Below are 57,671 nucleotides of genomic sequence, written 5' to 3' on the forward strand. Positions count from 1 at the left end.
TGCTAGAATTTACTTGTAACGAAAAATTCAAAAAAATGGGGGTTAGACATGTTTAAGAAAGCGTCTTCATTAATGTTAGCAGTAGTTCTTATTCTAATGGTTGCTTTAACTGGCTGTGGTAAATCTAATAACGCGTCAACTGAAAGCGGTTCCAAAAAAGTGATCAAGTTTATGCACCTTTGGCCAGCTGGAAGTTCTAAGCAACAAAACTTAATTGTATCTGACATTATTAAACAATATGAGGCTGAACATAAGGATGTAAAAATTGAAGTAGAAGTTCTTGAAAATGAGCAATACAAGAATAAGATTAAAGTTCTTTCATCTTCTAATGAACTTCCAGATGTTGGGTTTACGTGGGCAGCAGGATATATGAAACCATTTGTGAAAGGTGGCCTTTTTGCTGATTTAGATGATGTGTTAAATAACGGATTAAAAGATTCTTTTGTAAGCGGAACAACAGAAGCATATGCAATCGATGGAAAAACATATGGTTTACCACTAGAACTAAACATCGCTCCAATTTATTACAATAAAGCAATCTTTGAAAAATATAACCTTCAAGTACCACAAACTTATAGCGAATTCCAAAACGTTGTTAAAACACTTGCTAAAAATGGAGTTGCTCCAATCGCTTTAGGAAATAAAGATCGTTGGACAGGTTCACTTTGGTATATGTATTTGGCAGACAGAATTGGTGGAGCTGATGTACTTAATAAAGCAATTAACCGTACAGGAACATTCGAAGATCCTGCACTTGTATCAGCGGCATCAGAGGTTCAAAACCTAGTTAAAGAAAATGCGTTTAATAAAGGATTTAATGGATTATCGAATGATGAGGGTAAATCTGAATTCTTAAATGGAAATGCAGCTATGTATTTAATGGGAACATGGGAGCTTCCAAACTTTACGACAAACGAAGAAATTCCAAAAGATTTCCGTGATAATGTAGGTTTCTTTAAATTCCCAACTTATGAAGGTGGAAAAGGAAATATTAACAGCTGGGTTGGTGGCCCAGGAGTAGGTTTATTCGTAGCAGAGCATTCAAAAGTGAAAGCTGAAGCTAAAGACTTTGTTAAATTCTTTGTAGAGAAGTGGGGAGAGCAATCTGTTGAAAAAGCGGGTGTAATTCCAGCGACTAAGGTTGATACTTCAAAAGTAAATTTACCACCATTATATATTGATGTGTTAAATGAATTAAATAAAGCTAGCAACTTAACATTATTTGCTGATGTTCAAATGAGTGCTTCTGTAGCAGAAACTCACTTAAACTTAATCCAATCTTTATTTGGAAATGAAGTAAAACCAAAAGACTTTGCTAAACAACATGAAGAGGCTTTAAAGGCAGAAGATAAATAAATTCTGATGTACAAAAGTAAAGGGCATATGGATTCATTATAATATGCCCTTGATTTTTAAACATAGGGGAAGGAGTTGAATCGAAGTGAATAAAGCTATGTCAAATAAAAAAATAATCGCCTTGTATATTACACCAGCTCTTTTTCTGATCCTTGCTTTGATTTACGTTCCAATCGTACAAACTGGATACTTTGGCTTAATGAAATGGAATGGAATTGGGGAAAAGGAGTTCATAGGTTTAAAGAATTACTCCCACTTATTACATGATCCTCTATTTTGGAAAAGTGCTTTCCACTCCTTTTTATTAGCAATATTTTCGGCAGTTAGTTTAATTGGTTACTTGTTCATCTCATTTATACTAGCAGGAAAAATTAAAGGTGCAGACCTTCTTAGAAAAATATATCTAATTCCAATGCTACTTGCTTCTGTTGCAATTGCTCAGCTTTGGCTTAAAATTTATCATCCTACTAACGGTATTCTAAATAGCTTACTTGTTTCTCTAGGAGTTCATAATCCACCAGCCTGGTTAGCCGAAACAAACTTAGCATTATATGCGATTATTATTCCAATTATTTGGCAGTACGCCGGTTTTTATATTTTGATTTACTATGCAGCTCTTAAAAATATACCAGACTCTCTAATCGAGGCTGCAAGAATCGATGGGGCAACACCAATTCAAATCGCATTAAAAATAAAATTACCATTAATCATGAATGTTGTGAAAGTAACGATTGTTCTTGCCGTCGTTGGGTCACTTAAATACTTTGATTTAATTTATGTTATGACAGGTGGGGGTCCTAATGGTTCAAGTGAAGTAATGGCTTCCTATATGTATCAAAAAGCATTCAAAGGTTTTGATTTTGGATATGCAAGTGCAATTGGATTTTTCTTATTAGTTATTTGTTTAGTAGTTACTTGGATTATTCGTAAGTTTACTGAAGCAAATAATGACATTTACTAAAAGAAAGGGGGATTTTAAGTGGATACGGTAAGAGCTACAGGACCCCAAGCCATTGTAACTGAAAAGAAAACTGACCGTAGCAAGAATAGTGTTTTTAGTAAAATTGCTTACGGATTTATGTATCTTTTCCTTATAATCGTAGCGATTTTTCAATTATTTCCGATCATATGGCTATTTCTTTTTTCATTAAAAAATAACCAAGAAGTTTTCAATATGTCACCTTTTTCTTTACCTGAAAGCCCAAAGTGGGGGAATTATACGAAAGTTTGGACTGAGGGAAACATTAGTCAATATTTCTTTAACAGTGTAACTTATACAATCGCTTCCGTTATTTTAACGGTTGTATTAGCAAGTATGGTAACCTTCGCAATTACGAGAATGAATTGGAAAGCAAGTAAATGGGTATTGGGATTATTTATGGTAGGTTTAATGATTCCTGTCCATTCTACATTGATTCCTTTATTTAATACTTTTACAAAAATAAATTTAATTGATAATCCACTCTCGGTAATCCTTACGTACACAGCTTTTAACTTGCCAATTACGATCATGATTTTAATTGGTTTTTATGAAGCTCTACCTAGAGAGGTAGAAGAAGCAGCGATTATGGACGGGGCATCAATTAACCATATCTTTTTTAAGATTACTTTACCAATGACATCACCAGTAATTGCTACAGCGGCAATTATTAATATGATTTACAACTGGAATGAGTTTGTCTTCGTTAATACATTTATTAGTTCAGATCAATTTAAAACACTCACGGTTGGTATTCAAAATTTTATTGGGCAGTATACGACTGATTGGGGAGCAATTGGAGCTACGTTAGTTATTAGTATTCTACCAATCCTAATTGCCTTCCTTATATTAAGTAATCGAATTGTAGAAGGAATTGCTTCTGGGTCAGTAAAAGGTTAAATACATTAGATAAGCTTTATATGAATTTGTAAAGGAGGGTGATTAAATGATATTCGGAAAAACAATGGGTAAATTGTTTACGCTATGTGAGTGGGTTATGAAATTAGCATATGTCAATCTACTATGGTTCCTCTTTACAATTGGAGGACTAGTCATATTTGGTTTTTTCCCTGCTACAGTAGCCCTTTTTACAATTGTTCGTAAATGGATCGTAAAAGAAACGGATCTCCCGATTTGGAGAACATTTCTAACTGTTTTCCTGAAGGAATTTAAACCTTCCAATAAACTTGGTTTTGTATTCATTTGTAGTGGCATCTTCCTAGCGTTTGATGCATTTTACATACGAACGATTGAAGGGATGCTCCAATTTATTTTAATCATTCCTTTATTAATCGTTGCAGTAGTTTATTTAATGGTTTTCCTTTATATTTTCCCACTATATGTAAATTACGAATTTAAACTAAAAGACTATTTTAAAAATGCATTCTTTTTAAGTGTTTTTCATTTTCACATTACTTTACTAATGCTAGTTAGTCTAATCGCTATACTATTTCTGTTGCTGTATCAGCCAGGGCTAATTCCATTCTTTAGTGTCGTGTCAATTGCTTGGATTTTCATGTTCTGTGGTATGTATAGCTTTAATCGAATAGACCAAAGACAAGGTAAGATTAGTAAAGTCTAAGTGTAGAAATTATGACAGAACGGGGAATCTAGATGAATACTTATGCTGAGGAAATCTCTTTTTTAAATGAACCAGCGATTAAAGCAGGTAATAGTGAATTGGAGATTATCATTATTCCCGGATGGGGGTCAAACTTGATTTCTTTGGTTCATAAAAAATCAAATACAGAGCTTTTAAGGGTGCCTAACTCAACCGAGGAGTATTTGAATAACCCAGTTCTTTACGGTACCCCAATCCTGTTCCCGCCAAATCGTATCGATCAAGGTAAGTTTCGATTTGGCAAAAGAACGTATCAATTTGAAATTAATGAAATGGACAAGCAGAACCACATTCATGGTTTTGTTCACACAAGGGAGTGGAATATCTCGAGTGTAGAAGTTAATGAGCAAACGGTGAAAATTATTACTGAGTTTGATTCAAGTAAGCACGAAGATGTAATGGCTCAATTCCCGCATCACTTTGTAATTAGGATGAGCTTTATTCTAAATGATAACTTATTCGCTAAAAGAGCAGAAATTATTAATAAAAGTAATGAAGTTTTACCGTTTGGCTTTGGATATCATACTAGTTTCGTATTCCCAGAAGAAACTTCAATCTTCAAGCTTCCAGTCGATAAACGTTGGAAACTAAATGATCGATTTTTACCAACGGGGGAATTAGAAAATATTGAGTACAAATATGAGTTGAGTGAAGGAATGAGCCTGTACGGGCTAGAGTTAGATGATGTTTTTCTATCTAACCCCAATAACAGTAGTCTACAGACGGCACAAATAACGAACAAATTAGCAGGAATTGAGATTAATTATACTGTTGACCAAAGTTTTAAGCATTGGGTTGTTTATAACAAAGATGGGAGAAGCGGCTTTTTATGCCCCGAGCCCTACACGTGGGTAACTAACGCTCCTAATCTTGAAGTAAGTGGAGAACTGACTGGCTTACAAGGAATTGAGCCAGATGATATGAAAGTATTGCGCACTTGGATTGTCATTTCACATAAGTCATAAAATACAAAACTACTATTTTAGGAGGAATTAAACATGAGTTACTTTACTAATATTAACAAAATTAAATTCGAAGGTCCTAAATCAAAAAATCCATTTTCATTTAAATATTATGATCCTCAAAGAATAATTAATGGTCAAAAAATGGAGGATTTACTTCGTTTTTCAGTTGCTTACTGGCATACATTTACTGCAGATGGTTCAGATCCATTTGGAGCAGGTACAATGCAACGTCCTTGGAACCACTTAACGGGAATGGATCTTGCAAAAGCACGTGTAGAAGCGTCATTTGAGTTCTATGAAAAGTTGGATGTTCCTTTCTTCTGCTTCCATGATTCAGATGTTGCCCCTGAAGGAAATACATTAGGCGAAACGTATAAAAACTTAGATGTCATTGTAGAAATGATAAAAGAATATATGAAAACAAGTAAAACAAAATTGCTTTGGAATACGGCGAATATGTTTACTCATCCTCGCTATGTAAATGGAGCTGCTACTTCTAATAACGCGGACGTATTTGCATATTCAGCTGCAAAAGTGAAAAAAGGATTAGAAATTGCAAAAGAGCTTGGTGCAATTAACTATGTATTCTGGGGTGGGCGTGAAGGTTATGACACGCTAATGAATACAGATATGAAGCTTGAACAAGACAATCTTGCGCGTTTCTTCCATATGGCTGTAGATTACGCAAAAGAAATCGGATTCGATGGTCAGTTCTTAATCGAACCAAAACCAAAAGAACCAACGAAGCATCAATATGACTTTGATGTGGCAACTGGACTAGCGTTCTTACAAGCAAATGGTTTAGAGAAACAGTTTAAATTCAACATAGAAGCGAATCATGCAACACTTGCTGGTCATACATTTGAGCATGAATTACGCGTTGCTCGAATTAATGGAATGCTTGGTTCAGTTGATGCAAACCAAGGTGATAAGTTAATTGGTTGGGATACAGATGAGTTCCCTACAGATCTTTACTCTACTACGTTAGCAATGTATGAAATCTTAAAAAATGGTGGCTTAGGAAAAGGCGGCCTGAACTTTGATGCAAAAGTAAGAAGGGGATCATTTGATGTAGAAGATTTATTCCATGCACATATAGCTGGAATGGATAGCTTTGCAATTGGCACATTAGTAGCTAATAAACTAATTGAAGATAAAGTATTTGAAAGCTTTATTGAAGATCGTTATAGCAGCTTCACTTATGGTATTGGTAAAGAAATCGTAGAGAATAAAGCAAGTTTCCATACACTTGAAGCATATGCATTAAATTTAGGTGATATCCAAAATAAATCAGGTCGTGAAGAACGTCTTAAATCAGTGCTAAACCAATATTTATTAGAAGCGATTGCTGAATTCGCAATAGTTTAAAAATCTTTTGACCATAAAATGTGCTGGAAAACTCATTATTTCCAGCACATTTTTCTCATACGATTCGCTCAAAAAAAAATAAAAGGATGATTGTTATGAAATATGTAGTAGGAATTGACCTTGGTACAAGTGCTGTAAAAATTTTGTTAGTTAATCAGTCCGGAGTAGTATGCCAAGAAGTATCTCGTGCCTATCCATTAATACAAGAGAAATCCGGATATAGTGAACAAAATCCAGAAGAATGGGTTGAAAAAACCATCGATGGACTTGCCGAACTAGTTAGAGAATTTGATGGTCATCCGAATGATATACAAGGGATTAGCTTCTCAGGTCAAATGCATGGTCTAGTGCTATTGAATAAAGAAAATGAAAACCTTCGTAATGCAATTTTATGGAATGACACAAGAACGACTAAGCAATGTGAAAAGATCAATGAAATAGTAGGCAAAGAACGTTTACTGGAAATAACGAAAAATCCAGCACTTGAAGGATTTACTCTACCGAAGCTTTTATGGGTAAAGGAATTTGAACCGGAGATTTATCATCAGGCAGCAGGGTTTTTATTACCTAAAGACTATCTTCGTTATCGTCTGACTGGAGAAATTCATACTGAATACTCGGATGCTGCTGGAACATTACTTTTAAACGTAAAAGATAAGCAGTGGAGTGAAGAATTATGTACAAAATTCGATATTCCTTTTGATCTTTGCCCACCAATTGTCGAGTCTCAGACTTGCGTTGGAACTATTACAAAAGAGGTTTCTAATTTGACAGGACTTAGTCGTGAAGTGAAAGTATTTGCAGGCGGAGCCGACAATGCATGTGGCGCAATCGGCTCAGGTATTTTAAAAGAAGGCAATACGCTATGTAGTATTGGTACTTCAGGAGTTGTTCTTTCTTATGAAGAGCATGGAGAACACGACTTCAAAGGTAAAGTTCATTATTTTAACCATAGTAAAGAAAATGCTTTCTATTCAATGGGTGTAACGCTAGCCGCAGGATTTTCATTAAACTGGTTTAAGGATACCTTTGCTGAGGGTGTGAATTTCGAACAACTATTAGATGATGTTGATACTGTTTCAATTGGATCAAATGGTTTAATGTTTACTCCGTATTTGGTTGGTGAAAGAACACCACATGCGGATTCAGTTATTAGAGGATGTTTTATCGGCATGGATGCAGCACATAAGAGAAGTGATTTTTCGAGGGCTGTCATGGAAGGTATTACTTTTTCATTGAATGAGTCAATTGAAATTTTCCGAAATAATGGTAAAAAGATTGATTCGATTATTTCAATTGGTGGCGGTGCTAAAAATCCTATTTGGCTTCAAATGCAAGCAGATATTTTTAATGCGACAATTATTAAGCTTTCAAGCGAGCAAGGTCCAGGGATGGGTGCGGCGATGATTGCTGCATATGGATGTAATTGGTTTGAATCATTAGAGGCTTGTGCCGAAGAGTTCATAAAGCCAATCACTTCATATAAACCAGTTAGTGAAAATGTTAAACAATATGAGAAGCTTTATTCAATTTATAAGCAAGTATATTCCAACACGAAGGGATTAAATAGAATGTTATCTGAATTTAGAAAGTAGTATAAGACGCTAAAAATAGCAATAGAGGGGGAGTTTTATTTGAATTATCGAGAACTTGGTAATACAGGTTTAATGATTAGTGAGGTAAGTTTTGGAACTTGGGCAATTGGTGGAGCATGGGGAAAAACAGATGATACGGAAGCTTTAAAATCATTACAACACGCAATCGACCAAGGTGTAAATTTTTTTGATACTGCAGATGTTTATGGTGATGGACATAGCGAAGAACTATTGGCTAAAGCCACAAAAGGACTTGAAGATAAAATTTATATAGGCACAAAATTTTGCCGAAAAGGTGATATCTTTTCACCGGAAAATTACTCATATGAAGTGGTTAAGTCATATTGCGAGGATAGTCTAAAACGCTTAAATCGAGATGTGATCGATTTATATCAAGTACATTGCCCAGCAACTGAAATTTTAAAGGATGGACAAGTATTTGATGTACTTGACCGTTTAAAAAATGAAGGGAAAATCCGCCAATACGGGGTTAGTGTTGAAACGGTTGAAGAAGGATTGATTTGTTTAGAAAACCCAAATGTGAAAAGCTTACAGGTTATCTTTAATATTTTTAGACAAAAGCCATTAGAAGAATTACTTCCCGAGGCTTATAAGCGTGGGGTTGGTGTTCTTGTAAGATTACCGCTAGCCAGTGGACTCTTATCTGGAAAGTATAAGGCTGATCATATTTTTGAGGAAGATGATCACCGAAACTTTAATGAAAATGGAGCGGCCTTTAATATCGGAGAAACATTTGCAGGTTTGGGCTTTAAAAAAGGAGTAGAATTGGCAAATCGAATTAACTGGATTGCTGAAGGAAGGTCATCGATGGCAAGTGCAGCACTTAGATGGATTTTAGATCAAAAAGAAATTACATGTGTAATACCTGGCTTTAGAAATCACAGCCAAGTGGATGGCAACTTAGAAGCAATGAATATACAATCTTTTTCGAAAGCAGAATTAGATCAATTAGAGCTTTTCTATCAAAAAAATGTTTCGGACTTTATCAAAGGTGCTTACTAAAAAAGTAATGTATTGAACTAGATAGATGCATATGGAGGAGTATAAAATGGCTAAAATCAGTAATCCAATTTTACCGGGATTTAATCCGGATCCGAGTATTTGCCGAGTTGGGGAAGATTATTACATTGCAGTTTCAACTTTTGAATGGTTTCCAGGAGTAGGAATCTATCATTCAAAGGATTTAAAGAACTGGCGCTTAGCATCAAGACCTTTGAACCGTTTAAGTCAATTAAACATGACAGGTAATCCAGATTCGGGTGGAATTTGGGCTCCCGCAATATCTTATCGTGACGGACAGTTTTGGTTAATTTACACGGATGTAAAGGTAGTTGAAGGTCAATGGAAAGATTGTCACAATTATCTCGCAACTTGTGAAACGATTGACGGAGAATGGTCAGATCCAATTTATTTAAATAGTACTGGATTTGATCCGTCTCTATTCCACGATGAGGATGGAAAAAAATATTTAGTGAATATGGTTTGGGATCATCGCGTAGGAAATCATCCTTTTTATGGCATTTCATTACAAGAATACAGTGTAGAAGAACAGAAACTGATCGGAAAAGCAGAGGTTATCTTTAAAGGAACTGATATTAAACTGACGGAAGCACCACATCTATATAAAATAAATGAATACTATTACTTATTAACGGCAGAAGGTGGTACGAAATATGATCACCAAGCTACTATTACAAGGTCAAAACAGTTAAAGGGTCCATATGAAGTACACCCAGAAAACCCGTTAATTTCGTCATTCCATGAACCAAGAATTCCCCTTCAAAAAGCAGGACATGCATCAATTGTTCAAACTCATACAGATGAATGGTTCCTTGTGCATTTAACAGGAAGACCATTACCAAGAGAAGGTCAACCGTTGTTAGACCCAAGAGGTTTCTGTCCATTAGGAAGAGAAACTGCTATTCAAAGGCTTGAGTGGAAAAATGATTGGCCGTATGTCGTAGGAGGGAATAGTCCATCACTTGAAATAGAGGGTCCAAAAATAGGTGAAGTAAAATGGGAAAGCGACTACCCAGAGATGGATGACTTTAACTCAGAAATCTTAAATCCTCACTTTCAAAACTTGAGAATTCCATTAGGAGAGAATATCGTATCATTAAAAGACAATCCAGGACATCTACGTCTTTACGGAAGAGAATCCCTAACATCTAAATTTACTCAGTCATTTATAGCAAGACGTTGGCAAGATTTCAACTTTACTGCAGAAACAAAAATAGCATTTAATCCAAAGACATTCCATCAATCAGCTGGTTTAGTAAATTACTACAACACTCAAAACTGGACTTCATGTCAAATCACTTGGAATGAAGAAAAGGGCAGAATTCTTGAGTTAGTAACATGTGATAATTTTAAGTTCGATCAACCCCTACAAGGTAACGAAATTATCATTCCAGAACATGTTGAATATGTGTATCTTCGAGTAGATGTGAAAACGAATGTTTACAAGTACTTTTACTCATTTGATGGAGAGGAATGGACAGAAATACCTGTAGCACTTTATTCATATAAACTGTCTGATGATTATATTCAAGGCGGGGGATTCTTTACAGGTGCATTCGTTGGAATGCAATGTCAGGATACGACTGGTCAAGGGCTCCATGCGGATTTTGACTATTTTATTTATAAGAGATGACAAAAAATGTCCCTGAAGGTTGTTTTAACTAATCTTAGGGACATTTTCTTTTCTTCATTATTTAAGATAATCTGCAGAGATGTCTTTTAATTATTGATACTAAATGGATAGTAAAGTTTTTATTAATAGTAAATTCTTACGGCTTCATCGTCTAAGTGCATTAAACGTAGTTGTTTTGAAAGATAATTTTTTACTTCTTCATCATCATAGAATAATGCCTTTGATTGTGCTTCGCGTAAAAATACTAATTTAGCCTCGAGTGATGAGGTCTCAAAAAAGTGTGCTACTTCATCAGTGTCTATAGTAAGAATATTTTCTTCAAACTTAAATAAGTTTTGATTTTTTGTTTCTTCCGTTTTTGTCACAAGCTTATTTAGTATTCCAAGGCTGTCCTCAGTCGGTAAGACGATTTGATTTTCTCGCTCATTTTTGACTCCGATTAAGTAATCTTCTAATGATTTAAACGGTTCAAGTGAAAATTTTTGCTGAAGCACCTTTCTTTCCGCAGCGTCATATCCTTCTATAGTTCGAGTCGCTTTAATTTCAGGGATCTTTTGAAAAGTATCCTTATTAGTAGTGACATCTACAACCTCCACAGCACCTGGTGCATAGCATATTAACCTTAGGAAATCATTTAAATTTTTAGCAACAATTTGTACCGGATCATCAGAGTCCATTGGTGAAACACGTACAATATAAGCATCTTCTAAATCACCAACTTGGCCAAAATCAGTTAAAAAACCAAAATGAACTCCATCTGAACCAGTTCTTGCAAATTGGATAACATCAAGGGGAGTGTTTAAATAACGAGTATCGATATTTTCATAAGAGAAATATAAACCACCAAAAGACCCAGACTCACGATCTAATTGATTTTGTAAGTTAATTACATTAACTAGTGTTTTAGGGATATCGTACTTTCCGTAATTCAACTTAACTTTATCCATTTCGAAATTCTCCTTTGTAGACTTACTCCCTGTGAAAAATAGTAGAAAAGCGATTAATAGACATATAATAATTTTTCTTAGCATTTTAAACCATCCGATAAGTATGTATTATGTAGTGGTGAGTTTTTTTAATGATTTGTTAATTAAATTATAACCTTTGAGAATCAGGGATTAAATAGAATGTTTTATAACAAAAAGGATGCTATACACTTTAATATCACGTTTTGTTTAACAGATAGTAACAAAAAAAGCTCAACCAATTTTGGTTGAACTTTTTTTAGTCTAAGGACTTACTTTATTAATTCTCTGCTAACTTTTTCTTAAAGTTAGTACTAGTATTAGTATTTTCTTTCACTACAGGTTCCTCTGCAGCTGTTGAACGTTTGATAAAGAATGCAAGAACTAGTGCAACTGCGGCAACGAATACCGTTACATAAAATGAGAAGTTAATTCCCTCTAACATTGCCTTCATTGTGATCTCTTGCTTAATTTGAGCAAGCATTTCAGGTGTAGGTTTACTAGTCACATGCTTCATTGCTTCAGCAGCAAGCTCTTTAGCTTTAGATTCTGTACGATTCGACATTACTGTTATGAGTAAAGCTGTACCAATCGCACCAGATACTTGTTGTAAAGTATTATTCATCGCAGTACCATGTGGATAGAATCGTTTTGGTAATTGATTTAACCCATTTGTCGATACTGGCATCATTACCATCGACATACCGAACATACGTAATGAGTATAAAATAATAATATGCGTATAAGTTGTATCCATTGTTAACTTACTTAAGAAATAAGTAGTAACAGTCATAATCGCTAAACCTGTTACTGCAAGTATTCTTCCACCAATTTTATCAAATAATTTACCCGTAATTGGTGACATAATTGCCATTAATAAAGCACCCGGTAGCAGCATTAAGCCTGCATCAAAAGGTTTAATGCCTCGAAGCGTTTGAGTGTAAATCGGTAAAAGCATCATTGCTGAGAACATAGCCATTGTAACTACAATTGAAATCGCTGACGATAAAGCAAACATTGGGTAGCGATAAATTCTAAAGTTTAACATTGGCGTATCAAGTTTTAATTGACGTAAGATAAATAGTACTAATGAAATAACCCCTACTATTAAAGTAACGTAAGCTTCTGGACTATCCCATCCTTTTGTTCCCGCAGTACTAAAACCATATAATAATCCACCAAAACCTATACTAGATAAAAGAACTGAGAAAAGGTCGATCGTACTGTTTGATTTCTCTTTTTTATCTTTAAGTAAGAAAAAGCCGATAATTAAAATCGTTAATGCAATCGGTGAAACAACATGGAAAAGCATTCTCCAGTCATAATGTTCAATAATCCATCCTGATAAAGTTGGTCCGATTGCTGGTGCACCCATCATTACTAAACCAAAGAATCCCATTGCAGTTCCTCGTTTTTCAACAGGGAAGCTAGTTAGCATAACATTCATTAATAATGGCATTAAAATAGCCGAACCGGAAGCTTGAATCATGCGGCCCGCTAATAATAAAGGAAATACATGTGCAAATCCTGCTGTTAAAGTACCGATATTAAATAAAAGTAGTGCAGTTAAAAATAAATGTCTAACAGAATATTTTTGGATTAAGAATGCAGTAGTCGGAATTAAAATTCCATTTACTAGCATATATCCAGTAGAAAGCCATTGAACAGTCGAAGGCTCAACGTCCAAATCCTTCATAATAGAAGGTAAAGCAATATTAAGTAAAGTATTGTTTAAGAAAGCAATAAAAGCACCAATCATTAGGATTGTAATAATCCCATATGGCGGATTAACTGATTTATTCATGGAATGATCCATGATTTCCCCTCCTTTGTACATCTAGTTCAATTTTTTGAACTGCGGTTTCATCTTCTATATAAGATAATATGATATACCATTCAATCATTAGATGCAATTATAATAACCATTAGAAATCCTTAATAATCTAATCAGATATTTACTAGTTAAAAATGTTAAAATAATGTACTATGTTTTTTAAGCAGTAATTAACTAGAACCAAGGTGATTATATGAATGATCGTAAACAGCATGTTGTAAAAATAGCTCATGAATTGTTTATTGAAAAAGGATTTCAAGCAACGTCAATTCAAGACATATTAGACTATAGCGGAATTTCTAAAGGTACATTTTATAATTATTTTTCGTCTAAAAGTGATTTAGTAGTCGCATTATTTAATATGATTTATAAAAAACTTGAACATGAAAGAAATGAGTTGTTGATCGGACAAAGCCCTTCAAATATTGAAATTTTCATTAAACAAATAACTTTATTAATGGAGGCAAATAGAGATAATAAATTGATTTCTCTATTTGAAGAAGTAATTTATATAAATGACTTAGATATTAAACAGTTCATAAGAGAAGGTAATTTTAAAACATTAAATTGGGTGTATACACGTTTCTTAGACATTTTTGGCAGTGAAAAGAAAGATTTTTTATTAGATAGTGCCATTATGTTTTTAGGAATTATTCACCATAATGTGAGATACTATGACCTTGCAAAAGATATGAATATTAGTATGGATCAAGTCGTCCGATATAGTGTAAAACGTATGATTAAGATTGTTGAGGATGTTGAGGAATCTGGTGAGCAATTATTCAATTTGGAACTATTAGATAGATGGTTACCAGTAAGAAAGACCGAAGAAAATCTTCAACAAAAGCTTTGTAGTATTATTTGTAAAATGAAAAAATCAGCATTAAATAGTAATGATCAACAAAAGTACAATGAGTTACTAGATTTTTTACAAAACGAATTGTTGCAGTCGAAAACACCGCGAAAATTTTTAATTGAGAGTGCTCTAGTATCCTTAAACGAAGGGAAGACGTTACTAGGAGAAAAAGAACTACAAAGGCTGAATGAACTAATCGACATTAATTTTATACAACATGTAAAATAACTTAATTAATATGAAAGAAAACCATCCTTTAGCTTTTAAAGCTTAGGATGGTTTTCTTTTGTTTAAAAATGATTAGTTCCATTGTTGCGAAAGTTAAAGTTATATTTTCCCTTGAAATTCTTTAATTAGATAAGTTCAATACAACTTTCGTCTACTTTTATGATGAAAAAACAGCTTAAAATCAGTATAAATGTCGTTATTATACTTTTTTTACCATTAATTGACAAAAAATTCTGAATTGGTGATATACTTTCTTTTATAAATGAAAAAGGAGGTATCTTTGTTGTGAAATCTTTAAAATCAATAGTAGTTTGGGGATTAATTTCAATACTTGGAGCTTTCTGTTTTTCTGTATTAGCTTTAAAAAGAGGGGAAACAATAAATGCAATTTGGCTCCTCACTGCGGCAGTTTGTACATATGCAGTGGCTTATCGTTTTTATAGTAAGTTTATTGCAGAAAAAGTATTTAAACTAGACGAAGATCGTAAAACACCTGCTGAAATTAATAACGATGGTAAAGACTTTGTACCAACGAATAAGTGGGTACTATTTGGTCATCATTTTGCAGCGATCGCAGGGGCTGGCCCACTGGTTGGACCAATTTTAGCTGCGCAAATGGGTTATTTACCCGGAACGATATGGATTATAGTAGGAGTTGTATTTGCAGGGGCAGTACAGGATTTTGTCATATTAGCTGCTTCGACACGTAGAAACGGCAAATCGCTTGGAGAAATGATTAAAGAAGAGATTGGTCCTATAACAGGGGTCATCGCGTTAATCGGTATATTAGGAATTATGGTTATTTTATTAGCTGTATTAGCACTTGTTGTAGTTAAAGCGCTTGCAGGAAGTCCATGGGGAATGTTTACGATTGCAGCAACTATTCCGATCGCAATTTTCATGGGTATTTATATGCGATACATACGTCCAGGTCGAGTAGGAGAAGGGTCTTTTATTGGTGTAATTTTATTACTACTTTCTTTATTTGCAGGACAATATGTAGCAGAAAGTCCAACTTTAGCAGCAATGTTTACGTTTAAGGGAGAAACGATTGCTCTTATGTTGATTGGTTATGGGTTTATAGCATCTGTACTTCCAGTTTGGCTATTATTAGCTCCACGTGATTATTTAAGTACATTTTTAAAAGTTGGAACGATTTTAGCTTTAGCAATTGGCATTATTATAGTAGCACCAGACTTACAAATGCCGGCCATTACAAAGTTTATTGACGGAACGGGACCAGTATTTGCGGGAAATCTATTTCCATTTTTATTTATAACAATTGCTTGTGGATCTGTTTCTGGATTCCATGCATTAGTTGCTTCAGGCACTACCCCTAAAATGATTGAGCGTGAAACGCATGCACGTGTCATTGGTTATGGTGCTATGTTAACGGAGTCTTTTGTAGCAGTAATGGCTATGATTGCCGCTTGTTTATTAACTCCAGGAGCATATTTTGCTATAAATAGCCCGCCTGCCATAATTGGAACTGATGTAAACCAAGTGGCTCAAGTCGTTTCAAGCTGGGGCTTTACAATAGCTCCAAATGATTTGAGCACACTAGCAAAAGACGTAGGGGAACAAACAATTCTTTCTCGTACTGGTGGGGCACCAACTTTAGCAATCGGCATGGCGGCTCTTTTTTCTAAAGTAATTGGTGGTAAGGCATTAATGGCTTTTTGGTATCATTTTGCTATTCTATTTGAGGCGTTATTTATTTTAACAACAATTGATGCTGGAACTAGGATTGGACGTTATATGACGCAAGACATTTTAGGCAATGTGTACAAGCCATTTGGAAAGACGGATTCACTTCCTGCAAATTTAATTGCGACAGCTATTTGTGTTTTCGGCTGGGGCTATTTCCTTTATCAAGGAGTTATTGATCCACTTGGAGGGATTAATACTTTATGGCCATTATTCGGTATCGCAAATCAAATGCTTGCCGCGATTGCATTATTGTTAGGCACAACTATCTTGTTGAAAATGGGGAAAAAGGCATATGCATGGATTACATTAGTGCCAACGATCTGGATTTTAATCGTCACAATGACTGCCGGTTGGCAAAAGCTTTTTCATGCATTACCAAAAATAGGGTTTTTAGCGCATGCGAAAGTTTTTAAAGATGGTTTAGATGCTGGCAAAATTCTTGCACCAGCAGCTAGTAAAGCACAAATGAATCAAATTATTTTAAATGACTATATTGACGCAACAATTTGTGGATTGTTTATGGTGATTGTCCTTTTAGTTCTAATTGCTTCGATTCGAAATTGGATCAATATAATATCTAATAAACCGATAAAATTACATGAAACTCCGTACATTAAACGCGAAGAAAGTGAACCGAAAAATTATGCACTATAAAGTGAAGGAGTTCAAAAAATATTATAAGCAGTTTATTAGTTTATTAGTAGGTGTACCAAGCTATGAGAAATATGTTGAACATATGAAAACACAACACCCTGATCAACCAATTCAAACTAGAAAAGAGTTCTTTATCGAAGCGCAAGAGTCACGCTTTAATTCTAAAGGTGGTAAAGTTACTCGTTGTTGTTAAAAAATCTGCACATCTATCTATTAAGTGAACAAAATCCACAAGATTATTTCTTGTGGATTCAGTGTGTAGACAAAGTTCTAAAATTTGATTTTCAGACTGATTGAAAACGCTTGTCTTTCGAGGCGCGAAGGCAGGTGAGGAGCGGAGTTACCTTTGACGGTAATGAGCACCGCAGACAGACGAAGCAACGAAGAAAGTGAGCGTTTGTCAACAGTCTGAATCCACAAGATTATTTCTTGTGGATTTTTTGATTCTATTTTTTATTTCTACGATATAAATCCAGAGTTTTGTATCCAGCACCTAAGACCATTTTCATTTCTTCACGTCTTTTTGCTTTTGTTGCTTCTTGCTTAGCGCTATAGATGTGTCGTGCCCAATCTTTACGATACCCAGGAGTTAGAGACTTATAGATCGTAAGTAATTCGGGAAAATCTTCTAAATCCATTTCAACATTTGGAATCATATCGATATAATCATCTACACATTGACTTGCTTTCGATGAATTCGTAGCTTTTGTTTTTGTTTCTTCTTTTAATCCAACAACTGTAAAGACGTCATCCAACCCAACCATACGAGCAAATTTAATTGTACTTGAACCAATATAGCCGCTCTCATCCGCACCTAATCCTTCGAATAAATCATCACGATGAATATAAGTCGGATATACTTTGTTTCCTTTTTTAGGATAGGCAATAAAAATATAGCCATTTTTATCTAAATAATGATTCTGGATAATCTTTGTGACTAGTTCTTTTAGCGAGTCCATATCAAGTACAAAAGCAAATATCAAATCGTAAGGATGGCTTTGTAGATCCGTATCAAAATGTGGTAGATCTGCAAGATAATTTACATCACTTGGTTGATTTAAAACAGTAGCTTTTTTATATTTTTTTAAGTTTAGCTTTTCAACAATGGTTTTAGTCATTCCGATCCACCTTTAAAGTAGTATGTATAAAGCTATTATAAATCAAAATAAGTAAAATAAATAATAGAAGCTAAAGGGAGAGCTTCTATTATTTATTAGGTAGTAATGTTAGTCTAAAGAGCTTCTTTAATTACTTTTTTATAATAAAGAACCGATAAAAGACCAAAGACCGAGTATAAAACAGCATATAAAACCATGACGATAATCATTGGAGTCCAGACTTCAGTACCGAATAAGAACCATCCAGATTGAACGGCAAAATAGCTATGAACTAGCCCGACTACTAATGGGATACCGAAATTAAACAATTGCTTAGAACGTATACCTCTTAATAAGTCTCTACGGGAGAAACCTAGTTTACGTAAAATAGTATAGTTTGGTTTTTCGTCAACACTCTCATCCATCTGTTTAAAGTATAAAATACATCCTGATGTCATTAAGAATGTAAGTCCTAAAAATCCGACGATGAACATAATAAGTCCCATATTTGCTTTTTGACTTTTAACGATTTCAAGTCGAGAATCATTAGGATAATTCTTATCAAGTTGATGGTCCTCATAAATATTATTTGCTTTTTCGATTAGTTTTTCATCACTTATATTAATGCCATTGTAGACAGTAGAATCTTTTTGAATTGATGAATCAAGATTCTGTTTTAATGTTTTAAATACTTGATCGTCTACAATAACAGTAGGAAATCCCCCATTTGTGAAGTAGGAAGGTATAATCTTTTCACGTTTTAAACCTAAATAGTTTAGATTAAATTTTTTCTTACTGCTAGTTAATTCAATATGCCCTGAATCCTTTAAGGTCATAAATTTCTGAAGCATATCGTCGTATCCAGTAAATAAGGCTTCATTTGAAGCAAGGTTTATTTTAACTGACTTTTCGCTTACTACCGCTAGTGGGAATTTATCAGCATCCTTCATCATACCTTTTAACTCTGTATCTAGTATTTTCTTTATATTTGCATTAACTTGAATAACCTCGGTGTGTTTTTCTGTATAATTAATACCATTTTCATCTAGTGCAGATTTGAAAGTTTGTAAATCCTTCTTATTATTTAAGAAAAAATCAGCAGGGACATGGCTCTCAGCTGTCTTTTCTGCAGAATAATAAGATATATAGCTTAAAGATAATAAGCCAATCGCTAGTGCTGAAACGGTTGTAATAATTGTTAGAAGCAAGGCATTAGACTTCATTCTAAACATAATTGAAGATAAAGATAGGACATCATTAATATTTAAATAGCCATTTTTCTTTTTACGAACAATATTTAAAATAAAACGAACCGAACTTTTATACACTAAATAAGTTCCAATAATGACTGACGCTAAAATATAGATCATTACCGAAAAAAGTGCAGTCATAGTAGTAAAATCGCCATCAAATAATTTTGATGATAGAAAATAACCTGAGATTATTAATAAAATACCTAAAATTCCAATAGAAATCTCGAAGACAGACATTTTTTTAAGCTTTCCTTCAGTCGATGAGACTACTCGGAACAAAGATAAAATAGTTTGTCTTTTAATAAAAGCATAATTCATTAACATAATGAACGCGTAAATTACGATAAATACAATTAATGTTTGCACTAATGCTTGTGAAGAAAAATGTAAAGTAGCAATCGCTTTTACTCCGACGATTTTATATAAAATCATAATGATCAGCCTTGAAATCGAAAAACCTACTAAAATCCCAAGAACCAATGAACTAAAATATAGAATACAATTTTCAACTGTTAAAATACCGAAAATCCTATTTTTAGTCATTCCTATTAATTGAAACAAACCAATTTCTTTACTTCTTCTTTTTATAAAAATCATATTTGCATATAAAAGGAAAATCGAAACGATTGCGACAAGTAAAATCGAGGCTGAGCGAATTGCTGCTGCTCCTTTAATCGAACCCTTTGTTGCTTCCATTGATGGGTCATACTGCAATGTAACAAATGAGAAGTATAAGGCAGCACTAAAAATTAATGCAAAAACATATAGATAATAGTTTTTTAAATTCTTTTTTAAATTTCGGAATATCAAATGATTAATGCTCATGGTGAACACCACCTAATACACCTTGGGTTTTCATAATATCTTTAAAGAAATTCTGTCTCGTTTCATCGCCTTTGTGAAGTTGTGAATAGATTTGTCCATCTTTAATAAAGACAACGCGATTGCAAAAGCTTGCTGCTACTGGATCATGTGTAACCATTACAATTGTCGCGTTTCTTTTCTCATTTAGTTCACTTAGTTTATTTAATAAATCTGAAGCAGATTTTGAATCCAATGCGCCTGTAGGTTCATCTGCGAAAATAATACTAGGTTCATGAATAAACGCTCTAGCGGCTGAAGTGCGCTGTTTTTGTCCCCCAGAGATTTCGTTAGGATACTTATCTTTTAATTCATAAATACCAAGCTCTTTCGCAATTACATCAAACTTTTGATTGGCTTCACTTGGTGATGTTTTTGTTATTGATAAAGGTAGAAGTATATTTTCCTTTACTGTTAATGTGTCTAGTAAGTTGTAATCCTGGAAAATAAAGCCCAAATAGTATTTACGAAATTCTGCTAATTGTTTTTCTTTCATATCTGTAATATCTTTACCTTCAATTGCAATCGTTCCACTATTAATCTTATCGATCGAGGAAAGAACGTTTAGTAAAGTAGTTTTACCAGATCCAGACGGACCCATGATGCTAACAAATTCACCTTTTTCGATGTTTATATTAATGCCACTTAACACTTCTTGTTTATTAAATTTATTTCCGTAACTTTTATGAATTTTATTTGCTTCTAAAATATTCATTTCGTACACTCCTTTATTTTCATTCGATAAAATTAGTATAAATGGTTACCAAGACCGTTTCCTTTGATTAACCGAACAATAAACAAAAGCATGTGACAATTTTGTCACATGCCTGTTATTTTTACAAATTCATTTCGTTTTGGGAAGGTTAGTGTGAAAATCGACCCTTTATCTAGCTCAGACTTTACTTGGAACGTAATATGTAGGGACTGGGCAGCTTTCTTTGCTAAATATAATCCCATCCCTGTAGAGGCATTGTCTTGATGCTGAATCGTTGAAGTAAATCCTTTTTCGAAAATTCGCGGCAAATCTTTTGTATGAATACCACGACCGAAGTCTTCAATTTCAAGAACCACTTGCTCATTTTTTTGCTTACTTATTATCCGAATGTCTGAAGATGGACTATATTTCACTGCATTTGTTAATAGCTGTCGCAGTATATATGATAGCCATTTTGCATCACTGAATACTTCTAGTTCCTCTAATTCAATCTCAAATCCAATCCCTTTATGTATACACCATGATTGCAAAGTTTTAATCTCTGGATAAATGACATCTTCCAGTTGAATTTTTTCGATGTAAAGATCATTTTCAATAAAAGGTATTCTTTTTTGGTGCAGCTGTTGATCCAGTAATAAGTGAATACGTAGCCATTCATATGTTAAATTTGATTTCAACTTTTCATCCTTCATACGATCAATCATTAAGTGCATTGCTGTTAAAGGTGTTTTTACTTCATGGATCCATGATAGGAGCTCATCTTTTTCTTGCTCTAAATAAGTTTGATTTTGAATCGCTATTTTTTTTAATAAGCTCGTTTGATTGGTTAAGCTGTTTTCAACAATTTCTTCAAATGGACTATTTGATTCTTCAATTCCCGTCAAATCAAGGTTATCTTCACGTTCAACAAGACTTTTATAAAATTTTATTTCTTTAGGATATCGAATGACTAAAAAAATGATAAACAATAATAGTGATAGAAAGACTATGTAAAGTAGTGATTTTAAAGGAATTGACGAATCAATAAATGAGATAAATACAACGAGTACTTGTGTTAGTAGAAAAAAAAGAATCCAACTAAATCGCTCAATTAGAAATGTTTTAATCATTAGACGACCTCTTCTAAAGCAATATATCCTTGACCAACCTTTGTTTCAATAAATTGTCCTAATCCTATTTCATCTAGTCTTTTCCGCAATCGATTTACGTTTACTGTTAAGGTGTTATCACTAATAAATCGCTTGTCATCCCAAAGGGCATTTATTAATTCCTCACGACTTACGATTTTATTTTTTTGATCAATTAGCAGTTTTAAAATATAAATCTCATTCTTTGTAAGTTCAATTGCACCGGTTTCATTTGATACAGTATTTTTTTCATAGTCGACGGTTGCACCACACCAAGTTTTAAGAGCAATTTTTTCGGTATTGTAATTATATACACGTCTAAGAGTAGCCTGGATTTTCGCAATTAGTACATCAAAATGAAATGGCTTTTGTATAAAATCATCTGCTCCAAGCTGCATCGACATGACCATATCCGAGGGGTGATCTCGTGAAGATAGAAAGATAATTGGTACATTTGAATGGGAACGAATCATACGACACCAATGGAAACCATCGTATTTTGGTAGTTGTATATCAATGATGACTAAATCTGGTTTTATCTCTGTAAACTCTTGAATTACCTTACTAAAATCTGTTATCCCATATACTTCATAGGACCATCCAGATAAGCGATCTTTAATCTCAGTGAATAGAGAAGAATCATCTTCAATGAGTAATAGTTTAAACAAATGGCTTCACCACACTTTTTCATTTACTTTCCATTAATTGTAAAATAAAAACAAATTAAGTGCTATAAACGAATATAGTATTTACCTGAATAAAAAAAGTACACTGTATTTTATACAGTGCACTTTTAGTTCTTATCGGTTATCAATCTTCTCAGGATATAAATCATGGTTCATCATACGATGTTCAGCCATTTTTTCGTATTTTGTACCTGGTCGACCATAGTTGCAATATGGGTCAATTGAAATTCCGCCACGTGGAGTGAATTTCCCCCAAACCTCAATATAACGAGGATCCATTAATTTGATTAGGTCATCCATAATAATATTCATGCAATCCTCATGGAAGTCACCATGATTACGGAAGCTAAAGAAGTATAATTTTAATGATTTACTTTCAACCATTTTTTTCTCAGGAATATAGCTTATATAAATTGTCGCAAAATCAGGTTGACCTGTTTTTGGACAAAGTGAAGTAAATTCAGGGAAATTAAATTTTACGAAATAATCGCGATCTGGGTGAGTATTATCAAATGTTTCTAATATTCCTGGATCATATTCAAATAAATATTTTGTGTTGTTGCTACCAAGTAATGATACATCTTCTAGTGAACCTTTTGATCTTCCTACCATTTTGGTTAAACTCCTCTCTTATTTCCCCAAACAAATGCATGTAATTGAGGTAAAACTTTTACATTTTTAAAGACTTTTGATTTCATTGCTTCATCTATAAGCCATTCGTAACGATTTAACATATATTGTAATAAAGTGCGATCATCCGCATTTAGCCAACTATTTCCGACTTGTAAAAAGAACGGAACATGTGGGAATTTTTGATGAACAGTTTCCGCATAAGCTAAATCTTTTTCATCAAAAATAACAACTTTTAAGCAAAACTTTGGATGATTTTCTAAATTTTGAATAATGCTTCCAAGCATATCAAAATCAGTATTCATGCCACTGCTAGGCGGTTTAGGCGATAAAGTAACTTCATCAATAGAAGGTAACCATGGTTGCCACTTACTACCTTGAGTTTCAAGAGCTAAAGTCATATTCTTTTCCTTTAAAAACTCAACTACAGGGCCTAAAGATGGAAGTAAGGCAGGGTTTCCACCAGAAATCGTAATATGAGAGAATGTATCGCCGCCTAAGTTGGTTAAATTCTTCCAAACTTCTTCCGCGGTCATCCACTTTATATTTTCTTTTTCACTACCATCCCAAGTGAACGAAGAATCGCACCAACTACAAGAGTAATCACAACCCGCAGTACGAATAAACATCGTTTTTTGACCGATTGCCATTCCTTCACCTTGTACAGTAGGTCCGAATATTTCAAGTACTGGAATTTTACTCAATGATCATCCACTCCCTACGAGCTTCTGCGTAGCAAGTAGGCGTTTCAAATAAACGAACAAACTCTACTCGAATATCTTGCTCAGGATTTGTGTGATCCTTAAGTGCATTTTCCATTTGCTCATAAATCCAAACAACCATATTTTCGGCTGTTGTATTCATCGGGGGTAGCATCTCATTTAAATAACGGTGATCTAAATAGATTTCAATTTTTTCCTTCCAAATCTGTTTAATATCACCAAAATCGATTACTAAGCCAATTTCATCAACAAAACCACTAATTCCAAAAATAACTTTATATGTGTGTCCATGTAAATTCTTACATTTACCTTCGTAGCAATGTAAGTGATGTGCAGCATCAAAGGTAAATTCTTTATTAACAAGAACACGTTTATGGTGATATTTTAAGTCTTCTTTTTTAATATGCTCATCAATTTTATGAAGTCTGTCTACGATGCGAAAATCAAACATGCTTTGTGACTCCCTTCGATTGTAGGTAACGATCTAATCCAGCCTGACGAAGCTCACAAGCCGGACATTCTCCACAACCATCAGAAATAATGCCGTTATAGCAAGTTAATGTTTTATCTTTTACGTATTCAAATGCGCCTAATTCATCAGCTAATTTCCATGTGTCAGCCTTATCGATCCACATAAGTGGAGTATGAATAACAAAAGGATAATCCATTGATAGATTAAGAGTTACATTTAATGATTTAACAAAGATATCTCGGCAGTCAGGGTATCCGCTAAAGTCAGTCTCACAAACACCAGTAATAATGTGCTTTGCTCCTTTTTGTTTAGCAAGTACTGCTGCAAAAGATAGGAATAATAAATTACGTCCATCAACGAATGTAGAAGGAAGTTCGCCTTCTTCGTGAGTTATATCAATATCTGATCTTGTTAAAGCATTTGGTGCAAGCTGATTTAACAAGGACATATCAAGGATATGGTGAGGAATATTTAATTCCTTACAAATATCTGCAGCTACATCTAATTCTAGTTTATGGCGCTGATTGTAATTAAACGTAACAGCTTCAACCTCACCAAATTGTTGCATAGCCCAGAATAAACAAGTAGTACTGTCTTGGCCACCGCTAAATACAACGATTGCTTTTTCATTTTTCATATTTCTTCTCTCCTTTACATGATTAAAAAGAAGAGGGCATCCCGAATAACAAAAATAAAAACAATACGACAAATATTGTTTTTCGCCTTATTTTTTTGTAGAGGGGAGTTTGCGACCTCTACCACAAGCATAAAAGCTTATGGATTTTTCTATTAAATTTTCTATCTATTAAATTGTACTAGAGAAGTACAATCATCATTCCCATTATAATCGTTTCATGTTAAAAGAACAAAAACTTTTGTAAGAAAGTAAAAAATTACTATATGGGTTAGAAAAACACTGTTAATTTATTTGTATTTGCTGATACTAGTTTTTATATGGAAGGTACATTTTTGAATTTAGTAAATTAGGTGATTAAATTTGAACAAATTCATAAGTTTTTTGTCGGAGTTTGTATTTTGGTATCCATTGGTTATGTCTTTATTTTGGGTTGCCGGGTCTAGTCTATTTTTCCGATACCGAGAAAAAGGAAAAGATGTAAATTTTGAAGGGATTGAGTGGCCATTAATTAGCATCTTAATACCTTGTTATAACGAAGAAGAAACAATTGAAGAGACTATTCAATATTTAGTGGAACTAGATTATCCATTAAAAGAAATCATTGCTGTAAATGATGGCAGCAAGGATTCAACCTTTAAAATTTTAGAAAAAATGGCAAAGAAATATCACGAAGTTAAAGCTATTGATTGTAGAGTAAATAGAGGGAAAGCAAATGCCTTACATATTGCTTGCCATGCATCAAAAGGGGAGTTTTTAGTTTGTATTGATTCGGATGCCATTTTAGCGCCTAAAGCTGCACAGTATCTCATTTATCATTTTCTACATAGTGGGGAAAGATTAGGTGCTGTAACGGGAAATCCAAGAATTCGAAATCGTGATACGCTACTGAGTAGATTACAAATAGTAGAATATTCTTCTATTATTGGGGCCATAAAAAGAACCCAAAGAATGCTAGGTAAAATTATGACTGTATCAGGAGTAGTCGTTGCATTTCGCAAAAAAGCACTTGTAGATGTAGGATTATGGGACCGAGATATGATTACAGAAGATATCGCAGTATCCTGGAAGCTACAAGAAAGATTTTGGGATATTCGCTATGAACCTCGTGCTCTTTGTTGGATGTTAGTTCCAGAAACATTAAAAGGAATTTGGAATCAGAGAATTCGTTGGGCACAGGGTGGACAAGAGGTAATTATGCGGTATTGGCGTTTATTATTGGACTATCGGCATAGAAGGATCTGGCCAATTTATCTTGAACAATGGGTTAGTTTAATATGGTCATTTTCTTGGGTATTCGTGACAATTTACTATTTATTAACTGCTAACAGTGTACAACAGTTAATAATATGGATGACTTTTTCTTCTTTCTCACTTGTTTTCATGAGTCTTATACAGCTTTGGATGTCGATAAGAGTGGATTCCACATACGATAACATAAAAAAATATTACTTGTGGGCTGCATGGTATCCAGTTATTTATTGGGTTTTAAATGCAATGATTGTAATGTTTGCATTACCTAAAGCAATTAATTCAAGAATAAAAGGTGGTTATGCAACATGGACAAGTCCAGACAGGGGAAACAGGAAAGTGGAGTAATCGTTCATTCAAAGAAAAATTGGCTAAGTGAAGTGATGATAATCATTACAACATTAGTAGTTTGGATCTATTGCATGATTGTAATTGCTTTTTTCATTACTTCGCTAATAAATTACAATAATCGATATATAAATATAGTGAAGTTCTATTTCAAAATGACAAATCATGACATACGTTTTTTTATTTTATTTGTAATCCTTTTGTGGATTGTTTTTTATTTTGGTCTTTTAGGTTGGAAATTTTATAATCTAAAAAGATTTGGATCATTACGGAGAAGGTCATATCCAAAATTTACAACAAAGGAGGACCTATTAAATTTAAAGCTTATGTCTGAAGAGGATTATAATAAATTACAGGATTCAAAAATAATAATTTTTGAAAATAATCCTATTCAAGAGTTAGTTAATCAAAATAAAAATAAGTAATCCACATGTGGATATGTTTATTTAAGGGATTTATCCACACACATATTGACAGGTAGAAGCCATCTACCTGTTTTTTAATTTTTAGAGGAAAATAGATCTATAGGAGTTGTACACATATTTGTACACAAGAATACATTATGTAAACGATTGTACACGATAGAGTATACTTGTACACAAAAACGTATACTTTTTAATTGCAGGTATGAGACAGTTATTTTGAAATTAATTCTAGAATGAAAAAGGAATGTATACACCTTTGTATACAAGTAAACGTTTTTGTAAACGTTTGTATACATTTTTGTACACATGTACACAGAAATGTATACAAGTTTATGTGTTTACAATTTTGTATACAAGATGACAATTGAGTTACATTTTTATAATAGTTCAGCATGGGACATTGACCGGATGACTAAAGTTAGATAATCTAATATCAGAATTATCTATTAATATGTAAACCTATTAGCGAAAGGGATGATTTAAGTGGTAAATGCTCGTATAGCTGCTATTGATGTAGGAAATGATTCACTCAAAGGAATTTTTGGGAAGATGGAATCTGAGATTAATATTCCTAATATTATTGCAAGGGATACAGAAGATCGTCCAATCATTGGGATAGAAGAATTAGACAACCAAGATCCAGTTGATGGAATACATATTCGCGTTCACTCCCCTACTTTAAAAGAGAATAATACTGTTTATCGTGTAGGAAATTTAGCAACTAAAAGTGGTAATGCAACAGAACTAGATCCTGGGAGTAATAAGTCTGAAGAGGATCAAACACTTATTATGTTATTTGCAGCTCTAGCGTTAGATGCAGCTAGAGAAGATAATAAGCAGATTGTAAAGAACTCTAATAATGTAATTGAGGCAACATACGTATTAGGAACCGGTCTTCCGCTTAGAGAAGTAAAGGAAGGAAAGGACGTTGGTTATCGTTCGCGATTACTAGGCTCAGTTCACCAAGTAGAGTTTTTAGTAACACCAAGACATCAAGGATTAAAAGTTAATATTAAGTTTGAAGAAGTTAAAGTCTATCCTGAAGGATTTGCAGCTTTTATTAACTTAGTTATGGACAATCATTTAAACATAATTAATAAAGACCTTATAGATAAAAAAATCCTTATTCAAGACATCGGAGGGTTATCAACTGATATTGCGGTCATTAGGAATCGAAAGGTAGATGACGATAAAGCTCAAGGTTTTAATCTTGGTGTGGCAGAGTCCCTTGAAGCAATTCGTGAAGAGATTCGTTCAAGACATGGAGTGGAACTTGATAGTCGAAGAGACGTTGTAGAGATCATTACTAAGAAAAGTGATCGAAATCATATTATGGTTAAGGGTAGTCGGACAAGTGTTCATGATATTGTAGACCGAATTCTGTTAGAATTAGCAAAAAAACAATATCGTCATTTAAGAAATATTTGGCAGAAGAACTCACAAACTGAAATATGCTATTTCATTGGTGGGGGATCGCTAATCTTAAAAGAGTATCTTAAAACTCTTAATAATAACCTAGATGGCTATAATATTGATTTCTTTGAGGATGAGAAGGAAAGTATCTGGATGATGGCGAATGCTTATTATAAGCTAATCGCTGATTATGAAATAAAAAGAGTAAGAGAATCTAGAAGAGAACAACAAGCTGAAAAAGAAGAACAAAAAATGTCTAAAGTAAAATAAGGTGATTCCATGAAGGAAAAAGAATTGACGAGGGGACAACCTATTACATTTCGTATCCCCTCTGATACGCCTGATCAGATAATTAAACATTTGCAGCAGCTTAAACAAAGCGAAAGACGGAACTTTTCAAGTAAGATTGCTGAGTACGTAATAAGCGGAGTTAATGACTCATTATCAAAGCAAAGGCAAACAATAACAATTCCACTACCAAAAAGCCTAGATAAAGTTCAAAGAGATTGGTTAAAACATGAGCATTCTGAGGCACTATTAGGTAGTATTGTGTACCAACTATTATCTAACCCGATTCGAACTGCTTCTCTTATTACATCGCTAAATAGTAATAGTCTAGCAATTGAAGAAGCTCTATATCTTCAAGAAGAAATGAATGAATTAGAGCCAGAATTGGAACCCGTTCAATCAAAAATTCGCACAAGCGAACAGAATGTAACGAATTTAGATAATATTGTAAGAAAAGCCGATCATGATGATGATTTAGATAACTTTAATTGGGAAGCTGCAAGCAAAAGCGAAATCTCTGCAGCCAAAGAAGAAATTGAAGAGGAAGATATGGATAGTCTACTCGGAGATTTTCTTGCACAAATGAATAAATAAAAAATAAAAATGGGACCGAATACCATATAAAGCGGTCCCATTTTTCTAGTTATTGAATATCGTTTTGAGAGATTTGAGACAATGCTTCTCCAGCACTTTCATCCGACTGCTCTTGTACTGCTAAGTCACCAAGTGAAAGTATTCCAACGAGGTTACCATTTTCTACGACTGGCAATCTTCTTATTTGATGCTGTGCCATTAAATTTGATGCTTCTTGAAGACTTGCGTTACAATCAATCGTCACAATATTATTAGACATTACTTGGGAAGCATTTGCATTTCCCCCTTGACTAATACCACGTAAAGCTAAATCTCGATCTGTAATCATTCCAACTACTTGTCCATTGTTAACAACTGGAATTGCTCCAACATTTAAGGTTTCCATTTTACTTGCCACTGATTGTAAAGAATCCTGGTTTGAACAACACTCAACATTATTCGACATAACGTCTTTTACTCTCATAAAAACACCTCCAAAAAAATGACAAAGATATTACTTTGAATATCTTTGTTTTTAAACAAAGTCCAAAAAAATGTTGATTTTCAGACTGATTGCTAGCGCTCTGCTTGCAATCTAATATATTATTTGGAATATCTATTTAATTATTCGGAGTATTAACAGATTGTATCTTTACGAGTTTAATTTGCTGATTGAAGTGATTTTCTTTTAAGGAATTCAGGTAAAACGATACCGACTAAGATTAAAATGATACCAAAATATTGTGGAGCTCCAACCGCTTCCTTTAATACAATCGCTGACATTAACGTAGCTGTCGGTAACTCTGCTGCCCCTAAGATAGAGGCAAGACCAGAACCTGTTAAAGGAACGCCTTTTGAAAACATTAAAGTAGAGAAAAATGGACCTAGAAAGCCAAGGGTCAGCCCGTACTTTAATGAAAGTTTTGCAAACAAGTGCCAATTTGTGAAAAATGTAGGTGGGAGGAAGATCGCACAAATTAGGAAACCACCTGTAATCATTAATGCCGTTTTGGTTATTGGGTTTACTTTTAAAGCGACCCTACCGCTAAGTAATATAAAAGTACTGTACGAAACCGCGGACAACGCCCCAAATAAAACTCCTAACCAATTCAATGAACCAATACCATCTGTTAGAACATTTGTCGCAAAAATCGTGCCGATAACGAGCGGAATCAATGAGAGCAATTTACTTTTTTCAGGAAGTTTTCGATTGACTACTGATTCTAATAAAACGCCAATCCAAGTGAATTGGAATAACAGCACAATTGCTAATGATGCAGTAATATATTGCAAAGCCAAATAATAAAACATCCCTGTTAAGCCAGTAGTAGACCCTAATACAACAAGCAATAAAACATCCTTCTTAGTAGGCTTTAAATATTGTTGATTATTTGACTTAGCGGATCTACTTTTATTAAAAAGTACGATCGACCATAACAATATAGCCCCGACAAACATTTGCATACCGACTACATCATTTACAATAAAACCATCACCATAAGCCAATTTTACAAAGGTAGACAAAACGCCATAACAAACAGATCCGATAATGATATATAGTATACCTTTCAAAATAACACCCCGTTTAATAAAAAGAAGTAAAGAGGGAAAACGAAAACCTCTTTACTTATCTCTAATTTCATATTTTGTTACTGTCTAGTAGAGCAAGATATTTCTCCGGTAATACTTCTTCCAGAGCTACTCAAACGCTTTTTCGCATTGTCTAGCTCCAGGCGTTAGCCCCTCGTGGTCATAAGCCAAAGCCCAATAAAGGTAAAAAGCAACCTTTATCGTTCTTCGTCTTATGCTTGTCGGGGCTAATCAAACTCCTTGCGCATTTCGTATTTCGTATTAAATTTCTTCTAAAATGCCCTTAACTAAGTTAACGAATTTCGTTCTAACCATGCTTGCTACTTCAATTACTTCTTCGTGGTTTAATGGTTGGTCTAGGATGCCACAAGCCATGTTTGTTAGGCAAGAGATACCTAAAACTTTCATACTTCCGTGAACAGCAACGATTGCTTCAGGAACCGTTGACATCCCAACAGAGTCAGCACCAAGCGTACGGATCATACGGATTTCAGCAGGTGTTTCGTATGAAGGGCCACTCCACCAAGCATAAACACCTTGTTGTAATTTAAGATCTTGTTTTGCAGCAACATTTAATGCAAGGCTACGTAATTCTTTGTTATATACTTCAGAAACGTCAGGGAAGCGAGTTCCTAGTTCTGGGTTATTTGGTCCAATTAAAGGATTTGTTCCAACTAAATTAATATGATCAGTAATTAACATTAAATCACCTGGATTAAAGCTAGTGTTAACAGCGCCACAAGCATTTGTTACGATTAATTTTTCTACTCCAAGAGCTTTCATTACACGCACAGGGAACGTTACTTCATCTAAAGTGAAGCCTTCATAATAATGGAAACGGCCTTTCATTGCTACAACAGCTTGGCCTTTTAATTCACCGATTACTAATTCATTTGCGTGTCCAACTGCTTCAGACTTTGCAAAATGAGGAATTTCACTGTAAGGGATTACAACAGAGTTTTCGATTTCATCTGCAAGAGTACCTAAGCCAGAACCTAATATTAATCCAACCGTTGGACGGTAGTTTGTTTTACTTAATATAAAATCTCTTGTTTCTACAATATGTTCAGTTTTATGCATTTATTTTTCCTCCTAAAATGTGCGATAGGGATTGTAATAAGAATTCTATTAAATAATAATGCTTACACCATAAGTCTAATGGATAACTCACTACTTGTAAACAGACTAAAAATCATTTTGGTAAAAAGTTTATTCATTTTTACTTAAAATGCTGTAAAATAGTGTATAAATAGCTATACTTAATTCATAAAATATAAAAAGTTAAATAGATAAAAAATAAGATAAGAGTTTTGGAGGAGTCAATGATCAGGCAATTTATAGGCTATCAGTCGCCTAAAATCAAAAGTTTAAAGCTTTTATATAGCTTAATACGAAAATTAGGGCCAACTAAAGTTAATACATTAACTGAAATGACGGGGTATAAGCATACTACTTGTGTTCGGTTATTAGATGAATTAGTGCAGGAAGGACTTATATACGACAGTGGTTTAGGGGTTTCTAGTGGTGGAAGGAGACCAGCAATGTATGTGATTAACCCAACTGCTTTCTACTTAGTCGGTGTCGAAATCACAAATTTATTTACAACAGTACTATTGCTTGACTTAAATCTAACAATAGTCGAATCAAAAAAATTAAAAATGAGCAATATGAGTACTGGAGAATACACTTTAAATTTTGTAACCAAAAGTGTAAGTGAATTATTAAATCAAAATAAGATTAATAGAGAACAATTATTAGGTATTGGTATTGGAGTGTTAGACCAAATTGATCAAGAAAAGGGCGTAATGATTAAATCTGGATCATTTTTAGCAGATGGATGGGACGATTTAAATATTGTTAGGCACTTAGAAGAAGCTAATCATTGCCCTGTATTATTAAATAATGGTACAAATTTAGCTGCCCTAGCAGAGTACAGACTAAATTTCAGTAAAGAAAACGAAAATATTGTTTTTGTTTCGAGTGATATGGGAATCCGTTGTGGAATTATTCAACAAGGTAAATTAATAAGTAATAAGAACGAAATGGACGATGCTTTTGGACATATGATCGTTGATATTCATGGAAAACTTTGTTCATGTGGTTCATATGGTTGTCTTCAAGCGTACAGTAGTTTACCTGCGATTCGAGAAGAGGTAATCAAACGAGTTAAGCGCGGTGAGATTACTTCTTTGATGGTTGAAGTAAAAGATGTCGAAAATATTAGCTATCATCAAATTCTTGAAGCTTTAGAGTTGGAAGATCCACTTTGTTTAGAGGTCATAAAAGAGGCGGCTAATTACTTTGGAATTGGACTGATCAATCTTATTTACATCGTACGCCCTGATATTGTAATTTGTGGAGGTACATTAGTTCCAAAGCCATTATTCTTTGATGTGGCATCCGAAACAGCACAAGGAAGATTGAAAAATTATCCAAACAGTCCTGTTCAAATCATTAAATCATCAACAGCGTATAATATCGTTGCACAAGGAGCTGGCTGTATCGTATTTGATCACTTTACAGAGGAAACTATTTAATAAAAACTAAAAACCGTTTAATGCTCTACCTGGGAACAGATAAGCATTAAACGGTTTTTTATTCCTCAAAATGATTTATGGCACATTCAAAAATAAATAGTATAAACCCTTCCTGATTGTACCTTTCCAGTATGACTTTAATCCTTAAATAAAGTATAGTCTGCTAGTACTTGGTTATAGTAATTTTCACTTAGATGAAGGACAGTTGTTTTAAATTGTGGCCAAGAACTTGAGTTTGAGACGTTATACTGCTAATTCGGAAAAAATGCGCTACTAGTCTAATAAGTTTATTAGTAATTTGATTAGCAATTTCCATGGAAATTAATAAGAAGTGAGAACGTTTACAAAAAACGCTTGCAATCCTGTACGTACAAGAATATACTAACCTTGTACGTACAGGATGAATTTAAACATTATTAAATAAAGAATAGATTGCTTGAGGAGGGGATATCATGAGCCGATTTAGTGATGAAGCAAAACAATTACTTCAGTACATTGGTGGTAAAGAAAACATCGCTACAGTAACTCATTGTGCAACACGAATGCGTTTTGTGCTGAAAGACGTTAAAAAAGCTGATGAAAAAATGATTCAAGAAATTAAAATAGTTAAAGGTACTTTTACGCAAGCCGGGCAATTTCAAGTAATCATCGGTAATGAAGTATCTATTTTTTATAATGAATTTGTAAAATTAGCTGGGGTAGAGGAAACTTCAAAAGATGAAGCTAAAATAGCTGCAAGGCAAAATATGACATGGATTCAAAGAATACTTGCTCACTTAGCGGAAATCTTCTCACCATTAATTCCAGCTATTGTTGTAGGGGGTCTAATCTTAGGATTCCGTAACATAATTGGGGATATTAAACTACTAGATCATGGTACTAAAACACTTGTCGAAACCTCTCAATTTTGGGCAGGTACACATTCTTTTTTATGGTTGATCGGTGAAGCCATTTTTCATTTCTTACCAGTTGGTATTACATGGTCAATTACAAAGAAAATGGGTACGACTCAAATTCTAGGGATTGTTTTAGGTATTACACTTGTTTCACCACAACTACTAAATGCATACGCAGTAGCAGGTGGGGCTGTACCACCAGTTTGGGACTTTGGTTTTGCTAAAATCGATATGATTGGTTATCAAGCGCAAGTTATTCCAGCGATTTTAGCCGGTTTCACTTTAGCGATTTTAGAGACAAATCTTCGGAAAATCGTGCCAAGTGCAATTTCAATGATTGTGGTACCGTTCTTTGCACTAGTACCAACAGTGTTAATTGCACATGTAGTATTAGGTCCGATTGGTTGGAAAATCGGTTCAGTTATCTCACATTTAGTCTATTCAGGATTAACGTCTTCATTTGGATGGCTATTTGCCTTAGTATTTGGATTCTTCTATGCACCACTAGTTATAACTGGATTGCATCATATGACAAACGCAATCGATCTTCAACTAATGAGTCAGCTTCACGGAACGAATCTGTGGCCGATGATCGCTTTATCAAATATCGCACAAGGCTCAGCTGTTCTAGCAATTATTTATTTGAATAGAAAGAATGAAGAAGAAAAGCAAGTATCAATTCCTGCTGCTATCTCTTGTTTCTTAGGGGTTACAGAGCCAGCAATGTTTGGTATTAACTTAAAGTATGCTTATCCATTCTTAGCTGCCATGATTGGCTCTGGTATAGCTGCTATTGTTTCAGTTGGTTCAGGTGTAATGGCGAATTCAATTGGTGTTGGAGGTCTTCCTGCAATTTTATCTATTCAGCCTAAGCATTTTGGTATGTTTTCAATCGCTATGCTAGTTGCACTCGTTGTACCATTCATTTTAACGATTATCTTTAATAAGAAAAAACTGCTAGTGAAAAACTCATAATTATTTAAGGGGAAGGAAATTTATTTTCCTTCCTTTCGAATTTATTTATAAATCAAGGAGATTATCACAATGAAGGATTTTAAGAACAGTGTCGTATACCAAATTTATCCTAAGTCTTTTTATGATTCGAATGGAGATGGCTTTGGAGACTTAAGAGGAGTTACAAAAAAGCTTGATTATTTAAAAGAATTAGGTGTTGACTACATTTGGCTTACTCCATTTTATGTATCTCCTCAAAATGATAATGGTTATGATGTCGCGGACTACCGAAATATTGATCCAGCATACGGAACAATGGAAGATTTTGATGAACTGGTGAAGGCTGCAAAACGTTGTGATATAGAAATAATGCTGGATATGGTATTTAATCATACTTCATCAGAACATGAGTGGTTTAAGAAAGCCCTCGATGGAAATGAAAAATATAAAAATTATTATATTTTTAGAGAAGAAAAGGACGGAAAAGAGCCTACGAATTGGATCTCCAAATTTGGTGGTTCAACTTGGGAAAAAGTTGAGAATTCAAATGAGTATTATCTGCATCTTTTTGATAAAACCCAACCAGATTTAAACTGGGAAAATGTTGAGGTTCAAAACGAAATATTCGATATCGTTAATTTCTGGATTGATAAAGGAGTAAAAGGATTTCGTTTGGATGTAATTAATCTGATTTCTAAGCCAGAAGTTATGGTTGATGATGAAACAGGTGACGGCAGAAAATATTATACAGACGGACCTCGGATTCATGAGTATTTAAAGAAATTAAATAATGAGACCTTTGGTAAGAACGACGAAATCATTACTGTCGGTGAAATGTCTTCAACTTCAATCGACCATTGTATTCGATACTCAAACCCGTCTGAGAATGAGTTATCGATGGTTTTTAGCTTTCATCATTTAAAAATTGACTATAAAGATGGGCAAAAATGGTCATTAATGGATTTTGATTTTATGTCACTTAAGTCAATTCTAGATTCGTGGCAAAAAGGTATGCAATCAGGAACTGGATGGAACGCCTTATTTTGGTGTAACCATGACCAACCGCGTATTGTTTCACGAATTGGAAACGATCAAAAATATCATAAAGAATCAGCCAAAATGCTTGCTACTTCAATGCATTTATTAAGGGGAACTCCATATATTTACCAAGGTGAAGAAATTGGAATGCCTAATCCTAAATTTGACTCAATTGAAGACTATCGAGATGTAGAAAGTTTAAATTATTATAAAATATTAAAAGAAAATGGGGTTCCGGAAAGAGAAATATTAGCCATTTTAAAGAGCAAATCAAGGGATAATTCTCGTACGCCTATGCAATGGAATGATTCAATACATGCAGGATTTACAACTGGGACACCTTGGATTTCAACGGGAAAAGATTACGAACAAATAAATGTTGAAAAGTCTCTAGTTGATGAAGATTCAGTGTTTCATCATTATAAAAAACTAATTAATTTAAGAAAAACATTCGACATTATTTCGAAAGGTATGTATGATTCTTTATTACTAAATCATGAACAAATCTTTGCATACACTCGTAAGCTGGATAATCAAATGTTGTTAGCCGTTAATAATTTTTATGGTGAAGATACTCTTTTTAAATTACCAGAAGATATTGCTATTGAGGAATATAACAAGCAAATATTAATTTCAAATTATAATGATTCAAGTCAGAATTTAACCGAATTAACGTTGCGCCCATATGAGTCTATTTGTTACCTTCTTGAGAAAAATGTGAGAATATAATAAAATTTTTCTAGGTGATGAAAATGAACGCAAAGTATATTTCAATCTATCATAAGTTAATTGAACAGATTGAAAAAGGGGCTTTTACTGTTGGTAGTAAAATACCTTCTGAAAAGTCATTAATGGAGCAATTTGATGTTTCTAGAGATACAATTAGAAAATCATTACAAATGCTTGAGCAAAACGGTTATATAAATAAAGTCAAAGGTAAAGGTTCGTTTATTTTAGACACTGCAAAATTAAATTTCCCAGTAACAGGTTTAATTAGTTTTAAAGAATTATCAAACCAAATTGGTAGAGAAGCAGAAACGATTGTAGAAATTCTTGAAAAGAAGTGGCCTAGTAAATTTATAAAAGAACAACTAGAAATAGATGACCAAACAGCTATTTGGAAAGTAGTTAGGGCTCGAAAAATCAACGGGAAAAAAATAATTTTAGACAAAGAGTATTACAATAGTTCATATGTCGAAAAACTTTCAAGATCAATCTGCGAAGGGTCAATTTTTGACTATATAGAAAATACTCTACACTTAAATATTGGCTTTGCGAAAAAAGAAATTGTAGTACAAGCTTGCACAGAAGATGACCAAAAATATTTAGATTTAGATGGCTATGATATGGTAGTAGTTGTAAATACTTTCGTCTATTTAGATGATGGTTCTCTATTACAATACGGTCAATCGAGACATCGCCCTGATAAGTTCAAATTTGTTGATTTTGCTAGGAGAATTCAACAGGTTAATGAATGAAATAAAAACCTTATTCAATTGGATAAGGTTTTTTTAATATTTCTAGGCTAAAAATTGCTATTAATTCAAGTGTATACTATGCTTAATCAGGTCTATAAAGGAAATAAACGAATAACTCATTAGTACAATAAAAATTCGAGTGAACTAGGTTTACACCGATGCCTTTTATAATGTTTTTTAGATAAAATTCGCGATCTTCATCTGGAAATAATGTCTCCAAACAAACTATAACAAATAGATTTAGTAGGTATTCCCAGGAAAATAAAGGAGATTACTTAAAACAACAATTTATCTAAAAGGGTCACAATATAAAAAATATGGAAATAATGAGTAAAAAAGAGAATGAATGGATGGGCTTATGGATAAAGAAATGAATCTAAAAATTAAACAAAAGTTTGTAAAAGATTATAAAAACGGGTATCCACTAATTTCAAAAGAATCGATCGTGAATAGTAAAGATTTCATTAATGAAGGAACAATAATTAATCTAATAGATGAACGCAATGGTTTTATTGGAAAGGGTTACTATGGAAAGCAAAATAAAGGTTTAGGTTGGATTCTTAGCCTGAAGGAGCATGAAAAGATTGGACCTAAGTTCTTTGAAGATAAAATTAAACAAGCAATTGAAGACCGCCAACATTTTTACAATAGCTCTGATACGACAGCATTTAGAGTATTTAATGGAGAAGGCGATGGGATTGGTGGGTTAACAATTGATTTTTTTGATGGATTTTATTTGATTAGTTGGTATAGCGAAGGAATCTATCAATTCAAAGATTGGGTTATTCAAGCAATAAAGAATATTGTCGAATTCAAAGGGATTTATCAGAAAAAGCGCTTTGATACAAAAGGGCAGTATATTGAAGAAGATGATTTTGTGATGGGGGAAAGAGGTCAATTTCCTATTATCGTAAAGGAAAATGGAGTTAATTTCGCTATTTATTTAAATGATGGCGCAATGGTAGGGGTATTTTTGGATCAACGTGAAGTTAGAAAACTAATTAGAGATAAATATGCTTACGATAAAACAGTTTTAAATACTTTCTCTTATACAGGGGCATTCTCAGTCTTTGCAGCTGTTGGAGGGGCAAGTAAGACTACTAGCGTTGACTTAGCAAATCGGAGCCTAGATAAAACAAAAGAACAATTTAAAATTAATGGGATTGACCCTGCTACACAGAGCATAGTCGTTGAGGATGTATTTCATTACTTTAAATATGCAGTTAAAAAGAACCTTTCATTTGATATGGTTATTTTAGATCCACCTAGCTTTGCAAGATCTAAAAAACATACTTTTAGTGCCGAAAAGGACTATAAGAACCTGTTGAAAGAAGCGATTACGATTACAGAAAATGATGGTGTAATTGTTGCTTCAACGAACTGTAGTACTTTTGGAATGAATAAATTTAAAGGGTTTATTGACACAGCATTTAAAGAATTAGGCGGGCAATATAAATTAATGGAAGAATTCAGCCTACCTAATGATTTTAAAACAACTAAACAGTTTAAAGAGGGTAACTATTTAAAGGTCGTATTCATTCGTAAAATTAAGTAAAAAAATGGACTGACAGATAGATGTCAGTCCTACTTTTTTACTTTGAAGTTGCTTTTTGTTCATATAATTTAATCACTTCAATCATAACATTCGTTGCTTTAACCATATTGTCGATTGAAATGTATTCAAATTTGCCGTGGTAGTTTTCTCCACCTGTAAAAATATTTGGAGTAGGTAGTCCCATATATGAAAGCTGAGAGCCATCTGTACCCCCACGAATTGGTTCTACAATTGGTGTAATTTCTAGGTTTGTCATTGCCTCGTGAGCAATATCAACAACCTCTTTAACAGGTAAGATTTTCTCACCCATATTATAGTATTGGTCTTTTAACTCTAAAATAATGCTGTTTTCACCATGTGTTTCTTTTAATTGATTTACAATATTCGACAATGTCTCTTTTCGATTAGCAAATTTTGTTTTATCATGATCTCTAATAATGTAGTGCATTTTTGTTAACTCTACATCACCTTCAATTGATACTAGATGATAAAAGCCTTCGTAACCTTCAGTTGATTCTGGCGCTTCCTCTACAGGCAATAAATTATTTATTTCCATGGCAATTTTCATAGAATTTATCATTTTACCTTTAGCAGTACCTGGGTGCACATTTTTACCTTTCACTGTAATCATTGCACCTGCAGCATTAAAGCTCTCGTATTGAAGCTCTCCTAGTGGACCACCGTCCATTGTGTAAGCATATTTAGCAGCAAATGCTTTTACATCAAATTTATGTGGGCCTCTACCGATCTCTTCATCTGGTGTAAATGCGACTCTTATTTTGCCGTGTTTGATTTCAGGATGTTGAACTAAATACTCCATCGCAGTCATAATTTCAGCGATTCCAGCCTTATTATCTGCACCAAGTAATGTTGTCCCATCAGTAGTCATTAATGTATGACCTACATATTTAGTTAACTCTGGCGAATGACTTGGAGATAATACAACATTTAAACTTTCATTTAAAACGATGTCATTTCCATCATAGTTTTCAACTAGCTGAGGGTTAACATTTTTTCCCGTAAAGTCTGTCGCCGTGTCTAAATGTGCTAAAAATCCAATTGTCGGAATAGCTTTGTCGGAATTTGCCGGAAGTGTAGCCATTACATAACCATTGTCATCCATTGTTACGTCAACTAATCCAATTTTGTTTAACTCTTCAACTAGCATGCGGCCCAAAGTTAATTGGCCAGGTGTAGAAGGGCATGTTTCACTACTTGCATTTGATTGTGTATCAACTTTTGCATAACTAATTAAACGATTTATTAACTCATTTTTCATATGAAAATCTCCTTTTTTTACATTTCATAATCTGTATGTAATGCGCTTTCATTTTTGTTTTTAGTGAAAAGAGGCTATATTTATATTGTAGTTCTTTCTTTGCACATTAGGAAAGTATAAATTTGTAGCGACGAAGGGGACTCGACGTAGTTGCAAATTTTAGGAATTATGTATAAGTGCAACTACACCTCTGTCTTCACTTTAAAGCTCGCCAATCGGTGAGTTTTCTTTATTTGAAAGTATAATATTACGCAACTCTATTTCTATTTAAAATGCTTTTAGCGATTAAAAACTGTGCTGAGTAGTAGGTGATCATGATTAATTCGTGACCAAATTTAACGCTTTCTACAAATAGGTCCCACGATAAGATCGAATCTGAAATGATAAATAATAGGCTCCCCAAAATAGCCCATTTGTTTCCAGCCATTATGGAAGTAAATACCATTATTGAAATGGCTACTGAATAGGCTATTACCGGAATAACTAAATTTTCCTGACCACTTTCGTTTAAAGAGCTTACTAAATTAGAACATAGAAAAAACGCATAAATTGCAATTGGAATAATTGATAGTACACGATAAATTGAAAATTTCCATCCTGATATAAAACCGGCAGCGTAAAACAAATGCCCAATTAGAAAAGCACTTAAACCGACAACAAACCATATTAACGTTCCGTCACCAATCATACAAGAAATTAGACCTAAAAGTATAAGAGCGCGATATTTAGTTGATTGATAAGGAATTTGTAAAAAGGCATAACTAATAATCAACACCATTGGAATAAGCTTAAATAGTATTTTTATGCTTACAGGCTCTGAAGGAATAAAAAACATATAGAGAATACCAAAAAACAAAATAAGTATAGGTAGATACCTCTTCAAAATTAAATTACCCCTTTCTAACTATTTCCTTTTTACTAAATATTATCAGTGAAAAGTGAAAAGAATGCTATTAGAAAAACGAAAGAACAATCTATTAAACTATAAAAAAAGCAAACCGGGAAGGTTTGCTTTTTAAGCGATCGCTATTCCATATGAGTGAGCAATCTGCCCATTTGTACTAGAAGATTTTGCAATAATAACTGTCGTTCCAACATTTATTTGATCGAATAACCATTCAATCTCACTGTTATGCATTCGAATACAGCCGTGACTAACTGATTTACCAATTGAGCTCTCATTAGCATTTCCGTGTATTCCATATGAGTTTCCTGGGGAACTACCCATACTTAAGCCCATCCATCTTTTACCTAGTGGATTATTTGGAGCTCCACCAGGAATATTTTCCTTATACCAAGGTCTATTTTTAATCTTGTTTAAGATTTTAAACTTTCCAGTAGGTGTAGGCGAGGAGGCTTTTCCTGTTGCTACACTAAATGTTTTTACTAGTTTTCCCTTGTTATAATATGAAAGTTTATTTGTTTTTGTATTAACAATAATTAGCTGCCCATTCGAAAGAGGTTGGGAGCTCTTTGCCTCAGTAAATGAAGGCTTACTTTGATTTCCAGCAGCATCAATTGATTGTACCTTTATAGGAGTAAATACTTTTAATTTACTGACCTTAAAAGTATAACTACCATTCTTTGTTGCAGCCGTTTTAGCTGTATATTTACCGCTTAGATATAGTTTAACGGAAGCATTAGGTTCTGTTTTTCCACTAATGACAGTGGCATTTTCTTTAACCGTTTGGATTGTAGGTGCTGATGGTGCAGTACGATCTAACACACGAATTGAAACAGGTTTACTTTGGTTTTTACTCTTATCAACTGCAACGACTTGAAGAACTGTGTTTGCCTTTTGCTTCGCCATTTTAATAGTAAACTTACCTGCTGAGTTAACTTTACCTTTTGCTAATACTTTCTTGTTTAAGTAAATGAGAACATCAGCATTCGGTTCCGATTTACCTGATATGCTTTGTGATTGATCTGATATTGAAGGTATGGAAGTGATAGAAGGTGCGATTACATCTGAAACATATGATGTAGCAGTTTTACTTTTTAATCCAATTGAAACACCAACTGCATTTATTTTAGTAAATTCTTTTAGAGGTTTAGTATTGAATTGAAAATTACCTTTTGTATCCGTTTGTACAGTGCTTACAAGTTTATTATTGTTGAATATTTGGACGCTACTGTTTGCTAAAAAGGCTCCTGTAATGGATGTAGATTTATTTGTAATTGGGTTAATTTTTGGAGTTGGTAAATCTTTAATCATAAATTTAATCGTCTGGTCTGAAACGGCTAGAGTTTGATCATCTAGAGTAACTGAACTTAGTTGATAAGTACCTTTTATAAAAGAAGCTGTAACACCGATTTTTCCAGCATAGTAAAGATCTGAAGACGATAGGTTTTTTAGTAAAACTTCCGTCAAATTAGTCCCGTTTTTAAATGTGAGAGTTACATTGTTGAAATGTTCTTTAGTTGTTAATCCGACTTCAATAGATTGTCCAAATGTGGCTTCAGTAGTGTTTAAATTTAGATTATCTATATAATTTGATAATTCATCATCACTAAAACTTTGTGAAAAAGAAGTCGCGTTGGCTGTGGGTAATAGTACTAAAAATACCCCTAAAATTACAGATACAATCTTATTAATCATTGTCTCTCTCCTTATATATGGAATTAATTACTAAATTTGCCATATGGAGAGTGAATTCCTTTGTTTTCTTAGTAAAATATAACGTCAATTTTCAGCAAAAAAAGAACATTTGTTGAAAAAACAGGAAGAACAGAGAATATAGTAAAATTAGGTAGAATAAAAGAGAAAATAGAAAATTTTGTAGAATTAATGTAATTTTAAAATGTTATATTCATATAGCTTGTTCTCACTCTCTAATCCTGTAATTTAGGTTTTCCTTGATTATATTCCGTTCACTTCCCTTTCCCCTGCTCTTAATGTTAAAGTTAGTTAATAAGAAAATTGTATATAAACTAAGGAGTATGATATGAGCAAAACAGTAGTATTAGCGGAAAAGCCTTCAGTTGCTAGAGATATAGCTAAAGTGCTAGGGTGCAATCAAAAGGGTAACGGTTTTTTAGAAGGTAAAAAGTATATTGTGACCTGGGCACTAGGGCATCTTGTGACTTTGGCTGATCCAGAGGGATATGATAATAAATATAAGTCATGGAATTTAGAAGATTTACCAATGATTCCAGATAAATTAAAGCTTGTTGTTATTAAAAAGACAGGCAAGCAGTTTCAAGCTGTAAAAACTCAATTATTAAGAAAAGATGTTTCAGATATCGTTATTGCAACAGATGCAGGGCGAGAAGGTGAGCTTGTTGCGAGATGGATACTTCAATTCGCAAAGGTTAATAAACCAATTAAAAGACTGTGGATTTCTTCTGCAACAGATCAGGCAGTAAAAAAAGGCTTTGAAAATTTACGTAGTGGTAAGGAGTATGAAAATCTATATCTTTCTGCTGTAGCAAGAGCTGAGGCAGATTGGATCGTGGGGATTAATGCAACAAGAGCACTTACTTGTAAGCATAATGCTCAACTTTCATGCGGTAGGGTTCAAACTCCGACACTTTCGATGATTTTAGAGCGTGAAAAGGAAATAAAAGAATTTAAGCAACAAACTTATTATGGGTTACAAGTATTAGCAAATAATGTAACCTTTACATGGCAAAATCGAAAGTCGAATGACCAGAAAATTAAAACGACTAATGAATTACAAAAAATAATTGGAACGATAAAAGGAAAACAGCTAAAGATTAAGGAAGTTTCGACTGCTGAAAAAAAATCTTTTGCTCCGCAGCTTTATGATTTAACTGAGCTCCAAAGAGAAGCGAATAAAAGATTCAACTTTTCACCTAAAGAGACATTATCCATCATGCAAAAGCTATATGAGCACCATAAAGTTGTTACGTATCCACGAACCGATTCTAGATACTTATCATCAGATTTAGTTGATACATTAAAAGAACGTTTATTAGCATGTAACATAAAACCTTATGGAAAAATCATTATGAAGTTAACGAATCAACCGATTAAAGTAAATAAGTCATTTGTAGATGACAATAAGGTTTCAGATCACCATGCGATTATACCAACAGAGCAGGCACCTATAATAAGTGAACTTTCTTCAAAAGAATTTAAAATATATGATCTTATCGTAAGAAGATTTTTAGCAGTCTTACTACCTCCGTACGTATATGAACAAGAAAAAGTTATCGCAGAAATTGATAACGAGGTATTTGTTGCGAAAGGTAAAAGGGTTATTTCACTGGGTTGGAAAGAAGTCTTTAAAGACGAAGATGATCTTGAGAGTACAGAGGATCAACGATTACCAATTATTAACGAAAATGAGCGTTTTGAAATCGCTAAAGTTATTGAAACTAAAGGGCATACGAAGCCACCAGCATACTTTAATGAAGCAACACTTTTAAGTGCAATGGAAAACCCAGTCCATTTTATGTCTGGCAATAGTAATGATTTAAAGAAGACAATAGGTGAAACAGGCGGATTGGGAACAGTTGCAACAAGAGCGGATATTATTGAAAAACTTTTCAATAGCTTTTTAATTGAAAAAAAAGGAAAAGATATTTTCATCACAAATAAAGGCAAACAATTATTAAACCTTGTTCCAGAAGCCTTGAAATCACCAGCCCTAACAGCCGAGTGGGAGCAGAAGCTTCAAGCGATCTCCAAAGGTAAATTAGCTAAATCTAAATTTATGAGTGAAATGATTAGTTTTTCTTCAGATGCTGTGAAAGAAATAAAACAAACTGAACAAAAATTTAAGCATGATAACATGACTAGCACTAAATGTCCCGACTGCGGAAAACTTATGCTAGAAGTAAACGGTAAACGTGGAAAAATGTTAGTTTGCCAGGACAGGGAATGTGGTCATCGTAAAACAATTTCACAGTCAACTAACGCCAGATGTCCTAATTGCTTCAAACGTTTAGAACTAAGAGGCGAAGGAGAAGGACAAATTTTTGCATGTGCATGTGGACATAGGGAAAAACTTTCTACTTTTAAAGATCGACGTTCGAAAGAAAAAAATAGTAAAGTATCTAAAAAAGACGTTCAAAAATATTTGAAGCAACAGAACAAACAAGATGATGAACCATTTAATAACCCATTTGCAGAAGCCTTAGCAAAGCTGAAAAAACAATAAAGGCAAAAGACCCTGCACTTCTAACCAGTCATATGAGTTTACTCTATGACTGGTTTTTTTCGTTCAATAGCATATTCGTCCACGACATCACTATAATGATCGTCAAAATAAGTGTCCAGTTCCTTTTTTATCTTTTTGGATAGGACTGGACTTTTACCTGAAGTTGAGACTGATACAATAAGGTCTCCTCTACGAACCACTGCCGGTGTATGGAAATCACTATTATTTTGATCACTTACATCATTAAACCATTGGAAATCTGATGTACAATCTTTGACGAATTTATTTATATTTTTATCGTCTGTAGCTGCAATAACAATGTGAGCTCCAGTTAGATCAGCTTTTTCAAAATACTTATTTATCCATTTTATTGTTGGTAACTGTTTAAATTCATCACATAGTTGAGGACTAATAATCGTAATCGTAGCACCACTTTTTATAAATGCTTTTGCTTTTCGAAAAGCGATTTTTCCTCCGCCGATGATCGTAATTTTTTTGTTTTGAAGTGAGAAAACTAATGGAACCATTTCAGTCATCTAATCGCTCCTATCTATTAATTTGTATCGGACAAATATTTATGCAACATCATTTTATCATATGTATAACCAATTTTTAGAACTAGCTAATTAATGAACCATTAGAGGTTTTTTATGTCTTTTATTGTAAAAATGATACAGTTTTGTTAATAATTCAATAAAAGTTCATCTTTTCTTTAGCATAAAAGTATTTTTTCTGTTAGGATAATTAGTATTATTTTTTCTGAAAAGATAATGATAAGACTGGAATCTAAATTAAAGAAAAGGTGAGTATTATGTTTAACAAATTAAAAAAAATGTTCGGTTTAGAGGAAGAACATCAACAAGGATCTGCTCCTGTAACTAAAGAAGCAACTAAGGATGTTGTCATTAAAGCGCCATTAACTGGAGAAATACATCCACTATCTGAAGTACCAGATCCTGTATTTGCAGAAAAAATGATGGGTGATGGATTTGCTATTACACCTTCAGAAGGTGTTGTAGTTGCTCCTTTTGATGGAGAAATCGTACAAGTATTCCATACGAAACACGCTATTGGAATTCGTTCAAATGAAGGTGTTGAAATCTTAATTCATGTTGGACTAGAAACAGTTAAACTAAATGGTGAAGGTTTCGATGCTCATATAACAGAAGGACAAAAAGTTAATGCTGGAGATCATTTATTAACATTCAATATTGACTATATAAAAGAAAATGCAAAAAGCACAATTACTCCAGTTATTTTTACAAATGGAGATGCGTTAGAAAATATTAAAGTTACAGCAACTGGCACAATTCAAAGAGGTTCAGATGCAGCTGTTGCTACATTAAAATAAAAAAAATAGCCCCTAGGGCTATTTTTTTATGCAGTTCTTACTTTTAAATGTTGTTTTCGCTTTACATTTAAACCAATGAACAAGGGTTTTATAGTAGGTTGTGATTCAATAATAAATTTCTTCGCAATCATAGGCACAGCTAAACCAATCATTGTGTACAATAACGGTCCATAATCGAAAAACTGTGAAAAAACAGCATTCGCAAAAATGTGGATGTACATGATTGTTAATGATTCTTTACCAAAGATTGTGCAAGGCTGGATAAATTGTAGTTTTGCTAGCTTTTGACATAAATAAAGTACGGCAATCGTCATTGTTATTGGAATTAAGGCATCTAAAAATAAATGGTTATATCTTAAATATTTAAGGCTTAGATGGTAGTCTAATTTATTTATTTCATATAAGGACATATAAACGATGCTAAGCGCAATACAAAATATTCCAAGGAAGTTAGAAATGGATGCTATCAATTTCTTTGTAAAGAATCCTAACCCTAAAAAGAAAATAGCTAGTAGAGCAACATCCATATTCCACGGAATCGAAATTTGATTAAAGGTATTTTTACCAATTTGTGGAATTAATTTAATTGTTTCAAAATGTGCAAGCAAGTAGCAAGCAATTACGATGAATAGACGGGTACTATTCTTTTTAAAGTATAAACAGATTAACGCAAATAATATTTGAGTAATAAATAAACATGTCACATACCAAAATACGCCATGGACTCCAGTAATAAATCTACCACCAATTAACAATGAAAGGACTTCTTTTGATAAATTTGATTGGTTAATGGTTCCGCCTATTACCTCCATTGTCATGTTATATAAACTAAATAAAACCAAATACGTACAGTAAGGTACAAGCAATCTACATGTTAGTTTTTTTATAAAAAAATTGAGTTCATTAATTGAATTGACCGGTTTAAATAAGTAGCCACTAATAATAAAAAATAGAGGCATATGGAACCAGTAAATAAATGTAATAGAATTCGGACCTTCTGTAGAATGACCATAAACAACCAAAAAGATGCCGATCATTTTGGCAACATCCAACCATTTTTCACGTTCTATTTTCATTTTATCACCTTGTTTTTATGGCTCGCTTAAAGAGAAAAAACTTCAAATCATAGCCAATTTTTTAAAAATAATGTCCAACATATTGTAACCGATGAGTATTACAAAGTGACAACATGGACGTTACAATCAAGTTATAAAATGTAAATGAATATTTCATAAATGCAACAAATAAATTTTGATATTAGGTGTAGCATTGAATAATTGTATTGGTAAAAAATGTAAATTTTTATTAAGAATTATTAATAACCAGTTCTTTCGACAAATTTAGTAAGTTTTACATTATATACTTAGCAGGCTGAATTAAAAATGATAGTACACTTTTTAAATAATCATTTCATTAGTCGAGGTGAAGGAAAAACAATGGGCTCAATTATTAAAGTTGAAAATCTTAAAAAGAGATATGGAGATTTTTACGCTGTAAATGGAATTAGTTTTGAAGTTGAAAAAGGTGAAGTATTTGGATTACTCGGACCAAATGGAGCTGGTAAATCAACGACAATGGAAATGCTTGTAGGATTAAGAAAACCAGATGAAGGTACGGCTACAATTGCAGGGCATGTAATTGGTAAAGACTCATATAAAATCAAACAAGAGATTGGAATTCAACTCCAATCAACATCATTATTTGAACTGTTAAAAGTAAAAGAAATCATTGAAATGTATGCAAGTTTTTATCCAAGTCATATCCCGATTCAACCGTTGATCGATGAAATGCTTTTATCTGAAAAACAAAATAGTCTAGTAAAAGGATTATCAGGAGGACAAAAGCAGCGATTAGCGATTGCATTAGCACTAATTCATGATCCTCAAATCATATTTTTAGATGAGCCAACTACAGGACTTGATCCACAGGCTCGTAGAACGTTGTGGGATATCATCTTAAAACTAAAAGAACGAGGTAAAACAGTCGTTTTATCAACCCACTATATGGATGAGGCTCATGTACTAGCAGATCGCATTGGTATCATGGATAAAGGTAAATTAATTGCATTAGATACACCAAATAATCTAGTTAGTTCAATTTCTGCAGAGAGTGCGATTGAATTTAAGACAAAAGTACCAGAGCATGAAGAAAAATTCGCACACTTAGACAATGTAATGAATGTCGTGATTAACCATGATTTCGTAACATTGTATACCCGTAACTTACAAGCTTCATTAATGGCTTTACTTGAGTATACAAAAGAACAAGATATGACGATTTCGGATTTATCGACTAGATCTGCGACTCTTGAGGACGTATTCTTACATATGACTGGAAGGGGGTTACGTGAAGAATGAAGGCTTATTATCAATTGACTTTAGCGCAACTCCGGATTTATGTACGTAATCGTCAAGCACTAATTTGGACACTATTATTTCCTTTTTTCTTTATGATTATTTTCGGATTAATGTTTAACGATGGGAATACAACTAGTTATTCAGTAAACCTAATTGATTATGATAACACTCAAGTTAGTAAACAAATTACGACTGTTTTAGAGAAACAAAAGTCACTTAAAATTCATAAAAAAACAAATGAATTAAAATCTAGGAAATTATTATCTGATGGTAAAACCGATTTTGTAATCGTCATTAAAAAAGGATTTCAAAATCAAGTTACAACTAAACAACAATCCGCTCCTGCACAAATAAAAGTACTTTATAATGAAAGTAATGCAGGCCAGCTTCAAGGTGGAATAGCAACAATCACAGCATATGTTGATGCCGCTAGTAAACAAATGGCAGGATATACACCTAAAATCGTAACAGACTTTAAAGGTGTAGCTGGTATTACTCTTTCATATTTAGACTTTTTAGTGCCTGGAATTATTGCAATGCAAATCATGAATAATAATATGAATGGTGTCGCTGGCCAAATTGCCTCTTGGAGAGAACGAGGCGTACTAAGACGAATGCAAGGCACCACATTAAGAGCTTCAACCTTTATTGCCGCGCAAATTACAGCAAGGCTAATATTGAATAGTTTACAAGCCATCTTAACAATTTTAATTGGCTACTTTGGATTCGACGTAAGTATTCGAGGATCATTCCTATTAGTAGTATTGTTAGTAGTATTAGGTACATTAACATTTATGAGCATTGGATTTATTATAGCAAGTTTAGCGAAAAGCCCAGAAAGTGCTGGACCAATTGCAGGCTTCATTTCGTTCCCACTAATGTTTTTAGGTGGAGTATTTTTCCCTGTAAATAATATGCCCGAATATTTACAACCGATTATAAAGACAATTCCAATTACGCATTTATCAACCGCAATGCGTGACATCATGAATGTCGGAGCATCATTTGGTGATTTACTTCCAGATTTCGGTTGGTTATGTGTCTGGATGGTCGTAAGCTTCTTAATCGCTGCACGTACATTTAGATGGGAGTAACTGCAAAAACTAGAAAATGAATAATGTAGATGAAACAAAGTAAATTAAAGTATTTGATTAGAAAAGACTTTCGCTAATTTTAGTGAAAGTCTTTTTTATTTACCCTTTTCTTTATCCCAACTCCCATTCTTGCCTTTAAGAATAGTTAGGCATTATTTATTGCATACTATTTAAAAATTAAGATTAGGTGATTTATAGGTGAGTTCAATATTTGAAATCTATTTTCGTGATGTAAAGCGAGTTGTAACAAATTGGGCTGCATTGATGATTATCATTGGTTTAATTATCATGCCCTCAATGTATGCATGGTTTAACATAAAGTCTTCTTGGGATCCGTACGGCAATACAAAGGGTTTAAAAATTGCAATAGTAAATGAGGATCGTGGTGCTACTGTCTTAAACAATAAAATTAATATCGGTAACGAAGTAATACATTCTTTAAAACAAAATCCTTCTTTAGGCTGGAGATTTACAAGTAAAAAAGTCGCAAATGAAGGCGTTAAACAAGGAAAATATTACGCTAGTATTTTAATTCCGAATGATTTTTCAACTAAAATTAGCACAGTTTTAACAGATCATCCTCAAAAACCTGAACTAGTTTATCAAGTTAACGAAAAACTAAATATTGTTGCGCCTAAATATACTGAAAAAGGTGCAACCGGTATTGCGAGTGAGATTACAAAGAAATTTGAAAAGACCGTAAGTAAGGAAGTATTGCAGGAATTTAATAAAATAGGAATAGATTTACAAGCAAATTTACCTGAAATAAAAAAATTTGAGCAAATGGTTTTTAAGCTTGAAAAAGATTTACCCGAAATAAAGACAACTGTGAATACAGCCTTAAATGACTATAAAAAAGTACAGAGTATTATTCAATCTACAAAAAAAGACATGGAATTGATTAATAACATCGTAGCAAATGGTGAAAAATTAACGGCTAGCTTAAGTGGGTTTTTTAATCAAATTAACAAAGCAATTCAAGATTCAACTCCTTTTATTAAAGAGACACTTAACCTACTCCAAAACCAGTCTGTTGTTATACAAAGTACTTTATCACAATTACAGAATCAAACGATTAGTCAAGACGATTCCATGAGGCTATCGAATGATATCGGAAAAGTACTACCGAATTCAAAAAATATGGTTACTTCTTTAAATCAAGTTCTTCAATCGTTTAATAGCTTAGGTACTAAAGCAGATTTTAGTAAAGATGTAAGTTCATTAAAAGATTTAGAATCAGATTTAATGATGATTCAAAATGAGAATGCTCAATTAAAAAGTGCAATACAAAGTGGAAACGGTGTACCGAATGATTTACTTCAAAAAATGAATGAGAGCGCGGCAAGTATAAATAACAAAATAAACAATCTAACTGGAAATTTTGATCAAGATTTAGCGCCAAAAATAAGTGAAGCTTCAAGATTAGTGAATGAATCATTAAAAAATACCCAAACTGTTTTGGCTGATGCAAAAACGAGTATACCTACAATAAAAGGTGTACTCCAGGACACATCAAATTTATTAGCAACCAAAAAGGGTGATATACAACAATTAGTAAATGAGTTACCAATGATTGAAGCGAAAATAAAAAAAATAGCGAATGAGATTAGAAAGGCTAAAGAAAAAGGAAGCATCGAGGATTTAATAAATTTTCTACGAACAGATATCGAAAAGGTAAGCGACTTTTATTCCAGCCCAATCGCAATAAAAAAGGAGCGAATGTTTCCGATACCGAATTATGGCACAGGCTTGACTCCTTTTTATACAACCTTGTCGTTATGGGTAGGAGCTTTATTAATGGTATCGTTATTAACTACTGAAGTTCATGAAGAAAAACCATATAAAAGTAGAGAAGTTTATTTTGGAAGATTATTGACCTTTATAACTATTGGGATATTACAGACATTAGTAGTGACTACCGGTAACTTCCTAATACTAGGAACATATGCAGCAAGTAAAGGTTATTTTATCTTATTTGCACTATTGATTAGCATTGTATTTACGTTTATTGTTTATACGCTTGTTTCAGTTTTCGGTAATATCGGGAAAGGCATCGGTATTATCTTTTTGGTTCTCCAAATATCTGGAGCGGGAGGAGTTTATCCGATTCAAGTAACTCCGCCATTTTTCCAAAAAATAAATCCGTTTCTACCTTTTACCTATGCATTAAGCTTATTAAGGGAGGCGACTGGTGGGATCGTTTGGGAAACCATTTATAAGGACCTTCTAATACTAGTTCTTTTTGTCATTATTGCAATCATAGTGGGGGTAGTTCTTAAAGCAACTATTAATAAAAGAGCAAGTAAAATTGCGGATCTTTCCAAGAAGAGTAGACTCATCCATTAGTCGTTTGAAAAAATAAATCCATATAAAAATCATTGAACTGTTTTGCCAAGTGCTATAACATAGATAAAAGTTATATCTTCATAGCTTTAGGAGAAGTAGGTGTTTTTTATGAAATTATCAGTTGTTGTATATTGCTATAACAATGGAGAAAATTTTGAGAGATTTCACGTTAATTTATCAAATACAGTAAAGTTACTTAAAGAAGATTATGAAATTATTTATATAAACGACGGAAGTGATGATGATACACTACTAGCACTTCAAGTCGTTGCAAATCATAGCAGTCATTTAAAATATATCTCGTTTACTCGCCGATTCGGAAGAGAGGGAGCAATTTGTGCTGGACTTGAACATGCAAAAGGCGATGTAGTCATCCTAATGGATGGAAACTTTGTACATCCACCAAATGTTATTTTAGAGATGATGGATGAATACAAAAAGGGGTATAACCATGTAGTTGCATCGAAAAAAATAGAGAATTCAGTTCTAAAAAAAGCAAAAAAAGGCATTTTTGAGAAGGTTATTAAAAAATTTGTGGACCCTGATATTTTGCAAAACGAATCAGACTTTCGTTTGTTAAGCAGAAAAGTAGTAAATGCAATTTTAAGCATGCCTGAATCAAACCGCTATTCAAAAGGTATTTTTAACTGGATTGGTTACAAAATAAAAACGATTGAGTATGAAATAACATCAAGAATCATTAACAAAGAGTCAGAAGTAAAAAGACTAGATTCGATAAAAAGATCCATTGAATATATACTGTGCTTTAATACAAGACCATTGAGGTTGTTAACGAAAGTCGGATTACTATTAATTGGTATAAGTATTGTAATCTTTATTATGATGAGCTTTAAAGTTCTTTTAGTTGGGATTAGAATTCCTGGTTTATATACCATTTCCAATTTCATTATGTTATTTGGCGGAGTTCAAATCTTGATGATTGGAGTTTTAGGCGAATATTTAGGTAAGATCTATTACGAAACCAAAAGAAGACCCCAATACATTATTGAGGCTTCAAGCTATGATGAAAATTAAATTTTACGATTTGATAAATTTGGAAATTCGACAAGAATCTTGTCGAATTTCTTTTTTCGTTACATAATATTCATAGATAGAATAATATTTTTATGAAAGCTTGGAGAATAAAATGGGGAATATTTATAAAGCTATTCCGGGGGTAGTTCTTTGCCTTTTAATTGCACTTATTAGTGAATCACTTTCTTATATATTACCGGTTGGAGCAGCAACATTTTCAATATTAATCGGGTTGATTGTCGGTAATACAGTACACTTAAATTCTTATTTTGAAGGCGGTAGAAAGTTTGCAGAAAGTAAATTATTAGAGGTCTCAATATTTTTATTAGGAGCAACGATCAGCATTCAAATGATTAGCCTACTAGGATTAAAAGGAATTTTGTTAATCGTGACACAAATGTGTTTAGTCATCATTTTTACGATTTGGTTAGGCGAAAAATTAGGTTTTGGTTTGAATTTTAGCTATTTAATGGCAAGTGGAAATGCAGTTTGCGGTTCATCAGCAATTGGCGCAACAGCCCCAGCTATACAAGCCACGCAAGAAGAAAAGGGACTGGCTGTCACACTTGTAAATATGATGGGAACAATCTTAATGTTTATTCTGCCTTTAATAGCATCTGTATTATATCACTTAGAAACATTGCCGACCTCTGCACTTATCGGAAGTACATTACAATCAGTGGGACAAGTAGTTGCTAGTGGTAGTTTAGTGAATGATGAAGTAAAGAATTATGCCACTTTATTTAAACTAATTCGAGTAGTTTTTTTAGTTTTTGTAGTTTTTAGCTTATCTACTATAAAAAGAAGACACATAGAAGAGGAATCTATTGAAAAAGTAAAAATCCAATTTCCTTGGTATGTAATTGGATTTGTCATCCTTTGTGTTTTTTATAGTTTAGGATTGCTACCAGGTTGGGCTGCGAATATTTCAAATAAGACCAGTCACTTATTTGAAATTATTGCACTTGCCGCAATAGGTTTAAATGTAAATCTAAAAATGATCATTAAACAAGGGAAGTCACTTTCACTTTATGCATTAAGCATCGTAGGTTTTCAAATCATCATCGCAATTTTGCTAATTCAAGTAATCTATTAAAAATCGCGAACAACGACAAGAAACAACAAAACAGAGCTATTTCTCGGGAAATTTCGTCAGGAAAGGTGGTATTTCATTGCTTCAACTATCATCAAATTGGAGAGAAAAATTAAAATCAGAGTTTGAAAAACCGTATTTTAAAGATTTATTGCAATTTCTTGAAAAAGAATACAAGGAACAAACAATATACCCTGCCAAAGAGCATTTATTTCAGGCTTTAAACGAGTGTTCATATGAAGATTGTAAAGTTGTGATTATTGGACAAGATCCTTATCATCAGCCAGGTCAAGCGCATGGGTTAAGTTTTTCAGTATTACCGGGAGTAAAAATACCCCCTTCTTTAAGAAATATTTATAAAGAGTTAAATAGCGATTTAGGGTTAGAAATACCAACGAGCGGTTATTTAATTAAGTGGGCGAAGCAGGGGATTTTATTATTAAATACTGTTTTAACTGTTCGGGAAGGGGAACCAAATTCCCACAAAAATAAAGGGTGGGAACTATTTACGAATACGATCTTATCCGAGTTAAATAAGCAAGATCGTCCGGTTATATTTGTTTTATGGGGTAAACATGCTCAAGCTAAAGAAGAATTGATTACGAGTAACCAACACGTAATATTAAAATCACATCATCCAAGTCCATTGTCAGCTAGTAGAGGATTCTTTGGAAGTAAACCATTTTCACAAATTAACCAAAAACTAGTAGAACTTCAACTAGAACCGATTGACTGGACAGTAGAGTAATTAATAAATGAGATTTAAAGAAGGGTTGTCTTAATAGACAGCCCTCAGACTGTTGACAAACGCTTGCAATCAGTCTGAAAATCAGGTTATTTGTACTTTGTCTACATACTGAGGGTTGTCTTAATAGATAGACCTTTCTTGTGTTTATTAATTATTACTCAATATAAACTTTTCAACAACTTTAGCGACACCATCTTCATTATTTGTAGAAGTGACATAATCTGCCTGTTGCTTAATTTCTTCAGGAGCATTTCCCATCGCAACGCCTAGTCCAGCAAATTTAATCATCGGTAGGTCATTATATCCATCTCCTACAGCGATTACTTCGTCTTGTCGAATTCCTAAAATTTGAATTAAGTGATTTAGACTTTTACCTTTATCTACTTCACTGTTCGTTAGTTCTAAAAAGAATGGCTTTGAGCGCATGACACTAATTTTACCTTCCAGCTCTTTTTGAAGTATTTTTTCAACTTGAGCTAATTTTTCTGGATCCTCCAACATTAATAATTTTACAACGTCATTTTGAACATGCTCAGTAAAGCTACTTACTTCTTTAATAGGCATGCCTGTGAGCTGGCCTTCGATATCAGTATATTGATTCCCTTTTTCTGTAATAATATCATTTTCAACATATGTATGAACGAAGACATTATGTTTCTTACTAATCTCATAAAGTTCATGTGCTTGCTCTTTTGTTAGTGTACATTCATAAACATTATTTTTTGTTCGATAGTCAGTAATGATTCCTCCGTTAAATGATAGGACATAGCTACCATAATCATGTAGTAATAGTTCCTCAGCTAACTTATGCATAGCAAAGGTTGGTCTACCGGAAGCTAACACTACTTTTACACCCATATCTTGAGCTTTGAGTAAAGCTTCCTTCGTTTTATGCGAAATAACATGTTGATCCGTTAAAAGTGTGTCATCGATATCCAAAACGATCATTTTATAGTTCAAATTATATTACCTCCTAAAAATTAACTTTTTTAGTATACCACCGTTCGATTAAAATAGTGCTTAATTTGGTTGGTATTCGCTTTCAGAAAAAAGCCATAGTATAATAGGGTTTATTGGATTGTGTTAATAAAGTTTGGTGGTGATTTATCTGAATATCAGTGTAGAAAAAGTAATCCAGCAAATTGAAAATGAGTTACATAAGGCAAAAGTAAGTACGCAAAAACCTGGACAGCTTCGAGAAAGAATTGCCAGTATTCGTTCTTTATGTGAGTTACTTCTTGAAGACGAGAGCAATGTTGAGGTTCCAAAGAATATAGTAACTAGTAGTATCGTTCAATCAATACCAAGTCAGCCTATTATGTCCAGACCTTCTGCTATGCCTAAATTGGATGACTCGGAACAAAGTGGATCATTATTAGATTTTTAAGATAAAGGGGGAGAAGAAGTGAAACTATTTTTCTTATTTGGTAGTATTTTTGCATTTTTAGCAATCGCATTAGGTGCATTTGGAGCACATGGACTTGAGGGGAAAATTTCCGAAAGATCACTTCAAATTTGGCAAAAAGCTGTTCAATATCAAATGTTTCAAACAGGTGGACTATTTATCATTGCATTTTTAATTGATAAATTTGGTTCAACAACTCAATTAATGTGGGCGGGATGGTTATCTATAATTGGAATCATCTTATTCTCAGGAAGCTTGTACATATTAAGTGTATCTGGAATTAAAATACTAGGTGCGATTACTCCACTAGGTGGTTTAGCATTTTTAGTAGCTTGGATATTAGTAGGAATTTCAGTAATGAAATAAGAAAAGTGTTCAATAAAAGTGCAATTATTGCACTTTATTGAACACTTTTTTTTAAAGTTGATAAGGCAATGCTATTTCTTCGTCAAATGTGACGTAATCTAAGTAAATTGTCAACAGTATGAA

General features: G+C 33.4%; 52 protein-coding genes (1 of these 52 running past the window's edge). 31 read left to right on the forward strand and 21 right to left on the reverse strand.

Annotation, left to right across the window (positions count from 1 at the left end):
• The first annotated feature begins 48 nt into the window (after positions 1-48).
• From V5E38_RS21535 to V5E38_RS21575, 9 genes are all read left to right on the forward strand, one after another.
• Complete coding sequence (locus V5E38_RS21535) at positions 49-1,356, forward strand: type 2 periplasmic-binding domain-containing protein (RefSeq protein ID WP_499211384.1); 1,308 nt, start codon at positions 49-51, stop codon at positions 1,354-1,356.
• A gap of 85 nt (positions 1,357-1,441) precedes the next feature.
• Positions 1,442-2,317: a carbohydrate ABC transporter permease gene (locus tag V5E38_RS21540; protein WP_499211385.1), complete on the forward strand. Its 876-nt coding sequence runs from the start codon at positions 1,442-1,444 to the stop codon at positions 2,315-2,317.
• A 102-nt stretch (positions 2,318-2,419) separates the two neighbouring features.
• Positions 2,420-3,235, forward strand: a complete 816-nt coding sequence (locus V5E38_RS21545) for a carbohydrate ABC transporter permease (protein WP_499213624.1) — start codon at positions 2,420-2,422, stop codon at positions 3,233-3,235.
• Positions 3,236-3,281: 46 nt separating this feature from the next.
• Positions 3,282-3,917, forward strand: a complete 636-nt coding sequence (locus V5E38_RS21550; RefSeq protein WP_499211386.1) for a YesL family protein — start codon at positions 3,282-3,284, stop codon at positions 3,915-3,917.
• A 32-nt stretch (positions 3,918-3,949) separates the two neighbouring features.
• Positions 3,950-4,921, forward strand: a complete 972-nt coding sequence (locus V5E38_RS21555; protein WP_499211387.1) for an aldose 1-epimerase — start codon at positions 3,950-3,952, stop codon at positions 4,919-4,921.
• Between the two features lie 33 nt (positions 4,922-4,954).
• Entirely contained in the window at positions 4,955-6,289 is a 1,335-nt protein-coding gene (gene xylA / locus V5E38_RS21560) for a xylose isomerase (RefSeq protein WP_499211388.1), read from the forward strand.
• Between the two features lie 95 nt (positions 6,290-6,384).
• The gene (gene xylB / locus V5E38_RS21565) at positions 6,385-7,884 is read left to right on the forward strand and encodes a xylulokinase (RefSeq protein WP_499211389.1); all 1,500 of its coding nucleotides are present in this window, start codon (positions 6,385-6,387) and stop codon (positions 7,882-7,884) included.
• Between the two features lie 39 nt (positions 7,885-7,923).
• Entirely contained in the window at positions 7,924-8,907 is a 984-nt protein-coding gene (locus V5E38_RS21570) for an aldo/keto reductase (protein ID WP_499211390.1), read from the forward strand.
• 46 nt (positions 8,908-8,953) lie between these two features.
• A complete protein-coding gene (locus V5E38_RS21575) occupies positions 8,954-10,558 on the forward strand; it encodes a glycoside hydrolase family 43 protein (RefSeq protein ID WP_499211391.1) in 1,605 nt (534 codons plus the stop codon).
• Between the two features lie 122 nt (positions 10,559-10,680).
• Here the strand turns inward: V5E38_RS21575 and V5E38_RS21580 are convergent, their stop codons facing one another.
• A complete protein-coding gene (locus V5E38_RS21580) occupies positions 10,681-11,505 on the reverse strand; it encodes a hypothetical protein (protein ID WP_499211392.1) in 825 nt (274 codons plus the stop codon).
• Positions 11,506-11,803: 298 nt separating this feature from the next.
• On the reverse strand, positions 11,804-13,339 hold the full coding sequence (locus V5E38_RS21585) for an efflux MFS transporter permease (protein ID WP_499211393.1): 1,536 nt from the start codon (positions 13,337-13,339) through the stop codon (positions 11,804-11,806).
• A gap of 211 nt (positions 13,340-13,550) precedes the next feature.
• Between V5E38_RS21585 and V5E38_RS21590 the strand changes: the two genes are divergently transcribed.
• From V5E38_RS21590 to V5E38_RS21600, 3 genes are all read left to right on the forward strand, one after another.
• Positions 13,551-14,441 (forward strand): TetR/AcrR family transcriptional regulator, encoded by an 891-nt coding sequence (locus tag V5E38_RS21590; RefSeq protein WP_499211394.1) that lies wholly within the window; start codon positions 13,551-13,553, stop codon positions 14,439-14,441.
• A gap of 285 nt (positions 14,442-14,726) precedes the next feature.
• Entirely contained in the window at positions 14,727-16,805 is a 2,079-nt protein-coding gene (locus tag V5E38_RS21595; protein ID WP_499211395.1) for a carbon starvation CstA family protein, read from the forward strand.
• Entirely contained in the window at positions 16,795-16,998 is a 204-nt protein-coding gene (locus V5E38_RS21600; protein WP_387325117.1) for a YbdD/YjiX family protein, read from the forward strand. Before V5E38_RS21595 ends, V5E38_RS21600 begins: the two co-directional genes overlap by 11 nt.
• Before the next feature lie 253 nt (positions 16,999-17,251).
• On the opposite strand, the gene V5E38_RS21605 is transcribed toward V5E38_RS21600, so the two are convergent.
• The 9 genes from V5E38_RS21605 to queC all read right to left on the reverse strand — a co-directional run bounded on the left by V5E38_RS21605 (position 17,252) and on the right by queC (position 25,005).
• On the reverse strand, positions 17,252-17,923 hold the full coding sequence (locus tag V5E38_RS21605; protein ID WP_499211396.1) for a YdeI/OmpD-associated family protein: 672 nt from the start codon (positions 17,921-17,923) through the stop codon (positions 17,252-17,254).
• Positions 17,924-18,036: 113 nt separating this feature from the next.
• Positions 18,037-19,980 (reverse strand): FtsX-like permease family protein, encoded by a 1,944-nt coding sequence (locus V5E38_RS21610; protein WP_097974765.1) that lies wholly within the window; start codon positions 19,978-19,980, stop codon positions 18,037-18,039.
• A complete protein-coding gene (locus V5E38_RS21615; RefSeq protein WP_499211397.1) occupies positions 19,970-20,731 on the reverse strand; it encodes an ABC transporter ATP-binding protein in 762 nt (253 codons plus the stop codon). The genes V5E38_RS21610 and V5E38_RS21615 overlap by 11 nt, the downstream gene beginning before the upstream one ends.
• A 104-nt stretch (positions 20,732-20,835) precedes the next feature.
• Positions 20,836-21,840, reverse strand: a complete 1,005-nt coding sequence (locus tag V5E38_RS21620; protein WP_335477546.1) for a sensor histidine kinase — start codon at positions 21,838-21,840, stop codon at positions 20,836-20,838.
• Entirely contained in the window at positions 21,840-22,526 is a 687-nt protein-coding gene (locus V5E38_RS21625) for a response regulator transcription factor (RefSeq protein WP_499211398.1), read from the reverse strand. The genes V5E38_RS21620 and V5E38_RS21625 overlap by 1 nt, the downstream gene beginning before the upstream one ends.
• A gap of 132 nt (positions 22,527-22,658) precedes the next feature.
• A complete protein-coding gene (queF, locus tag V5E38_RS21630; RefSeq protein ID WP_088012612.1) occupies positions 22,659-23,156 on the reverse strand; it encodes a preQ(1) synthase in 498 nt (165 codons plus the stop codon).
• Positions 23,157-23,161: 5 nt separating this feature from the next.
• Positions 23,162-23,878, reverse strand: coding sequence for a 7-carboxy-7-deazaguanine synthase QueE (queE, locus tag V5E38_RS21635; RefSeq protein WP_097974770.1), 717 nt, complete (start codon positions 23,876-23,878; stop codon positions 23,162-23,164).
• Complete coding sequence (gene queD / locus V5E38_RS21640) at positions 23,871-24,347, reverse strand: 6-pyruvoyl trahydropterin synthase family protein (protein ID WP_499211399.1); 477 nt, start codon at positions 24,345-24,347, stop codon at positions 23,871-23,873. Before queD ends, queE begins: the two co-directional genes overlap by 8 nt.
• On the reverse strand, positions 24,340-25,005 hold the full coding sequence (gene queC / locus V5E38_RS21645) for an adenine nucleotide alpha hydrolase family protein (protein ID WP_499211400.1): 666 nt from the start codon (positions 25,003-25,005) through the stop codon (positions 24,340-24,342). The genes queD and queC overlap by 8 nt, the downstream gene beginning before the upstream one ends.
• Before the next feature lie 360 nt (positions 25,006-25,365).
• Between queC and pgaC the strand changes: the two genes are divergently transcribed.
• The 4 genes from pgaC (at position 25,366) to V5E38_RS21665 (ending at position 29,321) form a co-directional block, all read left to right on the forward strand.
• The gene (pgaC, locus tag V5E38_RS21650; protein WP_499211401.1) at positions 25,366-26,601 is read left to right on the forward strand and encodes a poly-beta-1,6-N-acetyl-D-glucosamine synthase; all 1,236 of its coding nucleotides are present in this window, start codon (positions 25,366-25,368) and stop codon (positions 26,599-26,601) included.
• Positions 26,562-27,026, forward strand: coding sequence for a hypothetical protein (locus V5E38_RS21655; protein WP_499211402.1), 465 nt, complete (start codon positions 26,562-26,564; stop codon positions 27,024-27,026). The genes pgaC and V5E38_RS21655 overlap by 40 nt, the downstream gene beginning before the upstream one ends.
• 483 nt (positions 27,027-27,509) lie before the next feature.
• A complete protein-coding gene (locus V5E38_RS21660) occupies positions 27,510-28,709 on the forward strand; it encodes an Alp7A family actin-like protein (protein WP_499211403.1) in 1,200 nt (399 codons plus the stop codon).
• 9 nt (positions 28,710-28,718) lie between these two features.
• Complete coding sequence (locus V5E38_RS21665) at positions 28,719-29,321, forward strand: hypothetical protein (RefSeq protein WP_499211404.1); 603 nt, start codon at positions 28,719-28,721, stop codon at positions 29,319-29,321.
• A gap of 49 nt (positions 29,322-29,370) precedes the next feature.
• Here V5E38_RS21665 and V5E38_RS21670 read toward each other — a convergent pair whose 3' ends face one another.
• The 3 genes from V5E38_RS21670 to V5E38_RS21680 all read right to left on the reverse strand — a co-directional run bounded on the left by V5E38_RS21670 (position 29,371) and on the right by V5E38_RS21680 (position 31,970).
• Positions 29,371-29,784 (reverse strand): CBS domain-containing protein, encoded by a 414-nt coding sequence (locus tag V5E38_RS21670; protein ID WP_499211405.1) that lies wholly within the window; start codon positions 29,782-29,784, stop codon positions 29,371-29,373.
• Positions 29,785-29,960: 176 nt separating this feature from the next.
• Positions 29,961-30,872, reverse strand: coding sequence for an EamA family transporter (locus tag V5E38_RS21675; RefSeq protein ID WP_499211406.1), 912 nt, complete (start codon positions 30,870-30,872; stop codon positions 29,961-29,963).
• Positions 30,873-31,151: 279 nt separating this feature from the next.
• The gene (locus tag V5E38_RS21680; RefSeq protein ID WP_499211407.1) at positions 31,152-31,970 is read right to left on the reverse strand and encodes a purine-nucleoside phosphorylase; all 819 of its coding nucleotides are present in this window, start codon (positions 31,968-31,970) and stop codon (positions 31,152-31,154) included.
• A gap of 242 nt (positions 31,971-32,212) precedes the next feature.
• On the opposite strand from V5E38_RS21680, the gene V5E38_RS21685 reads away from it, so the two are divergent.
• The 5 genes from V5E38_RS21685 (at position 32,213) to V5E38_RS21705 (ending at position 39,348) form a co-directional block, all read left to right on the forward strand.
• The gene (locus V5E38_RS21685; RefSeq protein ID WP_499211408.1) at positions 32,213-33,427 is read left to right on the forward strand and encodes an ROK family protein; all 1,215 of its coding nucleotides are present in this window, start codon (positions 32,213-32,215) and stop codon (positions 33,425-33,427) included.
• A gap of 452 nt (positions 33,428-33,879) precedes the next feature.
• Positions 33,880-35,298: a PTS sugar transporter subunit IIBC family protein gene (treP, locus tag V5E38_RS21690; RefSeq protein ID WP_499211409.1), complete on the forward strand. Its 1,419-nt coding sequence runs from the start codon at positions 33,880-33,882 to the stop codon at positions 35,296-35,298.
• 69 nt (positions 35,299-35,367) lie between these two features.
• Positions 35,368-37,044 carry an alpha,alpha-phosphotrehalase gene (treC, locus tag V5E38_RS21695; protein WP_499211410.1) on the forward strand — a complete coding sequence of 559 codons (1,677 nt, stop codon included), beginning with the start codon at positions 35,368-35,370 and terminating at the stop codon, positions 37,042-37,044.
• Positions 37,045-37,061: 17 nt separating this feature from the next.
• A complete protein-coding gene (treR, locus tag V5E38_RS21700) occupies positions 37,062-37,793 on the forward strand; it encodes a trehalose operon repressor (protein ID WP_217993257.1) in 732 nt (243 codons plus the stop codon).
• A gap of 358 nt (positions 37,794-38,151) precedes the next feature.
• Positions 38,152-39,348: a class I SAM-dependent rRNA methyltransferase gene (locus tag V5E38_RS21705; protein WP_097975178.1), complete on the forward strand. Its 1,197-nt coding sequence runs from the start codon at positions 38,152-38,154 to the stop codon at positions 39,346-39,348.
• A 37-nt stretch (positions 39,349-39,385) separates the two neighbouring features.
• Here V5E38_RS21705 and pepT read toward each other — a convergent pair whose 3' ends face one another.
• The 3 genes from pepT to V5E38_RS21720 form a co-directional block, all read right to left on the reverse strand.
• Positions 39,386-40,627 carry a peptidase T gene (pepT, locus tag V5E38_RS21710; protein ID WP_499211411.1) on the reverse strand — a complete coding sequence of 414 codons (1,242 nt, stop codon included), beginning with the start codon at positions 40,625-40,627 and terminating at the stop codon, positions 39,386-39,388.
• A gap of 247 nt (positions 40,628-40,874) precedes the next feature.
• Entirely contained in the window at positions 40,875-41,510 is a 636-nt protein-coding gene (locus V5E38_RS21715; protein WP_499211412.1) for a lysoplasmalogenase, read from the reverse strand.
• A gap of 132 nt (positions 41,511-41,642) precedes the next feature.
• Positions 41,643-43,226 carry a L,D-transpeptidase gene (locus tag V5E38_RS21720; protein ID WP_499211413.1) on the reverse strand — a complete coding sequence of 528 codons (1,584 nt, stop codon included), beginning with the start codon at positions 43,224-43,226 and terminating at the stop codon, positions 41,643-41,645.
• A 346-nt stretch (positions 43,227-43,572) separates the two neighbouring features.
• Here V5E38_RS21720 and V5E38_RS21725 point away from each other — a divergent pair, with 346 nt between their 5' ends.
• Positions 43,573-45,753 (forward strand): DNA topoisomerase III, encoded by a 2,181-nt coding sequence (locus tag V5E38_RS21725; protein ID WP_499211414.1) that lies wholly within the window; start codon positions 43,573-43,575, stop codon positions 45,751-45,753.
• A gap of 38 nt (positions 45,754-45,791) precedes the next feature.
• Here V5E38_RS21725 and V5E38_RS21730 read toward each other — a convergent pair whose 3' ends face one another.
• Positions 45,792-46,289: a precorrin-2 dehydrogenase/sirohydrochlorin ferrochelatase family protein gene (locus V5E38_RS21730; RefSeq protein WP_499211415.1), complete on the reverse strand. Its 498-nt coding sequence runs from the start codon at positions 46,287-46,289 to the stop codon at positions 45,792-45,794.
• 275 nt (positions 46,290-46,564) lie between these two features.
• Here V5E38_RS21730 and V5E38_RS21735 point away from each other — a divergent pair, with 275 nt between their 5' ends.
• Positions 46,565-47,104, forward strand: a complete 540-nt coding sequence (locus V5E38_RS21735; RefSeq protein ID WP_499211416.1) for a PTS sugar transporter subunit IIA — start codon at positions 46,565-46,567, stop codon at positions 47,102-47,104.
• Positions 47,105-47,130: 26 nt separating this feature from the next.
• Here the strand turns inward: V5E38_RS21735 and V5E38_RS21740 are convergent, their stop codons facing one another.
• Positions 47,131-48,180, reverse strand: coding sequence for an acyltransferase family protein (locus V5E38_RS21740; protein ID WP_499211417.1), 1,050 nt, complete (start codon positions 48,178-48,180; stop codon positions 47,131-47,133).
• A gap of 360 nt (positions 48,181-48,540) precedes the next feature.
• Here V5E38_RS21740 and V5E38_RS21745 point away from each other — a divergent pair, with 360 nt between their 5' ends.
• From V5E38_RS21745 to V5E38_RS21770, 6 genes are all read left to right on the forward strand, one after another.
• Positions 48,541-49,461, forward strand: a complete 921-nt coding sequence (locus tag V5E38_RS21745) for an ABC transporter ATP-binding protein (RefSeq protein ID WP_499211418.1) — start codon at positions 48,541-48,543, stop codon at positions 49,459-49,461.
• A complete protein-coding gene (locus V5E38_RS21750; protein WP_499211419.1) occupies positions 49,458-50,555 on the forward strand; it encodes an ABC transporter permease in 1,098 nt (365 codons plus the stop codon). The genes V5E38_RS21745 and V5E38_RS21750 overlap by 4 nt, the downstream gene beginning before the upstream one ends.
• Before the next feature lie 198 nt (positions 50,556-50,753).
• Positions 50,754-52,901, forward strand: coding sequence for a YhgE/Pip family protein (locus tag V5E38_RS21755; RefSeq protein WP_499211420.1), 2,148 nt, complete (start codon positions 50,754-50,756; stop codon positions 52,899-52,901).
• Between the two features lie 108 nt (positions 52,902-53,009).
• A complete protein-coding gene (locus V5E38_RS21760) occupies positions 53,010-53,936 on the forward strand; it encodes a glycosyltransferase family 2 protein (RefSeq protein WP_097974805.1) in 927 nt (308 codons plus the stop codon).
• A 112-nt stretch (positions 53,937-54,048) separates the two neighbouring features.
• On the forward strand, positions 54,049-55,032 hold the full coding sequence (locus tag V5E38_RS21765) for a YeiH family protein (RefSeq protein ID WP_499211421.1): 984 nt from the start codon (positions 54,049-54,051) through the stop codon (positions 55,030-55,032).
• Positions 55,033-55,108: 76 nt separating this feature from the next.
• Positions 55,109-55,777: a uracil-DNA glycosylase gene (locus tag V5E38_RS21770; protein WP_499211422.1), complete on the forward strand. Its 669-nt coding sequence runs from the start codon at positions 55,109-55,111 to the stop codon at positions 55,775-55,777.
• Positions 55,778-55,924: 147 nt separating this feature from the next.
• Here the strand turns inward: V5E38_RS21770 and V5E38_RS21775 are convergent, their stop codons facing one another.
• Positions 55,925-56,737, reverse strand: coding sequence for a Cof-type HAD-IIB family hydrolase (locus tag V5E38_RS21775; RefSeq protein ID WP_499211423.1), 813 nt, complete (start codon positions 56,735-56,737; stop codon positions 55,925-55,927).
• Positions 56,738-56,876: 139 nt separating this feature from the next.
• Between V5E38_RS21775 and V5E38_RS21780 the strand changes: the two genes are divergently transcribed.
• Entirely contained in the window at positions 56,877-57,164 is a 288-nt protein-coding gene (locus tag V5E38_RS21780) for a YwdI family protein (protein WP_141437768.1), read from the forward strand.
• 18 nt (positions 57,165-57,182) lie between these two features.
• Positions 57,183-57,548 (forward strand): DUF423 domain-containing protein, encoded by a 366-nt coding sequence (locus tag V5E38_RS21785; protein WP_097974814.1) that lies wholly within the window; start codon positions 57,183-57,185, stop codon positions 57,546-57,548.
• 51 nt (positions 57,549-57,599) lie between these two features.
• Here V5E38_RS21785 and gerQ read toward each other — a convergent pair whose 3' ends face one another.
• Positions 57,600-57,671, reverse strand: partial view of a spore coat protein GerQ gene (gerQ, locus tag V5E38_RS21790; RefSeq protein ID WP_499211424.1) — the final stretch only. The gene runs 321 nt beyond the window's last position; the window shows 72 of its 393 coding nt (coding positions 322-393); its start codon lies beyond the right edge, outside the window; it ends in the stop codon at positions 57,600-57,602.

The sequence above is a fragment of the Rossellomorea sp. GAMAL-10_SWC genome, assembly GCF_049568075.1.
GTDB lineage: Bacteria > Bacillota > Bacilli > Bacillales > Bacillaceae_G > Gottfriedia.

Bases quoted from the DNA above. Each gene is read 5' to 3' on its own strand.
- pepT (WP_499211411.1), bottom strand. From the start codon at position 40,627: ATGAAAAATGAGTTAATAAATCGTTTAATTAGTTATGCAAAAGTTGAT.
- V5E38_RS21760 (WP_097974805.1), top strand. From the start codon at position 53,010: ATGAAATTATCAGTTGTTGTATATTGCTATAACAATGGAGAAAATTTT.
- V5E38_RS21600 (WP_387325117.1), top strand. From the start codon at position 16,795: ATGCACTATAAAGTGAAGGAGTTCAAAAAATATTATAAGCAGTTTATT.
- V5E38_RS21680 (WP_499211407.1), bottom strand. From the start codon at position 31,970: ATGCATAAAACTGAACATATTGTAGAAACAAGAGATTTTATATTAAGT.
- V5E38_RS21585 (WP_499211393.1), bottom strand. From the start codon at position 13,339: ATGGATCATTCCATGAATAAATCAGTTAATCCGCCATATGGGATTATT.
- V5E38_RS21555 (WP_499211387.1), top strand. From the start codon at position 3,950: ATGAATACTTATGCTGAGGAAATCTCTTTTTTAAATGAACCAGCGATT.
- V5E38_RS21670 (WP_499211405.1), bottom strand. From the start codon at position 29,784: ATGAGAGTAAAAGACGTTATGTCGAATAATGTTGAGTGTTGTTCAAAC.
- V5E38_RS21735 (WP_499211416.1), top strand. From the start codon at position 46,565: ATGTTTAACAAATTAAAAAAAATGTTCGGTTTAGAGGAAGAACATCAA.
- V5E38_RS21580 (WP_499211392.1), bottom strand. From the start codon at position 11,505: ATGGATAAAGTTAAGTTGAATTACGGAAAGTACGATATCCCTAAAACA.
- V5E38_RS21610 (WP_097974765.1), bottom strand. From the start codon at position 19,980: ATGAGCATTAATCATTTGATATTCCGAAATTTAAAAAAGAATTTAAAA.
- xylA (WP_499211388.1), top strand. From the start codon at position 4,955: ATGAGTTACTTTACTAATATTAACAAAATTAAATTCGAAGGTCCTAAA.
- V5E38_RS21550 (WP_499211386.1), top strand. From the start codon at position 3,282: ATGATATTCGGAAAAACAATGGGTAAATTGTTTACGCTATGTGAGTGG.
- V5E38_RS21740 (WP_499211417.1), bottom strand. From the start codon at position 48,180: ATGAAAATAGAACGTGAAAAATGGTTGGATGTTGCCAAAATGATCGGC.
- V5E38_RS21685 (WP_499211408.1), top strand. From the start codon at position 32,213: ATGATCAGGCAATTTATAGGCTATCAGTCGCCTAAAATCAAAAGTTTA.
- V5E38_RS21665 (WP_499211404.1), top strand. From the start codon at position 28,719: ATGAAGGAAAAAGAATTGACGAGGGGACAACCTATTACATTTCGTATC.
- queD (WP_499211399.1), bottom strand. From the start codon at position 24,347: ATGTTTGATTTTCGCATCGTAGACAGACTTCATAAAATTGATGAGCAT.
- V5E38_RS21615 (WP_499211397.1), bottom strand. From the start codon at position 20,731: ATGAATATTTTAGAAGCAAATAAAATTCATAAAAGTTACGGAAATAAA.
- xylB (WP_499211389.1), top strand. From the start codon at position 6,385: ATGAAATATGTAGTAGGAATTGACCTTGGTACAAGTGCTGTAAAAATT.
- V5E38_RS21725 (WP_499211414.1), top strand. From the start codon at position 43,573: ATGAGCAAAACAGTAGTATTAGCGGAAAAGCCTTCAGTTGCTAGAGAT.
- V5E38_RS21575 (WP_499211391.1), top strand. From the start codon at position 8,954: ATGGCTAAAATCAGTAATCCAATTTTACCGGGATTTAATCCGGATCCG.
- V5E38_RS21745 (WP_499211418.1), top strand. From the start codon at position 48,541: ATGGGCTCAATTATTAAAGTTGAAAATCTTAAAAAGAGATATGGAGAT.
- V5E38_RS21765 (WP_499211421.1), top strand. From the start codon at position 54,049: ATGGGGAATATTTATAAAGCTATTCCGGGGGTAGTTCTTTGCCTTTTA.
- V5E38_RS21720 (WP_499211413.1), bottom strand. From the start codon at position 43,226: ATGATTAATAAGATTGTATCTGTAATTTTAGGGGTATTTTTAGTACTA.
- V5E38_RS21605 (WP_499211396.1), bottom strand. From the start codon at position 17,923: ATGACTAAAACCATTGTTGAAAAGCTAAACTTAAAAAAATATAAAAAA.
- V5E38_RS21705 (WP_097975178.1), top strand. From the start codon at position 38,152: ATGGATAAAGAAATGAATCTAAAAATTAAACAAAAGTTTGTAAAAGAT.
- V5E38_RS21590 (WP_499211394.1), top strand. From the start codon at position 13,551: ATGAATGATCGTAAACAGCATGTTGTAAAAATAGCTCATGAATTGTTT.
- queF (WP_088012612.1), bottom strand. From the start codon at position 23,156: ATGGTAGGAAGATCAAAAGGTTCACTAGAAGATGTATCATTACTTGGT.
- V5E38_RS21730 (WP_499211415.1), bottom strand. From the start codon at position 46,289: ATGACTGAAATGGTTCCATTAGTTTTCTCACTTCAAAACAAAAAAATT.
- treP (WP_499211409.1), top strand. From the start codon at position 33,880: ATGAGCCGATTTAGTGATGAAGCAAAACAATTACTTCAGTACATTGGT.
- V5E38_RS21655 (WP_499211402.1), top strand. From the start codon at position 26,562: ATGGACAAGTCCAGACAGGGGAAACAGGAAAGTGGAGTAATCGTTCAT.
- queC (WP_499211400.1), bottom strand. From the start codon at position 25,005: ATGAAAAATGAAAAAGCAATCGTTGTATTTAGCGGTGGCCAAGACAGT.
- V5E38_RS21535 (WP_499211384.1), top strand. From the start codon at position 49: ATGTTTAAGAAAGCGTCTTCATTAATGTTAGCAGTAGTTCTTATTCTA.
- V5E38_RS21750 (WP_499211419.1), top strand. From the start codon at position 49,458: ATGAAGGCTTATTATCAATTGACTTTAGCGCAACTCCGGATTTATGTA.
- treC (WP_499211410.1), top strand. From the start codon at position 35,368: ATGAAGGATTTTAAGAACAGTGTCGTATACCAAATTTATCCTAAGTCT.
- treR (WP_217993257.1), top strand. From the start codon at position 37,062: ATGAAAATGAACGCAAAGTATATTTCAATCTATCATAAGTTAATTGAA.
- V5E38_RS21620 (WP_335477546.1), bottom strand. From the start codon at position 21,840: ATGATTAAAACATTTCTAATTGAGCGATTTAGTTGGATTCTTTTTTTT.